This is a genomic window from Lysinibacillus sp. IITD104 (assembly GCF_036698265.2).
GTDB classification, from domain to species: Bacteria; Bacillota; Bacilli; order Bacillales_A; family Planococcaceae; genus Lysinibacillus; species Lysinibacillus boronitolerans.
Genome location: NZ_JBAHYH020000001.1, coordinates 683892 through 741562 on the forward strand (window position 1 = coordinate 683892; position 57671 = coordinate 741562).

General features: G+C 36.7%; 57 protein-coding genes, 1 pseudogene and 1 riboswitch (2 of these 59 cut by a window edge). Of the genes and pseudogenes, 48 read left to right on the forward strand and 10 right to left on the reverse strand.

Annotated features, from left to right (window positions below; all coding sequences use genetic code 11):
• The 11 genes from ligA to rlmD all read left to right on the forward strand — a co-directional run.
• On the forward strand, positions 1 to 1779 hold the 3' portion of the coding sequence (gene ligA / locus V1L66_RS03505; protein ID WP_036076877.1) for an NAD-dependent DNA ligase LigA. It extends 225 nt beyond the left edge of the window; 1779 of the gene's 2004 nt are visible here — the last part of the coding sequence; the start codon falls outside the window, past its left edge; its stop codon occupies positions 1777 to 1779.
• A 119-nt stretch (positions 1780 to 1898) separates the two neighbouring features.
• Entirely contained in the window at positions 1899 to 3038 is a 1140-nt protein-coding gene (locus V1L66_RS03510; protein WP_016995193.1) for a CamS family sex pheromone protein, read from the forward strand.
• A 233-nt stretch (positions 3039 to 3271) separates the two neighbouring features.
• Complete coding sequence (gene gatC / locus V1L66_RS03515) at positions 3272 to 3559, forward strand: Asp-tRNA(Asn)/Glu-tRNA(Gln) amidotransferase subunit GatC (RefSeq protein WP_274794581.1); 288 nt, start codon at positions 3272 to 3274, stop codon at positions 3557 to 3559.
• A gap of 24 nt (positions 3560 to 3583) precedes the next feature.
• The gene (gene gatA, locus V1L66_RS03520; protein ID WP_004225706.1) at positions 3584 to 5047 is read left to right on the forward strand and encodes an Asp-tRNA(Asn)/Glu-tRNA(Gln) amidotransferase subunit GatA; all 1464 of its coding nucleotides are present in this window, start codon (positions 3584 to 3586) and stop codon (positions 5045 to 5047) included.
• A gap of 1 nt (position 5048) precedes the next feature.
• A complete protein-coding gene (gene gatB, locus V1L66_RS03525) occupies positions 5049 to 6476 on the forward strand; it encodes an Asp-tRNA(Asn)/Glu-tRNA(Gln) amidotransferase subunit GatB (RefSeq protein ID WP_016995192.1) in 1428 nt (475 codons plus the stop codon).
• A gap of 158 nt (positions 6477 to 6634) precedes the next feature.
• Positions 6635 to 7198, forward strand: coding sequence for a thioredoxin family protein (locus tag V1L66_RS03530; protein ID WP_016995191.1), 564 nt, complete (start codon positions 6635 to 6637; stop codon positions 7196 to 7198).
• A 72-nt stretch (positions 7199 to 7270) separates the two neighbouring features.
• Entirely contained in the window at positions 7271 to 8185 is a 915-nt protein-coding gene (locus tag V1L66_RS03535) for a diacylglycerol kinase (protein WP_004225701.1), read from the forward strand.
• Positions 8186 to 8626: 441 nt separating this feature from the next.
• Positions 8627 to 9973, forward strand: coding sequence for a cytochrome ubiquinol oxidase subunit I (locus V1L66_RS03540; RefSeq protein WP_036076878.1), 1347 nt, complete (start codon positions 8627 to 8629; stop codon positions 9971 to 9973).
• Positions 9970 to 10995 carry a cytochrome d ubiquinol oxidase subunit II gene (locus tag V1L66_RS03545; protein ID WP_016995189.1) on the forward strand — a complete coding sequence of 342 codons (1026 nt, stop codon included), beginning with the start codon at positions 9970 to 9972 and terminating at the stop codon, positions 10993 to 10995. The genes V1L66_RS03540 and V1L66_RS03545 overlap by 4 nt, the downstream gene beginning before the upstream one ends.
• A gap of 13 nt (positions 10996 to 11008) precedes the next feature.
• A complete protein-coding gene (gene cydS / locus V1L66_RS03550; protein WP_004225690.1) occupies positions 11009 to 11131 on the forward strand; it encodes a cytochrome bd oxidase small subunit CydS in 123 nt (40 codons plus the stop codon).
• A 109-nt stretch (positions 11132 to 11240) separates the two neighbouring features.
• Positions 11241 to 12608, forward strand: coding sequence for a 23S rRNA (uracil(1939)-C(5))-methyltransferase RlmD (rlmD, locus tag V1L66_RS03555; RefSeq protein ID WP_258860137.1), 1368 nt, complete (start codon positions 11241 to 11243; stop codon positions 12606 to 12608).
• 173 nt (positions 12609 to 12781) lie between these two features.
• On the opposite strand, the gene V1L66_RS03560 is transcribed toward rlmD, so the two are convergent.
• Complete coding sequence (locus V1L66_RS03560; protein WP_333004995.1) at positions 12782 to 13507, reverse strand: FadR/GntR family transcriptional regulator; 726 nt, start codon at positions 13505 to 13507, stop codon at positions 12782 to 12784.
• 224 nt (positions 13508 to 13731) lie between these two features.
• On the opposite strand from V1L66_RS03560, the gene V1L66_RS03565 reads away from it, so the two are divergent.
• The 14 genes and pseudogenes from V1L66_RS03565 (at position 13732) to V1L66_RS03630 (ending at position 26105) form a co-directional block, all read left to right on the forward strand.
• Positions 13732 to 15117: an FAD-linked oxidase C-terminal domain-containing protein gene (locus V1L66_RS03565; protein ID WP_333004994.1), complete on the forward strand. Its 1386-nt coding sequence runs from the start codon at positions 13732 to 13734 to the stop codon at positions 15115 to 15117.
• A gap of 11 nt (positions 15118 to 15128) precedes the next feature.
• Positions 15129 to 16112 carry a bile acid:sodium symporter family protein gene (locus V1L66_RS03570; protein ID WP_036076880.1) on the forward strand — a complete coding sequence of 328 codons (984 nt, stop codon included), beginning with the start codon at positions 15129 to 15131 and terminating at the stop codon, positions 16110 to 16112.
• Between the two features lie 286 nt (positions 16113 to 16398).
• A complete protein-coding gene (locus V1L66_RS03575) occupies positions 16399 to 17367 on the forward strand; it encodes a tRNA-dihydrouridine synthase (RefSeq protein ID WP_036076881.1) in 969 nt (322 codons plus the stop codon).
• A gap of 367 nt (positions 17368 to 17734) precedes the next feature.
• Positions 17735 to 18277, forward strand: a complete 543-nt coding sequence (locus V1L66_RS03580; RefSeq protein ID WP_333004990.1) for a sigma-70 family RNA polymerase sigma factor — start codon at positions 17735 to 17737, stop codon at positions 18275 to 18277.
• The gene (locus tag V1L66_RS03585; protein ID WP_333004988.1) at positions 18255 to 19262 is read left to right on the forward strand and encodes a DUF4179 domain-containing protein; all 1008 of its coding nucleotides are present in this window, start codon (positions 18255 to 18257) and stop codon (positions 19260 to 19262) included. The genes V1L66_RS03580 and V1L66_RS03585 overlap by 23 nt, the downstream gene beginning before the upstream one ends.
• A 463-nt stretch (positions 19263 to 19725) precedes the next feature.
• Positions 19726 to 20067, forward strand: a complete 342-nt coding sequence (locus V1L66_RS03590; RefSeq protein WP_036076886.1) for a multidrug efflux SMR transporter — start codon at positions 19726 to 19728, stop codon at positions 20065 to 20067.
• A gap of 3 nt (positions 20068 to 20070) precedes the next feature.
• The gene (locus tag V1L66_RS03595) at positions 20071 to 20385 is read left to right on the forward strand and encodes a multidrug efflux SMR transporter (protein WP_036076887.1); all 315 of its coding nucleotides are present in this window, start codon (positions 20071 to 20073) and stop codon (positions 20383 to 20385) included.
• A 30-nt stretch (positions 20386 to 20415) separates the two neighbouring features.
• Positions 20416 to 21000, forward strand: coding sequence for a TetR/AcrR family transcriptional regulator (locus V1L66_RS03600; protein ID WP_333004985.1), 585 nt, complete (start codon positions 20416 to 20418; stop codon positions 20998 to 21000).
• Positions 21001 to 21661: 661 nt separating this feature from the next.
• Positions 21662 to 22330, forward strand: coding sequence for a GntR family transcriptional regulator (locus tag V1L66_RS03605; protein WP_036076890.1), 669 nt, complete (start codon positions 21662 to 21664; stop codon positions 22328 to 22330).
• The gene (locus V1L66_RS03610; RefSeq protein ID WP_244905054.1) at positions 22323 to 22985 is read left to right on the forward strand and encodes a DUF2848 family protein; all 663 of its coding nucleotides are present in this window, start codon (positions 22323 to 22325) and stop codon (positions 22983 to 22985) included. Before V1L66_RS03605 ends, V1L66_RS03610 begins: the two co-directional genes overlap by 8 nt.
• A gap of 14 nt (positions 22986 to 22999) precedes the next feature.
• Complete coding sequence (locus V1L66_RS03615; RefSeq protein WP_258860052.1) at positions 23000 to 24268, forward strand: MFS transporter; 1269 nt, start codon at positions 23000 to 23002, stop codon at positions 24266 to 24268.
• A gap of 5 nt (positions 24269 to 24273) precedes the next feature.
• Entirely contained in the window at positions 24274 to 25062 is a 789-nt protein-coding gene (locus V1L66_RS03620; protein ID WP_036076896.1) for a carbon-nitrogen family hydrolase, read from the forward strand.
• Between the two features lie 314 nt (positions 25063 to 25376).
• A pseudogene (locus V1L66_RS03625) lies at positions 25377 to 25685 on the forward strand (PAS domain-containing protein); the annotation flags it as partial.
• 60 nt (positions 25686 to 25745) lie between these two features.
• Entirely contained in the window at positions 25746 to 26105 is a 360-nt protein-coding gene (locus V1L66_RS03630) for a methyl-accepting chemotaxis protein (protein WP_258860056.1), read from the forward strand.
• A gap of 119 nt (positions 26106 to 26224) precedes the next feature.
• Here V1L66_RS03630 and V1L66_RS03635 read toward each other — a convergent pair whose 3' ends face one another.
• Positions 26225 to 26728 (reverse strand): hypothetical protein, encoded by a 504-nt coding sequence (locus V1L66_RS03635; RefSeq protein WP_333004981.1) that lies wholly within the window; start codon positions 26726 to 26728, stop codon positions 26225 to 26227.
• Between the two features lie 168 nt (positions 26729 to 26896).
• Between V1L66_RS03635 and V1L66_RS03640 the strand changes: the two genes are divergently transcribed.
• Positions 26897 to 27043, forward strand: a complete 147-nt coding sequence (locus V1L66_RS03640; protein WP_333004979.1) for a hypothetical protein — start codon at positions 26897 to 26899, stop codon at positions 27041 to 27043.
• A gap of 303 nt (positions 27044 to 27346) precedes the next feature.
• Complete coding sequence (locus V1L66_RS03645; protein WP_016992239.1) at positions 27347 to 28543, forward strand: MFS transporter; 1197 nt, start codon at positions 27347 to 27349, stop codon at positions 28541 to 28543.
• A 71-nt stretch (positions 28544 to 28614) separates the two neighbouring features.
• Here the strand turns inward: V1L66_RS03645 and V1L66_RS03650 are convergent, their stop codons facing one another.
• Entirely contained in the window at positions 28615 to 28818 is a 204-nt protein-coding gene (locus tag V1L66_RS03650; protein WP_004225662.1) for an alpha/beta-type small acid-soluble spore protein, read from the reverse strand.
• 185 nt (positions 28819 to 29003) lie between these two features.
• On the opposite strand from V1L66_RS03650, the gene V1L66_RS03655 reads away from it, so the two are divergent.
• From V1L66_RS03655 to V1L66_RS03680, 6 genes are all read left to right on the forward strand, one after another.
• Complete coding sequence (locus V1L66_RS03655) at positions 29004 to 29498, forward strand: DUF1456 family protein (RefSeq protein WP_036076905.1); 495 nt, start codon at positions 29004 to 29006, stop codon at positions 29496 to 29498.
• Positions 29499 to 29639: 141 nt separating this feature from the next.
• Positions 29640 to 29834, forward strand: a complete 195-nt coding sequence (locus tag V1L66_RS03660) for a hypothetical protein (RefSeq protein ID WP_004225659.1) — start codon at positions 29640 to 29642, stop codon at positions 29832 to 29834.
• A gap of 219 nt (positions 29835 to 30053) precedes the next feature.
• Positions 30054 to 30139: riboswitch (cyclic di-GMP riboswitch) on the forward strand.
• A gap of 107 nt (positions 30140 to 30246) precedes the next feature.
• Entirely contained in the window at positions 30247 to 31998 is a 1752-nt protein-coding gene (locus tag V1L66_RS03665) for a methyl-accepting chemotaxis protein (protein WP_258860047.1), read from the forward strand.
• Positions 31988 to 32740 carry an SDR family NAD(P)-dependent oxidoreductase gene (locus V1L66_RS03670; protein WP_103118848.1) on the forward strand — a complete coding sequence of 251 codons (753 nt, stop codon included), beginning with the start codon at positions 31988 to 31990 and terminating at the stop codon, positions 32738 to 32740. Before V1L66_RS03665 ends, V1L66_RS03670 begins: the two co-directional genes overlap by 11 nt.
• Positions 32741 to 32761: 21 nt before the next feature.
• Positions 32762 to 34252 (forward strand): sodium:solute symporter, encoded by a 1491-nt coding sequence (locus V1L66_RS03675; RefSeq protein WP_048394850.1) that lies wholly within the window; start codon positions 32762 to 32764, stop codon positions 34250 to 34252.
• Positions 34253 to 34389: 137 nt separating this feature from the next.
• Positions 34390 to 35064, forward strand: a complete 675-nt coding sequence (locus V1L66_RS03680; RefSeq protein WP_312124447.1) for a hypothetical protein — start codon at positions 34390 to 34392, stop codon at positions 35062 to 35064.
• Positions 35065 to 35120: 56 nt separating this feature from the next.
• On the opposite strand, the gene V1L66_RS03685 is transcribed toward V1L66_RS03680, so the two are convergent.
• A complete protein-coding gene (locus V1L66_RS03685; protein WP_312124446.1) occupies positions 35121 to 36815 on the reverse strand; it encodes a methyl-accepting chemotaxis protein in 1695 nt (564 codons plus the stop codon).
• A 263-nt stretch (positions 36816 to 37078) separates the two neighbouring features.
• The gene (locus tag V1L66_RS03690) at positions 37079 to 38074 is read right to left on the reverse strand and encodes a M23 family metallopeptidase (protein ID WP_312124445.1); all 996 of its coding nucleotides are present in this window, start codon (positions 38072 to 38074) and stop codon (positions 37079 to 37081) included.
• Between the two features lie 212 nt (positions 38075 to 38286).
• On the opposite strand from V1L66_RS03690, the gene V1L66_RS03695 reads away from it, so the two are divergent.
• The 3 genes from V1L66_RS03695 (at position 38287) to V1L66_RS03705 (ending at position 43105) form a co-directional block, all read left to right on the forward strand.
• Positions 38287 to 40182, forward strand: a complete 1896-nt coding sequence (locus V1L66_RS03695) for a PrkA family serine protein kinase (RefSeq protein WP_036077019.1) — start codon at positions 38287 to 38289, stop codon at positions 40180 to 40182.
• A gap of 317 nt (positions 40183 to 40499) precedes the next feature.
• Entirely contained in the window at positions 40500 to 41657 is a 1158-nt protein-coding gene (yhbH, locus tag V1L66_RS03700) for a sporulation protein YhbH (protein WP_036076919.1), read from the forward strand.
• A gap of 44 nt (positions 41658 to 41701) precedes the next feature.
• The gene (locus V1L66_RS03705) at positions 41702 to 43105 is read left to right on the forward strand and encodes a SpoVR family protein (RefSeq protein ID WP_016993462.1); all 1404 of its coding nucleotides are present in this window, start codon (positions 41702 to 41704) and stop codon (positions 43103 to 43105) included.
• A gap of 234 nt (positions 43106 to 43339) precedes the next feature.
• On the opposite strand, the gene V1L66_RS03710 is transcribed toward V1L66_RS03705, so the two are convergent.
• A complete protein-coding gene (locus V1L66_RS03710) occupies positions 43340 to 43753 on the reverse strand; it encodes a hypothetical protein (RefSeq protein ID WP_016993463.1) in 414 nt (137 codons plus the stop codon).
• Positions 43754 to 43948: 195 nt separating this feature from the next.
• Here V1L66_RS03710 and V1L66_RS03715 point away from each other — a divergent pair, with 195 nt between their 5' ends.
• Positions 43949 to 44824 (forward strand): radical SAM/SPASM domain-containing protein, encoded by an 876-nt coding sequence (locus V1L66_RS03715; protein ID WP_258860043.1) that lies wholly within the window; start codon positions 43949 to 43951, stop codon positions 44822 to 44824.
• Between the two features lie 40 nt (positions 44825 to 44864).
• Here the strand turns inward: V1L66_RS03715 and V1L66_RS03720 are convergent, their stop codons facing one another.
• Positions 44865 to 45254, reverse strand: coding sequence for a helix-turn-helix domain-containing protein (locus V1L66_RS03720; protein WP_004225641.1), 390 nt, complete (start codon positions 45252 to 45254; stop codon positions 44865 to 44867).
• A gap of 213 nt (positions 45255 to 45467) precedes the next feature.
• Here V1L66_RS03720 and V1L66_RS03725 point away from each other — a divergent pair, with 213 nt between their 5' ends.
• Positions 45468 to 46121, forward strand: a complete 654-nt coding sequence (locus V1L66_RS03725) for a hypothetical protein (RefSeq protein ID WP_333004961.1) — start codon at positions 45468 to 45470, stop codon at positions 46119 to 46121.
• Between the two features lie 44 nt (positions 46122 to 46165).
• Here V1L66_RS03725 and V1L66_RS03730 read toward each other — a convergent pair whose 3' ends face one another.
• Positions 46166 to 47839, reverse strand: a complete 1674-nt coding sequence (locus V1L66_RS03730) for a ribonuclease J (protein ID WP_016993466.1) — start codon at positions 47837 to 47839, stop codon at positions 46166 to 46168.
• A 182-nt stretch (positions 47840 to 48021) separates the two neighbouring features.
• Between V1L66_RS03730 and V1L66_RS03735 the strand changes: the two genes are divergently transcribed.
• Positions 48022 to 48789, forward strand: a complete 768-nt coding sequence (locus V1L66_RS03735) for a DUF2935 domain-containing protein (RefSeq protein WP_016993467.1) — start codon at positions 48022 to 48024, stop codon at positions 48787 to 48789.
• Positions 48790 to 48828: 39 nt separating this feature from the next.
• On the opposite strand, the gene V1L66_RS03740 is transcribed toward V1L66_RS03735, so the two are convergent.
• Complete coding sequence (locus tag V1L66_RS03740) at positions 48829 to 49323, reverse strand: L,D-transpeptidase family protein (protein ID WP_333004954.1); 495 nt, start codon at positions 49321 to 49323, stop codon at positions 48829 to 48831.
• A 133-nt stretch (positions 49324 to 49456) separates the two neighbouring features.
• Here V1L66_RS03740 and V1L66_RS03745 point away from each other — a divergent pair, with 133 nt between their 5' ends.
• The 6 genes from V1L66_RS03745 to V1L66_RS03770 all read left to right on the forward strand — a co-directional run bounded on the left by V1L66_RS03745 (position 49457) and on the right by V1L66_RS03770 (position 53143).
• Positions 49457 to 49690 carry a hypothetical protein gene (locus V1L66_RS03745; RefSeq protein WP_016993469.1) on the forward strand — a complete coding sequence of 78 codons (234 nt, stop codon included), beginning with the start codon at positions 49457 to 49459 and terminating at the stop codon, positions 49688 to 49690.
• Between the two features lie 44 nt (positions 49691 to 49734).
• The gene (locus V1L66_RS03750) at positions 49735 to 49944 is read left to right on the forward strand and encodes a hypothetical protein (protein ID WP_004225632.1); all 210 of its coding nucleotides are present in this window, start codon (positions 49735 to 49737) and stop codon (positions 49942 to 49944) included.
• Between the two features lie 12 nt (positions 49945 to 49956).
• Positions 49957 to 50154 (forward strand): gamma-type small acid-soluble spore protein, encoded by a 198-nt coding sequence (locus V1L66_RS03755; protein ID WP_312124443.1) that lies wholly within the window; start codon positions 49957 to 49959, stop codon positions 50152 to 50154.
• A 79-nt stretch (positions 50155 to 50233) separates the two neighbouring features.
• Entirely contained in the window at positions 50234 to 50422 is a 189-nt protein-coding gene (locus V1L66_RS03760) for a cysteine-rich CWC family protein (RefSeq protein ID WP_081977478.1), read from the forward strand.
• Positions 50423 to 50524: 102 nt separating this feature from the next.
• Positions 50525 to 51109 carry a DUF305 domain-containing protein gene (locus tag V1L66_RS03765; protein WP_333004949.1) on the forward strand — a complete coding sequence of 195 codons (585 nt, stop codon included), beginning with the start codon at positions 50525 to 50527 and terminating at the stop codon, positions 51107 to 51109.
• 282 nt (positions 51110 to 51391) lie between these two features.
• On the forward strand, positions 51392 to 53143 hold the full coding sequence (locus V1L66_RS03770) for a methyl-accepting chemotaxis protein (protein WP_036076931.1): 1752 nt from the start codon (positions 51392 to 51394) through the stop codon (positions 53141 to 53143).
• 37 nt (positions 53144 to 53180) lie between these two features.
• On the opposite strand, the gene V1L66_RS03775 is transcribed toward V1L66_RS03770, so the two are convergent.
• On the reverse strand, positions 53181 to 53774 hold the full coding sequence (locus tag V1L66_RS03775) for a metallophosphoesterase (RefSeq protein WP_036076934.1): 594 nt from the start codon (positions 53772 to 53774) through the stop codon (positions 53181 to 53183).
• Positions 53775 to 54008: 234 nt separating this feature from the next.
• On the opposite strand from V1L66_RS03775, the gene V1L66_RS03780 reads away from it, so the two are divergent.
• The 3 genes from V1L66_RS03780 to V1L66_RS03790 all read left to right on the forward strand — a co-directional run.
• A complete protein-coding gene (locus V1L66_RS03780) occupies positions 54009 to 55505 on the forward strand; it encodes a long-chain fatty acid--CoA ligase (protein ID WP_333004946.1) in 1497 nt (498 codons plus the stop codon).
• A gap of 232 nt (positions 55506 to 55737) precedes the next feature.
• Entirely contained in the window at positions 55738 to 56727 is a 990-nt protein-coding gene (locus V1L66_RS03785) for a C39 family peptidase (RefSeq protein ID WP_016993478.1), read from the forward strand.
• Positions 56728 to 56782: 55 nt separating this feature from the next.
• Positions 56783 to 57671, forward strand: the 5' portion of a protein-coding gene (locus V1L66_RS03790; RefSeq protein ID WP_036076939.1) for a hypothetical protein. Its footprint extends 344 nt past the window's final position; the window shows 889 of its 1233 coding nt (coding positions 1-889); the start codon lies at positions 56783 to 56785; its stop codon lies off the right edge, out of view.

Sequence of the window (57671 nt, forward strand, 5' to 3'; positions counted from 1 at the left end):
GATTACCCAATGCTTAGTCTTTCAAATGCTTTTAATGAAGCGGACTTACGAGAATTTGATCGTAAAGTGCGTCAGGCAATCGGAGACCAATTTTCTTATGTATGCGAGCTAAAAATAGATGGTTTGGCTATTTCATTAAAATATGAAAATGGCATGTTTGTACAAGGGGCTACAAGAGGAGATGGTGTGATAGGAGAAGACATTACCGCCAATTTAAAGACCATTCGAGCGATCCCATTACGTTTAAAAGAGCCTATTACAATCGAAGTACGCGGTGAGGCGTACATGCCAAAAAAATCATTTGAAAAATTAAATGCGCAACGTGCCAGCAATGGGGAAGAATTATTTGCTAATCCACGGAATGCCGCTGCTGGCTCATTACGTCAATTAGATCCTAAAATTGCAGCAAGTCGCCAACTATCAACTTTTATCTATGCCATTGGTGGAGATGGTGAGGTTTATGGAATGGATGGACATGCAGAAATGCTTGATTATTTAGAGGGGCTTGGGTTCCCTTCTAACAAAGAGCGTCAACGTTGCACAACCATTGAAGAAGTAATGGCCTTTATAGAACATTGGACAGAAAATCGTCCAACTTTAGCGTACGAAATTGATGGTATCGTGATTAAGGTGGATCGTTATGCACAGCAAGACGAGCTAGGCTATACAGCAAAAAGTCCACGTTGGGCGATTGCTTATAAGTTCCCAGCAGAAGAAGTTGTTACAACGTTACTTGATATTGATTTAACAGTAGGACGTACAGGTGTTGTTACTCCAACAGCGATTTTAACTCCAGTCCAAGTAGCGGGAACAACGGTTCAACGCGCTTCTTTACACAATGAGGATTTAATCCGTGATAAGGATATTCGTCTTGGAGATACAGTTATTATTCGAAAGGCTGGAGACATTATCCCTCAAGTTGTAGGTGTGCTAATAGAGCAACGTCCTGAGGATTCAGTACCTTTTGTTATGCCAAAAAATTGCCCTGTTTGTGATAGTGAATTGATTCGTATTGAAGGCGAAGTGGCCCTGCGCTGTGTAAATCCAGCCTGCTTTGCCCAAATTGCAGAGAGCATAAAATATTTTGTTTCTCGAAACGCCATGAATATTGATGGTCTTGGGGATAAAGTAGTGGAGCAATTATTGCGTGCAGATTTAATACATGATGTTTCAGATCTCTATCATTTAACGGTGGAGCAACTGGTGGAATTGGAACGTATGGGCGAAAAATCAGCCACTAATTTAGTAAATGCTATTCAAGCTTCGAAGGAAAATTCGATGGAGCGTTTATTAATTGGACTAGGAATTCGTCATGTTGGTGAAAAAGCAGCCAAAATTGTATCAGAAGAATTTGGTTCAATGGAAGCGGTGATGGCTGCAACAGAGGAACAGCTTGTGGCAATTTATGAAATTGGCGATAAAATGGCTTCATCGTTAGTGGAGTATTTCTCGAATGAAGATGCACGAGCAGTCATTGGGCGTCTTGCTGAGGCAGGCGTGAATATGACATATAAAGGTAAAAAAGTAGAAGTGGCGATAGGTGATAGTCCTTTTGCAGGTAAAACAATTGTCTTAACTGGTAAACTTGAGCAATTGACACGCAACGAAGCAAAAGCGAAAATAGAAGAGTTAGGTGGTACAGTCACGGGTAGTGTCAGCAAAAAAACGGATCTGGTGATCGCAGGTGCGGATGCAGGCTCTAAACTAACAAAGGCTGAGCAACTAGGTATTGAAGTTTGGACTGAAGATAACTTAATTGAACAACTTAACCTCATCTAATAAGCGCACAACATTCTCCCTTCTAAGAAGGAAGCGATGTGGAGTGCACAACCGTTACATCAAGGCGTCGAAAAGATTCGTCGACCTAAAATTGACTATTAGTAAAGGAGCACTAAATAATGAAGTCTTTTCGACTCATTCCAGCAATCGTAGCTGCTGCAATGCTAGTCGGCTGTGTGCCTTCTGATAAGAAGGAGACAGAGCTTACACAGGAAACGCAACAGAAAGAAAAAGCTGAAACAACAATTATCCCAAGCATACAAATTGATGAATCTTATTATAAGACGCTTATCCCTTATAAAGAGAGTGCAAGTAGAGGTCTAGTGGTATCTAACGTTTATACGAAATATGATATGAAGGAAGTTGAATCAGGTTTAATGCGTTTATCTCAAAATGAGTTCGACACAGAAAACTACTACTTCCAAGAAGGTCAATATTTAGCTGAAAGTACAGTAAGCTCTTGGCTTGCTCGTAGTTCACAAACAGAGGATGGATTAAATCCACCGACAACAGATACAATGACACCAGAGGAGCGAGCAACAAAGGCTCCAGTTTATTTATCCCATATTGTAGAGCAAAACTACTTAACAAAAACGAAGGATAATAAAGTAAAACTAGGTGGGATTTCAATCGGTCTTGCCTTAAATTCTATCTATTATTATCAAAAAGAACAGTATGGCGAATATTACGAGGAACCAATTTCAGAGTCTACTCTTATTGAGCAAGGCAAAAAAATGGCTGCTGAAATCGTTTCTCGTTTACGTTCACGTGATGAGTTAAAGGATGTACCGATTGTGGTTGGTTTGTTTAAGCAACAAGCCCGCAATCAAATTATTCCAGGGACCTATTTTAGTTATGGTGTAGCAAAATCTGGACAGAATAACATCGATGAGTGGAAAGGTATAGATGAAAATTACGTCTTATTCCCAACAGATGATTCACAAGATGTATACCGAGACGTCAACAATAACTTCAAGAATTTTAAACAAGATGTTGATAAATACTTCTCTAACTACACAAGTGTGATTGGTACTGGTTTTTATCGTAATAAACAAATACAAAATCTTTCGATTGAAATTCCGATCCAATTTTTCGGTAAAGCAGAAATAATAGGATTTACACAATATTTGACGGGTATATTAATCAATCAATTTGATAATATTCATGTGGAAGTGAGTGTTACTTCAGTGAATGGTCCTGAGGCATTAATCATTAAAAAGCCCAACGACAAAGACCCTTATGTGCATGTTTATGATTAATATAGTCAGCCTTTGTGCTGGCTATATTTTTTATATAGATGGATAGAAATTGAGGAACACTACAGGGTGATAGAGACAACACTTTGTTATAGTAGTGAAAGTTTCTATATTTTTAGTGAAAGTTGTGATTTTTAATATGAAAAATGTTATGATTATTGGCATGGTTAACTTTATTCAACCCTATTGTTATCAATAAAAACAATGAATTGAACAAGTATTCGGAGGTGTGAAAAATGGCTAAATTAACAAAAGAAGAAGTAAAGCACGTGGCAAATTTAGCGCGTCTTGCAATTACAGAAGAAGAAGCAGAGAAATTTGCTGAACAGCTTGGAAAAATTACTGAATTTGCGGAGCAGTTAAATGAACTGGATACAACAAATGTTGAACCAACAACGCACGTTTTACCATTAGTGAATGTAATGCGTGAAGATGTAGCAGTAAAAGGTTTAGACCGCGAAGTAATGATGTTAAACGTAAAAGAACAAGAAGATGGTCAAGTAAAAGTACCAGCTATCATGTAATACTAAAACATAGGAGGATTCCTCATGACGTTATTTGAACGTTCAGCTAAGGAGTTACAAGCGGAAATTAAAGCGGGTAACTTATCAATCGCTGACTTAACGAAAGAAGCATACGAGCGTATTGCAAAGCTTGATGGCGATGTACAAGCATTCCTTGCTTCAAACGAAGAAAAAGCAACTGCCCAAGCTGCTGAAATGGATAAAGTACCATTTGAAAAGCGTGGACCATTATTCGGTCTACCAATCGGTGTGAAAGACAACATCGTAACAGAAGGCTTAGAAACAACATGTGCCTCTAAAATTCTGGAAGGCTTTATGCCAATCTATGATGCAACTGTTGTCAACAAGCTACGTGAAGCTGGCATGATTACAGTCGGTAAATTAAACATGGACGAATTTGCAATGGGTTCTTCAAACGAAAACTCATACTATAAAACAACAAAAAATCCATGGAACTTAAACCACGTACCAGGAGGATCTTCAGGTGCATCTGCAGCAGCAGTAGCAGCAGGTGAAGTACCATTCTCTCTTGGTTCAGATACAGGTGGTTCAATTCGTCAACCTGCAGCTTACTGCGGTGTTGTAGGGATGAAACCTACATATGGTCGTGTATCTCGTTTTGGTCTAGTTGCATTCGCATCTTCTCTAGATCAAATTGGGCCAATTACACGCAATGTTGAAGATAATGCGCTATTACTAGAAGCCATTGCTGGATTAGATCCAAATGATTCGACTTCTGCGAATGTTGAGGTGCCAAATTACGCTGCAGCTCTTACTGGTGATGTAAAGGGCTTACGTATCGCAGTACCAAAGGAATTCCTTGGTGAGGGTGTTGGTGAAGCAGCTCGTCAATCAGTGCTTGCAGCATTAGAGGTATTAAAAGGCTTAGGCGCTACTGTAGAAGAAGTATCACTTCCTCACTCGAAATATGCACTAGCTGCGTACTATATCCTTTCTTCATCTGAAGCGTCTTCTAACTTATCTCGTTTCGATGGTATCCGTTATGGTTTCCGTGCAGAAAATGTGACAAATTTAATGGATCTTTATAAAGAAACACGTGCACAAGGCTTTGGTGATGAAGTAAAACGTCGTATCATGCTAGGGACTTACTCACTAAGTGCAGGTACGTATGATGCGTACTACAAAAAAGCACAACAAGCACGTACACTGATCAAAGCAGACTATGATAAAGTATTTGAAGACTTTGATGTTATCATTGGACCAACAGCTCCAACACCAGCATTCAAAATTGGTGAAAACGTTGATGACCCAATGACAATGTATGCTAACGATATTTTAACAATCCCGATGAACTTAGCAGGTGTACCAGCGATTTCAATTCCTTGTGGCTTTGAAAATGGTCTACCATTAGGTTTACAAATAATTGGTAAATACTTCGATGAAGCGACTATTTACCGTGTAGCTCATGCTTTTGAACAAGCAACTGAGTTCCATAAAGAAGTTCCTCAAATGTGGGAGGGAAAATAACATGAACTTTGAAACAGTCATTGGTTTAGAAGTACACGTTGAGTTGAAAACAAACTCAAAAATCTTCTCTCCAGCACCAGCTCACTTTGGTGCTGAACCAAATACAAATACAACAGTAATTGATTTAGGCTATCCTGGGGTCCTACCAGTCCTAAACAAAAATGTAGTAGATTTCGCTATGCGTGCAGCGCTTGCACTCAATATGGAAATCGAACAAGAGACAAAATTTGACCGTAAAAACTACTTCTATCCAGATAATCCGAAAGCTTATCAAATTTCACAATTCGATAAACCAATTGGTAAAAATGGTTGGATTGATATTGAAGTAGACGGCTATACAAAACGTATCGGTATCACACGTCTTCATATGGAAGAAGATGCTGGTAAGCTTTCACATGCTGGTGACCACTCACTAGTTGACTTTAACCGTCAAGGTACACCACTGGTTGAAATCGTTTCTGAACCAGATATTCGTACACCAAACGAAGCATATGCATACCTAGAAAAATTAAAATCGATTATTCAATATACTGACGTATCTGATTGTAAGATGGAAGAAGGCTCACTACGTTGTGATGCCAATATTTCTATTCGCCCGTATGGTCAAGAAGAATTTGGTACAAAAACAGAGCTTAAAAACCTGAACTCCTTCAACTATGTTCGTCGTGGTTTAGAGCATGAAGAATTACGTCAAGCAGATGTATTGTTATCAGGTGGCGTGATTGAGCAAGAAACACGTCGTTTCGATGAAAAAACAGGTAAAACAATTTTAATGCGTGTTAAAGAGGGAACAGATGATTACCGTTACTTCCCAGAGCCTGACTTAGTTCGTCTATCAATAGATGATGAATGGTTAGAGCGTGTGAAATCTGAAATTCCTGAGCTTCCAGATGCCCGTAAAAAGCGTTATGTTGAAGAATTAGGCTTAACACCATATGATGCTGGAGTTCTTGTTATCTCTAAAGAGATCTCAGACTTCTTCGAGGCAATGGTAGCAAATGGCGCAGATGCTAAGCTTTCTGCTAACTGGTTAATGGGTGATGTTTCTGCTTATTTAAACGCAGAGCAAAAAGATCTTAAAGATACAGCATTAACACCAGAAAACCTTGCTGAAATGGTGAAATTAATCACGGACGGTACAATTTCTTCTAAGATCGGTAAAAAAGTATTTGCTGAATTAGTAGAAAATGGCGGCTCTGCACAGGATATTGTGAAAGCAAAAGGCTTAGTTCAAATCTCCGATGAAGGTGCATTACTAGCTATCGTAACAGAAGTTTTAGATAACAATGCCCAATCTATCGAGGACTTCAAAAATGGTAAAGACCGTGCGATTGGCTTCTTAGTTGGTCAAATTATGAAGGCAACAAAAGGTCAAGCTAACCCACCAATGGTTAATAAATTATTACAACAAGAAATTGCCAAACGATAATACTCGTTGTAACATAATAGCCGAGAGAGCTTCCTTGCTCCCTCGGCTATTAATTTGCAAAAAATGTAACAAATTTGCATTTTACGAAACTTAATAGTTGTTTAAAAAGAGTATTCATAGCAAAATATAGAATAGATAATAATAAGGGGGACGAGCCAATGAAAACAGAACAACAGTATTTTAATGAAGCTATATCAATACAACAATATATGGAGAACATGACGACGTTGAAAGAAGAAAGCTTTCGTATTTATGATGGCTTTCAAGTACCAACAAACGATGGTTTTATCGAGTTATTAAAGGAAAAGCAACCTAACATTTTAACCATTACAGAAGATTGGTGCGGAGACGCAATGTTAAATAATCCGATTATTCGCCGTGTTGCTGAAGCAGCAGGATTAGAAATGCGTACTGTTTTCCGTGATGCTGATACAGAGCTAATTGATCGGTATTTAACAAACGGTGGTCGTGCAATTCCGATTTATCTCTTACTAGATGATGCTGGTGAAGTGATTGGAAAATGGGGACCACGTGCACCTGAATTACAAGAGTTCGTCGTAACGAAACGAGCAAGCTTACCAGATAAAGAAGATCCAACATTTGAAGAGGCTCAAAAGGCTCTGTATGCAGAAATTCGTGAGGAAAATATCTCAAATCAAACATATTGGACATATGTTTATGAGGACTTTAAGAAGCAAGTAACAGAAGCATTACAAAAATAACAAGAGCATTGCAACATTTCAACGTATAAATCGTTGAATGAAGTAGAATCTTATGAAGCAGGAAGGTATGTTATGAAACGAGCAAGAATCATTTATAATCCTACATCTGGACGCGAAGTGTTTAAGAAACATCTACCAGAGGTGTTGGAAAAACTAGAGGTAGCAGGCTATGAGACATCCTGTCATGCAACAACATGTGAAGGCGATGCAACGCTTGCAGCAAAAAATGCGGTAGAACGCGGTTTTGATATCATCATCGCAGTGGGTGGAGATGGCACATTAAATGAAGTTGTTTCAGGTGTAAGTCCATTTGAAAACCGTCCGAAAGTTGGTCTAATTCCGATGGGCACTACAAATGATTTTGCCCGTGCCGTGCATATCCCTCGAAATATTGAAGAGGCAGTAGACATTATTATTCAAGGGGATACATTACCAGTCGATGTTGGACTCTTAAATGGCGAACGCTATTTCATCAACATTGCTGCTGGCGGACGTATTACAGAACTAACTTATGAAGTACCAAGCAAAATGAAAACAATGCTTGGTCAGTTAGCCTATTATGTAAAGGCAGTTGAGATGATTCCATCCATCAAAGCCTCACATATGCGCATTGAATATGATGGGGAAGTATTTGATGGCGACGCTATGATGTTCCTATGTGGGTTAACGAATTCAGTAGGCGGCTTTGAAAAACTAGCTCCTGATGCAAGTATTAATGACGGCTACTTTACTTTAATAGTGCTAAAAAAAGTTAGTCTTCCTGAATTTATTCAACTAGCTGCCATGGCATTAAGAGGCGAGCATTTAAATGATGATCGTGTCATCTACAAAAAAGCTAGCGTTGTTAAAGTTACTACAGAAAATGAGGTCCACCTTAACCTCGATGGCGAATATGGCGGAGATGCCCCTGCTACATTTGAAAACCTAAAGCGTCACATCGAAATCTTTGTCCCACTAGCAGATATTCGAGAAGAAGACCGTATTTAATGAACCCGAAAAGCTCATCCAATTTTATTGAGGATGAGCTTTATTTTGTATTTTTGGTTGATTGCTTGAAGTGCTCTCAAAGGTAAAGTTACCTCTCCAAATCCTCTTAACAAAAATTCCATCACTAGAATAAAACTGACTAAATCCCATAAACTAAGCACTAGAAGCAAGATTGTGAATGAAATTAGAAAAATGTTTGGCAAATGTGCGTATATTACTTGAACAAAATTTGAAACCTTAATAATAGACTGAAATTTCGGTCCGTTATTAAGGTTTTTTTCGTTGGAATAGTGGAAAATGGGGGTATGGATAAGGGAAAGGAAGTGTTGCCTTTGTATAAGTCACAAGAAAAGAAGCTTATATGGCTAAGCTTTGGTGTTGCAATCATTATGCTACTTTCTATTCTTGGAAGAATATTTGGAAGTTAAGGGGGCAAATGAGATGATTAATGAATCAGCGGTCTATTGGAGCCGAGCATTAACGGAGTTAACATTATCGTTCCATATTATTTATGCAACTATTGGTGTGGGCGTTCCGTTAATGATTATGATTGCTCAATGGACTGGGTATAAAAAGAATGATGAGCATTATATTTTAATGGCAAGACGTTGGGCCCGTGGTTTCGTCATTACTGTAGCAGTCGGCGTGGTAACTGGAACCGCAATTGGCTTACAACTTTCATTATTGTGGCCTAACTTTATGCAACTTGCTGGTCAAACAATTGCGTTACCACTTTTTATGGAAACGTTTGCATTTTTCTTTGAAGCCATATTCTTGGGCATCTATTTATATACTTGGGACCGCTTTGATAGTCAGAAAAAGCATATGCTATTGTTAATCCCTGTAGCTGTCGGAGCGTCGATGTCGGCAGTCTTTATTACCATCGTTAATGCTTTTATGAACGCACCAAGAGGATTTGATATTGTAGACGGAGAACTTGTTAATATTCAACCTTTTCTTGCAATGTTTAACCCAGCCATGCCAACAAAGGTTGCACATGTACTTGTGACAGCGTACATGACATCGGCATTTGTCCTAGCAGCTATTGCAGGATTTAGAATGTTAAAGGGCTCGAAACATGTATACCATAAAAAGTCACTACTTTTATTAATGAAAATTGGCTTGATTTTCTCCATTGCAGCCGCTGTAATAGGAGATTTTTCAGGAAAATACTTAGCTGAATATCAACCCGAAAAACTAGCCGCTGCAGAATGGCATTTTGAAACAGAAGGTAAGGCTTCCCTTGTATTATTTGGTGTCTTAGATGGAGAAGAAGTTAAATATGCTATTAAAATTCCGTATGCTTTAAGCATTCTTGCACATTTTAATCCTAATGCAGAGGTAACCGGCTTAGATCAATTTGAGGAAGAGGATTTACCGCCACTCTATATTCACTATCTCTTTGATATCATGGTTTCCATTGGTATGTTTATGGTGCTAGTTTCATTACTTTATGTTGTAGGGAAAGCACGGGGCTGGCAGTTTATTCATTCACGTTGGTATAGATGGATTATCGTAGCGGGAGGACCACTTTCAATAATTGCGATTGAAGCAGGTTGGTGGCTTGCCGAGGTTGGACGTCAACCATGGATACTTTATGGACTAATGCGTACGCCTGAGGGAGCTACGACGAGCGACCATGTGGATTTAATGCTGCTTTTATTCGCAGGAGTCTATGCAGTATTAGCAGTGGGAAGTATTGTCGTATTGGTAAGAATGTTTAAAAAGAACCCAATCGAACGCGAGATTGAAGATCGCCACTCTGAAAAAGGCGGTGACATCCTATGACATTAGAGATTTTAGGTATTTCAGTATTATGGATATTCCTATTTGGCTATGTCATCGTCGCATCAATCGATTTTGGTGCTGGCTTCTTTAATGCATACAGCCTACTTATTGGAAAAAATCATATTTTAACAAATATTATTAAACGTTATTTATCGCCTGTTTGGGAAGTTACTAATGTCTTTTTAGTATTCTTCTTTGTAGGAATCGTAGGATTTTTCCCACAAACTGCTTTTTATTACGGAACGATTTTACTTGTGCCAGTCAGTATTTCACTTGTACTGTTGGCAATTCGTGGCTCCTACTATGCCTTTGAATCGTATGGTACACGGGGACATATCGGATATACGCTGACATATGGTGTGGCAGGTTTATTAATTCCCGCTTCCTTGTCTGTGGTCTTTGCTATTGCTGGTGGAGGCTATGTTGATTTAATTGATGGGCAACCTGTGCTGAACTACTGGACTTTATACACAAGTCCATTTGCTTGGAGCATTGTGGTGCTAAGTATCGCTGCTGTATTGTATATTTCAGCCGTATTTTTAACATGGTACGCGCATAAAGCAAATGATAGCGAAGCAACGAAACTGATGAGAAAATATGCACTTGTGTGGGCAGCACCGCTTATGATTAGTGCTCTGGGCATTATGTATGAAATGAAATCCATCAACCCAGAGAGCTACAGTCATATGGTGAATTTATGGTGGATGTTTGCGATTTCAGCTGTCTTATTTATTGTCACAGTCGTACTCATTGCCATGCGGAAAAAGTACGGACTTGCAGTTGGGCTCCTAATTGCTCAATTTGCCGTAGCCTTCTTTGCTTATGGAATTGCTCAATATCCATACCTACTGTATCCGTACTTAACCATTTACGATAGCTTTACAAGCACACAAATGGCGATCGCATTAGTTATCGCATTTATTTTAGGACTGTGTCTTCTTCTACCTTCACTTTATTTATTGATGAAACTATTCTTATTCAATAAAAAATATGTGACAGGAAAAGAAGACAATCACGCATAGGAGGAAAGCACGTATGCAAAGTTTTTTAATTTTTTATGCACCTTTTATTGTCGTCATTCTTGGGATCTTGTGTGCATTTTGGTGGGCACCAAGAGATTATCATATTACAAAAGAGCAGGAAAAGAGTCGCGAATAGCGACTCTTTTTTCAAGTTAATTAGCAGAGACACGTAACAGCCAAGTCTTGTTCTTTTTTCATTTGCCAACACATGCTACAATAAGGAGATTGAAATGGAGGATGTACGAATGTCAGCACCCGTGAAAAAAAATGAACGACTTTCAGTTTATATAGAAGATCTAACACATGATGGTAATGGTGTCGCAAAGGTTGATGGTTATCCACTATTCATACAAGGTGCACTGCCAAACGAAACGGCCGAAATCCATGTGTTAAAAACATTAAAAAACTATGGCTTTGCAAAGGTAATAGATATTATCAAGCCATCTCCAGACCGTGTTGAAGCTCCATGTAATTACTTCAAGCAGTGTGGCGGCTGTCAATTACAGCATTTATCCTATGAGGGGCAGCTAAAATGGAAAGAAAATATGGTACGCAATGTGATGCAACGCATTGGTAAAATTCATGCACCTGTTCACCCAGTAAAAGGTATGAAAGAACCTTGGCACTACCGTAATAAAGCGCAAATTCCTTTCTCTGAAAATGAAACAGGACAAGCAATTGCAGGCTTTTATAAAACAAAAACGCATAGCATTGTGGATATGGATCGCTGTTTAATTCAAACGGGAGAAGCAGATGCAATTCTTGCAGGCTTGAAAAAGGAATTAGCAACGTTAGGTATTCGCTCTTACAATGAGCATACACATGAGGGCATGTTGCGTCATGTCGTTATCCGTAAAGCACGAGCAACAGGCGAAGTCATGGTTGTCCTTGTAACGAAAAAGAAAAAGTTTCCACAAAAAGAGGCAGCTATTACAGTAATCCAAAAGCTAGTGCCAAACGTTACATCGATTATGCAAAATGTGAATAGTGAGAAAACCAATGTTATTTTTGGTGATGACACAATCAACCTTTGGGGTAAAGACATTATTATTGATACTATTGGTGACGTACGTTTTGAAATCTCGGCTCGCTCCTTCTATCAAGTCAACCCAGAGCAAACAGAGGTCCTCTACAAGCAAGCACTAGATTATGCTGACTTACAGGGAGATGAACGTGTCATTGATGCGTATTGTGGAATTGGTACGATTTCTTTATTCCTTGCTCAAAAAGCAAAGGCTGTCATGGGCGTGGAAATTGTCCCACAAGCGATTGAAGATGCCAAGCGTAACGCATTGCTTAATGGTTTTACAAATACTTATTTTGAGGCAGGACCAGCAGAGGAAGTCATCCCAAGATGGTATAAAGAGGGCAAGGAAGCAGACGTACTAGTAGTTGATCCACCACGCAAAGGCTGCGATGAAGCACTGCTAACTACTATTCTAGAGCAACGACCAAAACGAGTGGTCTACGTATCCTGTAATCCAGCTACACTAGCACGCGATCTTCGCATTTTAGAGGATGGCGGCTATCACACACAGGAAATCCAGCCAGTGGATATGTTCCCACATTCGACGCATTGTGAAGCAGTAGCATGGTTGAAATTAAACGAGTAACACATTACTCGACTCACCTACACAATATATAAAAATTACGTTTTAGGACGTATTTCAGTAAAAATATTTTTTCTTATTTGTTTAACAATAAAAACTCGGATTCGATCAAATACGAATCCGAGTTTTTTCCGTTATTTTCAATATGCTACATATCATCCATGCGTATCTCTAGTTTAATTGTTTTTTTCTCCAATATGACTTAAAAGAGACTCTGTCAATTCTCGTCTTATTTGCGTGATATGGTTTTCCATGAGTTGCTTGGCTTGGTTCGCATCTCCAGAAGCGATGGCTAAGTAAATTTTTTTATGTTCATCGATGGTTTCTTGCGCTCGTTCTGGATCTTCCAATCGTTGTCTGCGGGTAGCACGGATTGTGTCCTGCATATGCTCGCTAAGGGTTTGAAATAATTGTAAAAATATTGAGTTATGTGAGGCGAGTACAATATTATGATGGAAACTTAGGTCTGCTTGAATTCCTAATTCTACATCATTTTTACCTTGATCCATCATGTCTAATGCTTTGCTTATTCGTTCTAAGTCTACAGAAGTAGCTCGTCTGGAAGCTAAAAAGGCACATTCTACTTCAAGTGCTTGGCGAAGCTCCAACATTTCATAAATTAATTTTTTTTCAGTATTTATAATTGTAGAGGAAAGCTCTTCACCTAAAGTATGGGATTCTGCTGTTTTAATAAAGCTACCACTGCCTTGTTTAATTTCAATAAATCCCTTTATTTCAAGCTTTCGAAGTGCCTCTCTTACGGATGTCCGACTTACATTAAAACGACTCGCTAATTCTCTTTCTGTCGGGAGTTTATCCCCAGGCTGTAATTCACCATTTAAAAAATATTCCTTTATTTGATCAACGATTACCTGATACGCTTTTTTCTTTGGTTGAGGCATTATCTATCTCACCACCTTAAATACATAGTACTATAAACGCTTTAATCATACAGAAATACAGCATGTTTATCAATTTACGAAAAAAATTAATAGTTGATATTTTCTGAATATTTAGTACAATGTAAAAAGGTTGGACCAATTTTAAGAATACGGAAAATTGGTATGACATATAAATTTATCAATTAAACATCCAAATACTATGAGAGCAAAAGGGGAAGGAAAAAATGATTACTACAAATGAAGAATTGGTGATGGCCCTACGTAGAGTTCTTCCAGAAATTGAGGTGACAATCAATCAAACGATTTTAGAACAGCATAGCAGTGATGAATCCTATCATAGTGCCAGTCTACCCGATATTGTGGTGTTTCCGACAAAGACGGAAGAAGTGTGTAGGATAATGAACATAGCAAATCAATACAAAGTACCAATAGTGCCATTTGGAAGAGGCACAAGCTTAGAAGGACATGTGATTCCTTATAATCATGGGATAACAATTGATTTTTCACTCATGAACAGAATAGTAGAAGTTAGAGAGAAGGACTTTCTTGTGAAAGTTCAACCTGGGGTGACACGTTCTCAGTTGAATAAAGAGTTGAAGAAATATGGATTATTTTTCTCTGTAGACCCAGGAGCAGATGCGACAATTGGAGGAATGGCCGCAACAAATGCTAGTGGGACAACATCTGTTAAATATGGAACTATGCGCGATCAAGTGCGAGATTTAGAGGTTGTTCTGTCAGATGGAACAGTGATTCATACAGGGAATTTAGCAGAGAAATCTTCATCAGGCTATCATTTAAACGGTCTATTTGTTGGGTCAGAGGGAACACTTGGTTGTTTTACTGAGTTGACGTTAAGAGTTTATGGTATTCCTGAATGTGTAATGGCTGCTAGGGCGTCCTTCAAAACAGTGAATGATGCTGTGGAAGGAGTTGTGAGTATTCTACAAGCGGCAATTCCCATTGCAAGAGTTGAACTTGTAGATGAACCTTCAATGAAACAAGTGAACTTGTATAGTCAAACAGCTTATGAGGAACAACCAACCTTATTTTTGGAATTTGAGGGAAATGAGGCTGGCTTAAGGCAGGATGTAGAATTTATGAAAGAGATTGTAGCGGCTCATAATTGCAAAAATATTGAATTTGAGATGGATAATGCAGCCCGAAATCAGCTATGGGAAGCTCGCCATAATTTAGCTTACGCCTATGTCCATGGACATCCAGGAAAAAAACTAATGGTAACCGATGTTTGCTTACCGATATCCGAGCTAGCAGGTGCTATTGAACATGCAAGAGAAGCACTTGATATGTTAGCGCTTACAGGTGGGGTTGTTGGACATGTTGGTGATGGAAATTTCCATGTACTATTAATGATTGATATGAATGATCCAAAGGAAATAAAGAAAGCTGATGAATTAAATGAGTTGATTGTGATGTATGCACTAGAACGAGGAGGAACTTGCACAGGAGAACATGGTGTGGGCATTGGTAAGCAGAAATATCAAGAGAAAGAACACGGTAAAGCACTTCTTGTGATGGAAAAGATTAAACAAGCACTTGATCCTGACACACTTTTCAATCCGAATAAAATATTGAAAATAAAAATATAGGGAGTGGAAATATGAAAATTTTAGAAGCGATTAGTACGATAGCTGGAAAATATTTTGCCATCTGGGTTATTTGTATTGCTGTTATTGCCTTTATAGCTCCGGAGCCCTTTTTAATATTTGGAGGGTATATCACGATTTTGTTAGGCATTGTTATGTTTGGCATGGGTCTGACGTTAAAAGCAGTAGATTTTAAATTGGTTATAACGAATCCTGTACCAGTCATTATTGGTGTATGTGCTCAATATGTTATCATGCCACTTTCCGCTTTTTTAATTGCTTATATAATGAACTTGCCAGCAGAATTAGCTGCAGGGCTAGTCCTTCTTGGATCTGTGCCAGGTGGAACTGCTTCAAACGTCATGGTGTATTTAGCTAAAGGAAATGTACCTTTGTCCATCACAATGACCTCCTTTTCGACATTATTAGCTCCAATTGCCACACCACTCATCCTATTATTACTTGCGGGTAAATGGATGCCAGTTGATCCAATAGCAATGTTTACTTCAATTATACAAGTAATCATTATCCCTATTATCCTAGGGATAGTTATAAGAAGAGTTGCTCCTCAAATCGTAGAAAAAAGTATTAATGTGATTCCTCTTATTTCAGTAGTTGCTATTATGATTATTGTTTCTGCTGTTGTTGCTGGTAATGTCAATACCATCGCTTCGGCAGGCTCCATTATTTTTGCAGCTGTAGTGCTTCATAATGCATTCGGATTGTTATTTGGTTATCTAACAGCTCGTGTATTAGGTCTTGATGAAAGCAATCGAAGAGCTATTTCTATTGAAGTTGGAATGCAAAACTCTGGTCTAGGTGTAGCGTTAGCCACTGCCCACTTCGGTCCTTTAGCCGCCTTACCTAGTGTACTTGGAGCTGTTTGGCATAATATTTCTGGTCCGATTCTCGCTACTTATTGGTCGAAAAAACCAGAGAGACCAGAGGTACACCATAAAAAACAGATACAAGAAGAGAACAGCAGAACTCAAATGTAGGATGATAATTATCCAATGTTTACAATGGTTTTATTTGAAAAAATATAGAAATGAAAATTAGGTATAATAAAAGTAGATGAGATAGAAACAATCTATACCATCTGCTTTTTGTTTTTTAAAATATCATTTAGGACGGATTTTCGTTAAAATATACCTTGTTGATAATTACATTGCTCTTCATAAATAATACTTCTATTTGTATTAGGTAATGAGGTAAATGTAATATTTTATATTTTTTGACTGAGAGTTTGGCGATATGTCCATAGTGAGAGGATTTGGAATTAACATGATAGATAATTTTTGGCGCGATTTACCACGGCCTTTTTTTGTGCTTGCACCGATGGAAGATGTGACGGATGTTGTTTTTCGTCACGTCGTAAGTGAAGCAGGTCGACCAGATGTATTTTTTACTGAGTTTACAAATTCGGATAGCTATTGTCATCCTGAGGGAAAGAAAAGTGTGCGTGGCCGTTTGCTCTTTACAGAAGATGAGCAGCCAATGGTGGCACATATTTGGGGAGATAATCCCGAATATTTCCGTGAAATGAGTATTGGCATGGCAGAGCTAGGTTTTAAAGGCATTGATATTAACATGGGCTGCCCTGTACCGAATGTAGCTTCAAGAGGGAAGGGGAGTGGCCTAATTCTTCGACCAGATGTGGCGGCAGAATTAATTCAAGCAGCAAAAGCGGGCGGACTGCCTGTTAGCGTGAAAACGCGACTTGGCTACAAGGATGTAAATGAGTGGGAAGAGTGGCTAACGCATATTTTAAAGCAGGATATAGCGAACCTTTCGATTCATCTACGAACAAGAAAGGAAATGAGCCTAGTAGATGCGCATTGGGAGCTTATCCCGGAAATCAAAAAGTTACGTGACCGTATTGCACCAAATACACTACTAACAATCAATGGAGATATTCCTGACCGTCAAAAGGGTATGCAGCTAGCTGAACAATATGGTATTGATGGCGTGATGATTGGGAGAGGTATTTTTAAAAATCCATTTGCTTTTGAAAAAGAGCCAAAAGAGCATAGCAGTAAAGAGTATCTTAATCTTTTAAGACTGCAGCTCGATCTTCAAGATCAATATGCGGAAGAACTACCACGTTCCATTACAGGGCTTCATCGCTTCTTCAAAATTTATGTCAAAGGATTCCGAGGAGCTGGCGAATTAAGAAGTCAATTGATGAACACAAAATCAACGGATGAAGTGCGTGCATTGCTGGACAACTTTGAATCAAACAATATTGAATGACAATGAAATGATGGAACTACCAATAAAGTCAAGTAAATAACAGTAGAAGTAGGAGCAAAGAGTAGGGGATGAGATTTCCTTTTCTTTGCTCCTTTCAATGTAGATTTGAAATAAAGTCACGATATTTATAAAAAACATCGACGTTTATAAAAAGATTTGATTAAAAATCCTGTGTTGCTATGCAGGATTTTTTACTTGTTCCACAAACGAGCCAGATTGTTGAATAGCAACTTTTATGAAAGATTACCAAACGACGCTTTTGGGACGTTTTTAATAAGGACTTATTCATTGAATACGTCTTTTTTATTTTAGAAAAGTGCATCTTTTTTTGAGGGTAGGCTATCTAATAGATAGGGTGGTGAAAAGGATGGCGGTTTACGAAAAGAAAATAAAACAATCAATCAGAGGGGATCGAGAAGCACTGCTGTTTTTGCTGAATCAAGAGAAAGAGAAGCTTTATAGGACTGCTTATAGCTATGTTCGAAATGAGGCGGATGCTTTGGATGTTTTCCAGCAAACGGTGTTGCTAGCAATTGAGTCGGTTCATCAGCTACGAGAGCCAAAGTATTTCACGACATGGCTGATGAAAATTTGTATCAATGCATCACTAAGTGTACTCCAAAAACAAAAGAACGTAATTTTAATTGATGAATTTAAATTTAACACTCTCTCGACTGGGATCGCAACATCTGATGAAAAGCTGGATTTATTGGATGCCATTTATAAATTAGATGAAAAATATAAAACAGTCCTACTCTTAAAATATTATGAGGATTTAACTTTCGAACAAATAGCAGAGGTACTTGGCGAACCGATTGGTACAGTCAAATCGAACGGCAAGAGAGCGTTAGCGAAAATCAAAAAGACATTGAAGGGAGCGTACATAGATGAACGAACAAGACCGATTTAAGGAGGCATTGAATGAAATTTCTGTTCCTTCTAAAGAATTAGATGCTATTTTGGCTGACGCTTTTAAGCAGGAGAAGAAGCAACGGAAATTCCCCTTTATAAGAATAGTTAAATATACGGCTGTTGTGGGAATTTTATCGATGGGTCTCATTTCATCTGCTTACGTATCACCTGCATTTGCTAACTTTGTAACGAAAATCCCGATTATTGGTCAGGCATTCGACTATTTTATCCAACTGGAAGACTACTATCAAGCATATGAAGAGGTGAGTACAGATATTGGTATAGTCCAGGAAAGCAACGGAATTGAAATAATTATTGAAAAAGCATTTTACGACGGCAATACAGTAACCCTTTCATATATTATACGAGCTGAAGAAGATTTAGGCTCATCCCCGACTTTTGAGAATCTGCCAAAGAATATAGTGAATGGAAGCTATGATGGAGGGTATGTGAATGGTGTCGGCTATGTAGGCATGATGACGTTGTCTATGCGTGATAAAAAACAAGATAAAGTGAATATAGAATGGAGTCCTCATGCAATTTATTCGGGGGGAAAAGTAATGAAAGGCGACTGGTATTTTGAATTTTCTTTAAGCAAGCTAGAAGGAAAACAGATCGTAATTAATGAGCAAGTAAACAAAGAGGGTGTAACGGTGGAGCTAATCGATGCAATCAAAACAGATGTTAATTTAACGATTAACTACTTACAAGATATCGATCCTGCTGTTCATGAAAGATGGAATTATGTTGAGGCTGAATTGAGTGCGATTGATAATTTAGGCAATAAATATGAAGTTCCATATAACGGTGGATCTGGTACGAAGGATGGGGATTCGAGTGAAGATATCACATGGAATGCAACAATTCATGGACTAGATCCTGAGGCAACATCGATTACATTTTATCCATTCGCTCATGTAAGTAATAGTCAAAGTGATAATAAACGAATTGATTTCGAACCTATTACGATTGAATTAAATTAACTATTTATCCTTATTCGCTAACAAGCGCTTTAGTGTAACAAGAACTAATATTGTATACAAAATTATATAAAAAACGTTCTCGAATGAAAGTTTGGAAACGCACAAAGAAGGCACGAATTTTGTTAAATCAACGTTCATACCTGTTATCGTTCTTATACTTCAATTAAAGATAATCTTCCACAATTGAGCGCATTTCTTTAATTAAGGAATGCGTCTTTCTTCATCTAAAGGGCAAAATAGTTGAGTAAAGTTTCACTATATAAAAAAATTCGCATTAAGGCGAACTTAGTTTTTAACCAGTATCCTAAGATATAGGGGTTGTATTTTTAGGTTACTTATTATAAAATCTAACTAACGTTAGGTAGTTTATATAAATATCATCGAAATACTGTTATTTTTTTACTTAAAAATCTAACGAACGTTAGTTAATTTACAGTTATTAAAAAAGAAGGAGAGATTTTTTATGGCTTGGTTTTATCTTATTCTTGGAGGTATCTTTGAAGTCGGCTGGGCTCTTGGATTAAAGTATTCTGATGGCTTTACGAATATAAGTGTTCTAATTCCTACATTGTTGTTATTGGTTTTAAGCTTTTGGTGTTTTTCGAAAACATTAGTGACTCTTCCTGTGTCAACGGCCTATGCGGTGTTTACAGGACTAGGGGCATTTGGAACAGCTGTAGTAGGTATGACTTTGTTAGGTGATCCAGTGAGCTTTACGAAAGTTGTTTTAGTATTCATATTAATCAGCTGTATTATCGGTTTAAAAATAGTATCCAATGAAACAGAAACGGAAAGTGGTGAATAAAATATGGGATGGCTTTTTATAGTAATGGCAGGCTTATTTGAAGTTGGAGGTATTATTAGCCTTAAATTAACTGAAGGATTTACAAAACTTAAACCGACAATATTGTTGATCGTGTGCATGGGATTGAGCTTTTTCTTTCTTTCACTATCATTAAAGGAAATTCCTATTAGTATTGGCTATGGTCTGTGGACAGGTATTGGGGCAGCCGGAAGTGTGTTACTTGGTATGTTCATCTTTAATGAGCCTAAAAGTATAAAAAAATTACTGTTAGTTGGTGGTATTATAATTAGTATCGTAGGTCTTAAGCTTGTGTCCTAAATTGTTTTACTTTTAAATTGAGGTGAGGAAATGAAAAAGGGAGAAGAAACGAAACAAAACATTCTAGAACATGGATTAAGATTATTTTCCTCAAAAGGGTATGAGGAAACTTCTCTTAAAGATATCGCAACTAAAGTCAACATTAAGACACCTTCCATTTATGCTTATTTTTCAAGTAAAGATGAACTCTTTGAAAAAATAGTAGAATTTGTGATTGATGACTATGTTAAATTTATTGATGATCAAGCATCTACTTTAGGTCCACTTTCCACTAAAGATCAGTTATATAAGTTGTTAGGAGAATTAAATGAATACTACTATATGAATGACAGAGGGGTTTTTCTTAAACGGTATGGCGTTTTCCCACCTGAAAGATTTAAAGAACTTATCACTCAAAAAAACAGTATGGTTGAAAATGAAATTAGAAAATTACTTTATAGAATTTTAGATGTTGAATCAGACGATCATCAGTTTATCGATAAAGAGAACATTGCAACAGCTTTTATATGTCTCCTAGATGGCATGTTGTTCTATCTCATGAATTATTCATTTGAAGAATATGAAAGAAGGCTAACATCTACTTGGAAGGTGTTCTGGAAAGGGATATTGAAATAGATGACCTCTGAGTCTGGGTGACAGGGTATAATAAGATTAAATTCTTATTTATTGTATAAACTTTGATAGCATACTAGAGAAAATGCTTCTTAGATTAGGGAGAAGGATTTACCTTCCCCTATCTTTACCTAAAGCTCAACTTTAAGGCTTATATCACCATTGTTAGCGACGTTATAATAAAGACAAACCATAGACAACGATTGTTGTCATTATTATTTTGCTCTCATCACCCTCAAACTTACAAATCCAAAGACTACTGAAGTTAATACAAAACTTTCTATTAATCCTTAAAACACTATATCAGTCATCTTCTACTCCTTTGTAAAATGCCCTCATTTTTTATCATTTACTAGTTACGATTAGGTACTTGTGGCTTTTTGAGAAAAAAACTGTACACTTAATTTCGCAAAATAATATTTTTTGAATTGACCGAATTTTACAACCGCAGTATACTTGGTATACCACATACCAAAGGAGGTTATGAGAAAAGAGACAGATTAGGGTACTCTCTATTTTTATCTTTCTGGTATACCACATACCAATAGGGCATCTTCAAAGACATCTGGTATACCACATACCAATTCTTTAACCCTATTTTAAATTGATTGAACTTTACAATTACAGTATACTTGGCATACCACATGCCAGGAGGGTTTCAACAATGGAAAAAATAGAGACAGGTAAGGCTTTAAGAGATATAGCTTTTGAAGCAATTAAGAAAGCAATTTTGAATTATGAACTATTGCCGGGTCAAGCAATATATGAAAGAGATCTAAGTGAAAAGTTAGGAATAAGTAGAACTCCTATAAGAGAATCTCTGTCGTTGTTAGAAAGAGAAAAATGGATAATATCTAAGCCACGAGTTGGTACGTTTATTAATGAAATGACAGAAGAAAATGTAAAGGAAGTAATGGAAATTCGGATGATTTTTGACCGTTTTTCACTTGAAAAAGTATGTGGAAATATAACATTAGAACAAATAAAAATTTTAGAAGATTACATTAAGGAACAGGAAAAAAATAAAACAAACCTGCAAAAATTTATTCAATTAGATCAGGAGTTCCATTCTCAAATCGTTTTATTTGCAAAAAATGAGCGAATAGAAAAATGGTTTGAGGAAATTAGTGATCAGATAAGATGGTTTGGACTAAAAGCGATAACTAAAAAATCACGCATTGAAGAAACAATTTCTGAACATAAGGAAATTATAAAAGCTTTAAAATCACAAGATATAAATAAAGTTCTGATAGCTTCAAATATCCATGTCAGAAATACAAAAAATGTTATTATTAACCAATTAAAGGGGAATTCATTTGAAGAAAGTGATTAATTTACATCTTTCCAATGGAGAGGTTAAAAAACACGAAATTAATATTAAGAAAGTAATTGTTGTTGGGTATGGAGGGAGAAATATAGAAAAAATTCAGGAGCACATTGATGAATTAAGCGAATTAGGAATTGCACCCCCACCTAGTGTACCTATGATATACCCACAAAAACTAGAACAACTAAATTTTTCTAATGAATGCCAAGGAAGCAGATATTCTTCTGGGGAAGCAGAATATATTTTATTTCACGATGGAAAAGAGTGGTTAGTTACCCTTGGTAGCGATCATACGGATCGGGAAGTAGAAAAAGAAGATATTTTAAAGTCTAAACTAATATGTGATAAACCGATTGCATCGGACTTTTGGAGATTAGCGGATTTAAAGGAAGACTGGGATAACATTATTTTACGTTCCTATGTAACTTCAAATGGAGAAAAATATTTATATCAAGAAGATACTTTAGAAGCACTTTTAGAAGTTGATGTTTTATTTGGTAAACTAGACAGCTTAGGGGAAAAGGATCTAGAAAACACTGTTATTTATTCAGGTACTGTTCCAACAAAAAGTGGATTCATTTTCGGTGAAAAATTTGAATACGAAATTGAACACCCGAAGTTAAACAGAAAAATTAAACATCATTATTCAATTGTTAACTAAAGGGGAGACTTCTTGTGAAAAAGAAACCAACAAAAGTTAGATGGGGACTAGCATTCTTTTTCTTTATTATTGGTGTAATCGCTTACATGGATAGATCGAATATTTCGATAATTGCTAAACCAATGATGGATGATTTAGGCTTAGATAAAGTTCAATTTGGGATGCTTGCATCATTATTCTCATTAGGTTATGCGTTAATGCAAATTCCAGCAGGTCTTTTAGCAGAAAAATTTGGCCCAAGAAAAATGGTCACCTTTGCGCTAATATGGTGGTCTGTATTTACGGGATTAACTGGTTTAGTTAAATCTCATGGGTTGTTATATGCGGTGAGATTCTTATTTGGCGTAGGAGAAGGGCCAATGTTCCCAGCTAACGCCGTATTTAATACAAACTGGTTTAGAAGAGATGAAAAGGCTAGAGCATCTAGTGCTTTATTGGCAGGTTCCTATTTTGGACCAGTTATAGCTCCTATTGTTACAGTTTATATTTATCAATATTTTGGATGGCAAGCAGTATTTTATATTTTTGGGTTAATAGGAATAGTCATTGCAGGAGTATGGTGGGTAATTGGTAGGGACTATCCAGAAATTCATAAATTAGTAAATGAACAAGAAAAAGAATATATATTAGAAGGCAGAGAAATTGTTAATACCGATAAGGCAAGAGCACCATGGAAAACATTTTTGAAAAGCTATAGGTTTTGGGCATTAGGACTGCAATATTTTGTTGTTTTATATATCATTACGTTCTTTTTAGTTTGGTTACCTACATACTTACTTGAGGATAGAGGATTTTCATTAAGTAAAATGGGATTTGCTGCAAGCCTACCGTGGTTAGCAATTTTAATAACTGTAATGACAGGTGGCATGCTATCTGACCGTTTAGTACGTAAAGGTTTTTCAAAACAAATTTCTAGATCTTCTTTAGCTATCTTGGGTTTAATCGTATTTATTATTTCAATGTACCTGGCTGTTAAGACTGTGTCACCATATCAAAATGTTTTATGGTTATCGATATGCTTAGGTTCACTAGGTTTCACAGTAGTATGTTCTTGGGCTTCTGCTACAGACTTAGGCAGAAACTTTTCCGGTTCCGTTTCGGGTTGGATGAACTTGTGGGGAAATCTAGGGGCATTTGTTTCACCGTTGTTATGCGGTTGGTTGGCAGAGAAATTTGGATGGAATATCACGTTAGGACTAACTATAATCCCTGTATTTATTGCAGCTATATTATGGTTGTTTGTAAAACCTGATAAATCATTATTAAGTACAATTGAGGAGTGACAAGTGTGAATTATTTAGTATTTCAAATGGAATTGGAAGTTGGAAAACCAGAAGAAAACAGGAGAATCATAGAAAGCTGGTTAGAAGCAAATTACAGTGATGATTTAGATGTTATAGTTCTTCCTGAAATGTGGTCAACCGGCTATGCTTTGGAAGAACTGAGAGAAATCTGTAAAGTGGATGGTAATCAGTCCATTGAATTTTTACAATCACTGGCTAAGAAGTTTAATGTAAATTTGATAGGTGGCTCGATTGCTGTATTAGAAGGTAAAGACATCTATAATCGCGCTGTTGTTGTCAATCGAATGGGCGAAATTGTTCATGTATACGATAAGATGCATCTTGTTCCAATGTTAAATGAACCAAAATTTCTAACAGGAGGTCATAATCAAGTTGAAGTATTTGAACTTGAAGGTGTAAAGATGGGGGTTATTATTTGTTATGATTTACGATTCCCTGAAATTATCCGTGACTTAGCATTGCAAGGTATTCAAGTTCTACATATTGTAGCAGAATGGCCACTTGCAAGGGAAACTCACTGGAATACGTTAATTCGTGCTCGCGCAATTGAGAACCAAATGTATGTTGTTTCATCCAATGTTACCGGAATAAAATTAGGAGTAGTATTCGCAGGTTGTTCGCAAATTGTAGATCCCTGGGGAGACATCGTTCAGAAATTAGACCAAGAAGTTGGTGAAATAAGAGCAACTTTAGATTTTGAAAAAGTACTGCAAATAAGAAGAGAAGTTCCCATATTCGAGACGAGGGTACCAGAGAAATATAGAAAATTATAATGTATTTAGTGATCAAACTATCACCTTCGAATGTTTAGTTATTTTTGTAAGACGATAACAAGCCTTTATGTTTTACGGTAACTTCTTAAAACGAATGTATTTTTTGTTAATATCGACATCATGAAACTATTCTCCTTTCATATTCAATTTTCGACCAAAGGAAAATATCCCGATCGAGCATAAAGAATGCTAAAAGCTGACTGCTGGTCCATAAGTAATGGAGGTTAAATCAATTGAGCACAGATAATTTTATAACTACTACACAAGTTTTGAATGAAAAAGCAGTTTTATCTGCTCTTGAATTAAATTTAGCCATGATCGAGTTTAATTTACAAGGCGAAATAATTTGGGTTAATAAAAACTTCTCAAACACTTTGGGATATGAAGTAAAAGAAATGAAGAATATGAGACATAAACAATTATGTACTGAGGAATTTAAAAACAGTAAAGAATACGTTTTATTATGGGATAACCTCATCAAAGGAATAAAGTTCCAACAAAAAATGCAGAGAGTTGATAAATGGGGAAATTTATTATGGCTTGAAGCTACCTATATACCAATTCGAAATGACAATGGAAATGTAAGTCATGTTTTGAAGATTGCCACAGATATTACAGAACGTGAAAATAAAACAAGGGATGTTATAGCTCAATTAAATGATATGTCTACAGAGTTAGGGAATATGGTTGTTTCAAAATCTAATGAAAACATTCAAGCTCTTAATTCTCTAAAAGAAGACACTAAGTTAATAAGTGAGGTATCTAAATCTATAAGATATATAGCTTCTCAAACAAACCTATTAGCATTAAATGCAGCCATTGAAGCAGCTCGTGCGGGGGAACATGGGAAAGGATTCGCAGTGGTTGCAGATGAGGTCCGTAAATTAGCCAATAATTCTGATGAAGCTATAAAGGATGTCAACTCTTACTTAAATCACATTACCGATGAAGTAACAAAGGTTAGTGATATCACGGAAAACTTACAAAAGTTAGTTGAAATCACTCAACTAAAGATTGATAAAATAATGAATGAGTTTGGATGATGATTTCATAAAGGACCCAGGCACTTTAATTTTGTGCCTGGGTTTTATAATAAATGAAAATTTTTTTAAAATAATTGTATCTGTTTAATTCCAAACAAACTGAATTAAACTTGTATTTATTAAACATCACCAATATATATATATTGGAAATTTCCTTTGTGATCGTATACAAAACTTATCAAAAGCTTTTCTTCTTTTTCCAAGTTTTCTAAATAATAACCAACTTCTGTACTATCGGATTGAACATTTAAATAAGCAATGAACATTGGGAGTTTTGCTTTCTCAATTGGGAATGCCGCGCTTTTTGTATTGTCTGGGGTCTTGAAGTTTATCTCACCATGTAACACATTAAAATCAGCGTGATAATCAGTTTTTATTTGTTCATATTGTTCTTCGTTGATCAATCTCATAATCGTTCTGGATGTACTATCAAATTGCTGGAGATATACACTATAATCACTTTTCAAATTCTGCAATTCATCTTTTAATTTCTGATTTTCTTCTTTAAGTTCGTTAATTTGAGTTGTATGATCTTGAGTAATAGAAGTTTTTTCTTCTTTATCGGAACAACCTATTAAAATTACAAGGATACAAAAAAATATACCTAACTTAATTTTTTTCATGCTATTCCCCCTTAATATAAATATACACTGCAGCTAAACGAATTTTAATGTAAAAATTCGAAAGCATTAGAGAATTTGTTAAGAAATGTTCTCAAGGTGGTTTATAATCTTCTACAATCGGGCGCTTTGTTTGAAAACCATTGAGCTGCTTAAACAGCTCTTAATAGGATGAAGAGGACTAATTTATGGGGATATGCATGGGCGATGGTTGGTCTGATTACGGCAGGCTTCGATAATGGCCAAAACCTTAATTTGGCTGTACCTGCCAATCTAATTTATCAGATTGCTCAAAACTTTATAGAATTAGTGACTTGAATTTCCACTATTCAACCATTGCTTTTTCTTTCGTAATCTTATAGAATGTAGAACGGTATAAATGAACGATATAAAAATCCTTTAATACGGTCCAGAGAGGCTGAAAAGGGCTATGTGATATTTTTAAGCTAATATCTTTGCTTTGTCATGCCCTTTTGTCCTCTGTGACGGAAGGGCTTTTATTATTGATCCATACCCCTCTTTTAAAGGAAGTCCCGTGAGGCTTCAAAAGAGAATGGACAAGACAGCTATAATCCATTCACTAAAAGAGATCGACAACTAGAAAATTGGAGGCTAGAAAGAATGGATTATCGTAAAAAAACCGTGGTCGCTTCAGTGGCAGGGCTGACGCTAGAGGGAATGGACATTATGTTTATTTCTTTTGCTATGACAATGATTATTGCAGAATTTAATATTGATCTTGCAACGGGTGGATTGATTTCATCCATCACGAATATGGGGATGCTACTAGGTGGTATTGTTTTCGGTGTGTTAGCAGATAAATATGGACGAGTAAAAGTGTTTACCTATACGATTATTTTGTTTGCCATCGGAACGGCTTTAACAGGAGTAGCAACAAGTATTGAACAAGTTTATGTTTATAGATTTATCGCTGGTTTAGGTGCTGGCGGAGAATATGGTATTGGGATGGCGCTTGTAGCGGAGGCTTGGCCAAAGAATAAACAAGGCAGAGCATCCTCCTATGTCAGTGTGGGCGCACAATATGGAGTAATTTTAGCAGCTTTGTTAAGTGCTATTATTTTACCAACTTTAGGGTGGCGTGCATTATTCTTTGTAGGATTACTACCAGTTATTTTCGCCTTTATTGTACGTAAAAATATTGATGAATCACCAGAATGGTTAGCAGCGCAGAAACAACAAAACAATAAGCAAGAGAACGGGAAATTGACACAGTTATTTGCTTCACCACGTATCACCATGACAACACTCTCGCTGATTTTAATGGCTACTGTTCAAATTGCAGGCTATAATGGTCTGATGATTTGGCTACCTTCGATGTTACAGAAATCGCAAGGTTTATCGGTTTCAAGCTCAGCATTATGGACAATTAGTACTGCTGTAGGAATGATTATTGGTATGCTGACGTTTGGTAGATTTATGGATCGTTTTGGTGCTAAGCGGACATTCGGTATCTTTTTAGTAGCCTCTGCATGTGCTGTATTCCTTTACTCGTTTGCAACGGGCGCAGTTGCGATATTAATAGGCGGTGCGGTTGTAGGATTCTTCTCTAATGGGATGTTTGCAGGATATGGAGCATTAATTAGTAGCTTCTATCCAGTACAAATTCGCAGTACAGCAACAAACACCATTTTTAACTTTGGACGAGCTATAGGTGGGTTTTCACCAATCTTTGTTGGCTATATTTTACAAAGCTACGATATGACTGTTGTTATGATTTACTTAGCAGCACTGTATTGTATTTCCTTTATCGTTATGCTAACGCTTAAGAGCTCAGGTAAGGAATTGCAAACAGCATAATTTTATAGAGCACGAAAGAACGAATTCCACTTCTGCAAATGGGATTCGTTCTTTTCTTTATTAGTATTTAATTATAATAAACCCTTTGAACGTTTTTCAGCGATTTCAACAAGGCGTTTTGTAATCTCTCCTCCAACTGAACCATTTGCGCGAGAAGATGCTTCTGGCCCAAGCTGAACGCCAAACTCTTGTGCAATTTCATATTTCATTTGATTAACAGCCTCATGTACACCAGGTACTAGAAGTTTATTTGAACTGCGGTTATTATTAGCCATTGTTCTCACCTCCTTGACCTTAGAATGGTTGCGATTAAACTTTTCATACATTTAAAAAGTAGGAAATGCACACGCTATTTGCTAACAACAACAACTTGTGGAAAGCTAGCAATAATCAGCAAACACTCTGTTATAATTAAGCCTGGCTCTTTACTATATAAGGTTAATTAAAGGAGGAATATATAATGACGAATAATGATATCTTAATTCGTTTACGCTATGCGTTCGATATAAAAAATGTAGATATGGTAGAAATTTTCAAACTTGGTGGCATGGATTATACAAAGGAAGAAGTATTAAATATGCTGATTAAGATTAATGATGAGGAAGAAGCGCCAGAAGAATACATCAAATGTAATAATAAAATGTTAGAGGCATTTTTAAATGGATTAATTACTTTTAAACGTGGGCCTCAGAAACCCAAGGAAGGACAGGCTGTTGGACCGTTACCTGTGTCAGGTAAAGAAAGCCCAAATAATATGCTACTAAAGAAAGTAAAAATTGCTTTAGCTTTAACAACTGAGGAGATGCTTGAAATTTTATATGAAGGCGGCATTAAAGTTACAAAAGGTGAATTAGGTGCTATTTTAAGAAATCCAAGTCATCGTAATTATAAAGAGTGTGGCGATTCATTCGTACGAAATTTTTTAAGGGGCTTAACATATAAATATAGAGCCTAATGCCCAATAGATATCAATCATCAAGTGCCAATTTTTTCTTTGAAACTCGTTGACAATTTGTGACGAAATTGTGTACAATAAATTTATCACAAAATGTTCATAAAAAAGATGAAAAATGTTCACAGACAAAGGGGTGCTTGTATGATTTATTTTGACATCTTATTAGTAGCTATTGCATGTATTACAATGCCTTTTATTGTTGCGGTTATGTTAGATATTTTTTATGCGGAACGAAAAAAAGTACGCTTTTCATTACGTCGTACTTCAGTATGGTATATCGCTATGTTTGCATTATCCTTTATACCATCCGTATTACTTGTTACACAAAACGTATAATTTATTCAAACACTTAGGGGTAAGTGAAATGAAAATAAACAGCTACAACGCTAATTGAGGTTGTAGCTGTTTTATTTTGTTCAATAGATGAATAAAAACTTTAAAATAATGTATTTTTAAGCACATAAATAATTATTAATGAAGGTTAAGATAGTATAAAGTATGTATGTTTTAAGAAGAGAACATTGACTACTTTTACCTACTGTGTTAATTTTGGTAGGGAAATATAGGCAAATTTACTGAAAAGTAAAGACGCAAAGCTACAGGTCTAAGGCAATAAATGCTATGACGGCTGGGTTGCAAAAGAGTGCTAGTTGTATCATTCTCATTCTAGTTTTTGTTCTTTTATGCCTATTTCTTTTGAAATAGGCATTTTTTTTTGCAAGTAAAGTTCAAAGGAGGAAAAGGGGAAATGAAGTTGTTAAAAAACACATCACTAAAAAATAAGCTTTTACTAACAGTCTCTATTGTTGTATTACTGCTTATCGCTATTATTACGACGCAAAGTATTAGTGAATTGAATAATCGGATGAATGTGGATTTGGAGCAAGAATTAAAAAGTGTTGGTTTATTAACAGCTATGAACTTAGACAGTGATGAAGTAAAAGAGCTGCTGTCCGAAAAAGGGGAAACAAACGCAAAGTTTACAAAGATCCAAAAGCAACTTGATATGATTCAAGAACAGCAAGGTATTATGAGCTGGAGTTATATTTGGGATGTAAAGGATGAGGGTGGCGTCAATCCAATTGGCTATACCTCTAATTTAAATGAAGTATATGAAGCTGGTGAAATTTTTAATGATTTAGCGGATGAACATGTAGAAACAGCAAAATTAGCTATTGAAAATAATAGTACAGAGGTAACTGATATTTTCGAGGATCCTTTTGGTTCTTGGAGAACGGTTTTTAGTCCTATTAAAGATGATAATGGCCAACTAATCGCCCTATTAGGGATTGATTACTCCGCTGATTATATCAATACGATTATTAAAACAAGTGTAATTAAGCAAATTGTCATTGCCATTATTGGTATTTTAATTTTATTAATTTTAGTTTACATAATTATAGATCGACTTTTAAAGCCACTGAAAAAAGTAGTGAATGTAGCCAATCAAGTGGCAAATGGTGAATTAATCGATGTTGATTTAGAGACATCAAAGGATGAAATTGGAAAATTATCTGAATCCATCCGAACAATGGTGGCCAATTTGCAACATATTATTTTAAACATACGCAATACATCCAATCATGTTTCTTCAGCCGCCAATCAATTAACGGTACATGCTGGTGAAACCTATAACAGCTCCACAAATATTGCTCTAGATATGAATCAAATTACACAAAATGCCGAGGCTTCGATGACTATGACAGAAGAAACTGCTGCTGCTATGGAAGAAACTGCAACAGGTATTCAGCAAATTGCTGATTCTGCAAACACAGCTGCGGAATCATCTATTTCAGCATCACAGGCTTCGGAAAGAGGAAATGAAGTTGTACAACAAGTTATTGCGCAAATGGAGTTAATTAATGATTCTGTTGAACAAATAGGGACAACCATTAATGGACTACATGTTAATACAAAAAAAATAAGTGAAATTGTTAGCTTAATTACTGCTATTGCGGATCAAACAAATCTATTAGCATTAAATGCTGCCATCGAAGCGGCACGAGCAGGTGAACATGGTAAAGGCTTTGCCGTTGTTGCGGATGAGGTGAGACGCTTAGCTGAACAATCCTCTCAATCCGCAACAGAAATTTACAATTTAATTAATTCTATTCAGTCTGATTCAAACGCTTCTATCACGGTTATGGAGAAAGGCAAAGAGGATGTTAAGGTAGGGATGGCATTTACCAATGAGGTTGGTGAAATCTTTAAAGAAATTCTTACTTCCTCAGAAGAGGTGGCTAGCCAAATACGTGAAATTTCAGCAGCCTCACAACAAATTTCTGCCTCCTCAGAAGAAGTGGCGGCATCTGTTAATAATATTAAACAATCTGCAGAGCAATCAGCAGAATTCTCTTCTAATGTATCGAAATCTACACAAGAGCAATTATCTACCATGCAGGAAGTAAAGGATGCCTCTTCATCATTGGGCAAAACAGCAGAAGAGCTGCAAGGTCTTGTGGCAAAATTCAAATTGGAGAATGATCATAATGGACATTAATTTTACAGGGAAAAATGTTTTAATAACAGGCTCTAGTAAAGGAATCGGTAAAGCAATTGCATTAGGCTTTGCGCAACATGGAGCCAATATTTTAATTAATTATATTGGGGATGAGCAAGAGGCAGAAGCTGTACGTGCAGAAGCAGAAAAGTTGGGTGTGAAAGCTTTAATATTCCACGCAGATGTTTCTAACTCTCAAGAAGTACAAGCGATGCATCAATTCATGGACGAGCATCTCGGGGATCTTGATGTTCTTGTAAATAACGCTGGATTTGCACAGGGTTCCAGCATTACAGATTTAACGGATGAGCAGTGGGATCGTATGATTAAAGTTCATTTATATGGCTGTTTCTATAATTGCCGTGAAGCAGCTAAAAGAATGAAGGAACGTAATACAGGAAAAATCATTAATATTTCATCTGATATTGGTAGCTTGGGTTGTGAAGAATTCACGCATTATTCAGCTGCGAAGGGTGCTATTAATGCTTTTACAAAGGCTTTAGCAAGAGAATTAGCACCTTCTATACTTGTCAATGCAGTTGCTCCTAGTGGAACATTTACGGACATTCTACAAGAGTTTGGCGATAACTATGTGGAGGAAGAATCCGCAAAATATCCATTAAAACGTTTAGCGCAACCAGAAGAGATTGCGAAAAGTGTATTATTTTTAGCCTCTAATCATGCTGACTTCTATACAGGTCAAATTTTAACGCCAAATGGTGGGGTCGTAATGAACGGTTAATGGAAAACGAAGGAGTAAATAATGTTAAATATTATTATCTTTTGCTTATACTTATTATTTATCTATTATATTGGCTATAAAGGCTATAAGCGTGTCAACACAGCTGAGGATTTAATTGTTGCTGGCTGGAGCATGCCTTTATCCGTTGTAACGGGTAGTTTAGTCGCTGCATTATTAGCAGCTCCCTTCTTTTTTGCAGCGGTAGGCTCTGGCTATACAAGTGGTGGCTTTGAAGGTTCGGCAACAATGGGTGGTTTAGGGACTTGTATGATTCTTGGAGCACTCATTTGGACAAAGCCATTACGACGTTTAAAGGGCTGGACATTAGCAGATTACTACGGTTTACGCTATGGCAGTAAAAAGCTAGGAGCCTATACAGGGGTTGTTATGGCAATTGCTTTTGGAGTTTTTAATGCAGCGGCGTTAACAGTTGGTGGAACGTATATTATTCAGCAATTGTTGCAAATTGATTTTATACCTGCGGCGCTTCTATTTGTATCGCTAACGGCTATTTATTCAGTTATTGGTGGTTTATGGGCAGTTGCCTATACTGAAATCGTACAAGGTGCGCTTGCAGTGGCAGGTATTTTGGGTATTACCATTTTTATTTTGTTTTACTATCCAGATGTTACATTTAATCCCGAGTGGTGGAATATCAGTACATTATTTGAGAAGGCAGGAGCAGAATTCTGGACTTTGTATCTTGTACTAGCACTTGGAGATATCCCTGCAGTTGACCTTGGGCAGAGGGTAGCTGCTGCAAAAAGTCCACGGGTGGCACAACGAAGCATGATTATTGCTGGTATTATTGTCATTGCAATAAGCTGGATTCCAGGGATGCTAGGGGAAGCCTTTAAGTCTATTTATCCTGAAAGCACAAACCCAGAAACATTGATGCTTACCTTTGCACAAGGTTATTTTCCTCCTTTATTAGCAGCTATTTTCTTAACAGCCATGGCAGCCATGGGGATGTCTACAGTAGCTGCATGTTATGTAGCGACTTCAGGGATTGTCACAAAGAATATTTATTTAGATTTTATTAATCACAATCCTGATCCTAAGAAGCTATTAAGATTTTCGCGATCTATTATTCTAGCTAGTGCTTTATTAGGTTTAGTGCTAGCTGTAAGCTTCCAAAAAGTAATTGATTTAGCTTATTTAGCTTGGGATATTATATTCGTAACAATATTCTGGCCAATCGTTTTAGGACCATTTTGGAAACGTGTCAGTACACCAGCAGTTTGGGCAAGTATTTCCGTTGGCTTAGTTTATTACATTGTGACATCACTAACATTCGTACCTAGTCTGACAATCCAATCAGAAGGCTTCATAGGTCTATTAAATGAATTATGGCAGGCTCCTGTATTTTCAGGTGTTGTTATAACTGGTATCACAATTGTTGTGGTGAGCATACTCGTTCCGCCATCTGAGCATGTTCTTGAGATGCATAAAATAGAAAAAGATAAAACATTAGACGACGTAAGTAGTAAAGAAGAGCTAATTGGTCGTTAAAAGCAAAAGCACGGATTCATTGTAATGTTCAATGAATTCGTGTTTTTTATTAGAATGAAACGATAGAATCAAGAATACTATTGCTAGTACATCATCTGAATTTTTCTAGTGATTATCTTGATAAAGGCGGGAATTGGATGAAAAATATTTTCTTCATTTTATTAGGGATTGTCTATCTTTATCTAGCAAATGCCATTGAATTAGTCATTATTAAGCAACTATTTTTTTTAATCGGGCTGGCTTTAGTCGGTCTAGGGAGTATCCGTTATTTAAAAGAGCGTTATATTGCCATACAAACTTTGACAGCCATGACGGAAGCTAGTGAGGAGGAGATAATGGCTATTCCTCATACACAATGTACAGTTTCCAATGATGCTTTAAATGCTTTACTGTTAAATGAACAGACAAACATGCTTATTTTCGCCCGAAGAGAAGCTTTAGACGAAGAACTAAAAATTATAGAGGTTCCATTTAACAGAATATATGAGGTTGCCATCATGGAAGATGAAGTATTTACGGTTAGAACAAAGAATCATCTAATGAGTGGTTCCTTACTTGCTGAAGCAGATGAAATAGAAGAAGAGGAGGTAGAAGAAGATACAATTTCACAGCTATCGCTAAAGTTAGTAGTAGATCATTTATCAGAGCCTATTCAAGAATATATGTTCATGGATAATAGTGAAGATCCTATATCAAAAGAGGATGATGACTATAAAGAAGCCATGGAGCTTTGTGAGAAATGGTTTCAAAAGATAAGTGTTATTATTAAACGTCATGAATTAGAACGAGTGCCGATAAGTCATTGGCAATAAGAGAGAAGGCTATCTCAAAATAGAAAAATTTGAGATAGCCTTTGTTGTTTAGATGATTAAATTTTAAATTGTTGTAGCTGCGTATTTAACGTCTCGGCCATTCCAGCAAGCTGATTTGCACTTCTAGCGATTTCATCCATTGTAGCAGCGGTTTCCTCAACAGTTGCTGTTGTTTGCTCAACGCCAGCAGCGGATTCCTGTGAAATGGAGGCCATATCATCAATAGAAGCATTAATGGTTTCTGAATTTCGAGCAAGCTGATTTAAATTCGTTGAAATGGTTGAAATATTATCAATCATATCCCCAACAGCATCAGAAATTTTTTCAAATGTTTCATTTGTTTCATCGAGCTGTGTTGTTCCTCTTTTTACTTCCTCATAGCCAGTCTGAAGGGCAGATGTTACATTGCCAGTCTCACCTTGAATACGATGGACAATTGTTGCAATATCCGTAACAGAGAACTGTACTTGCTCAGCAAGCTTTCGGACTTCATCTGCCACAACAGCAAAGCCCTTGCCATGCTCACCTGCTCGTGCTGCTTCGATTGCTGCATTTAATGCAAGTAAATTTGTTTGGTTTGAGATATCATCGATAACTGACACAAGCTTGGAAATTTCAGCAGACTGTTCATTTAAATTCTCGACATTTTTCACAGAGTCTAATACAATTTCATTTATTGTAGCCATTTGTTTGGTAGATTGAACCATTAAACTTTTCCCTGAAACCGTTAATTTTTGAACATGACTAGAATGCTCACTTAATTCAATGCCCTCTTGTGTCGTTTCCTGAATGCTACGCTTGAATGCTGTCATTGTTTCTGCCAAATCCCCTGTTGTGGATGCTTGTGTTTCTGTACCTGATGCTAGCTCTTGCATTGTTATTGTAATTTGCTCAGTACCTGCTTGTACTTCATTCGATGATTGAGCAAGTTCTTCACTACTAGCTGCTACTGTTTCAGAAACCGTGTAAATAGAGCGGATCGTTTGTTTTAGTTTTTCGTTCATATCATTTGCTGCCACCATTAACGTTCCAATTTCATCTCGTGTTTTGACAGGTAGAGACTCTAGCTGCAAATTTCCATCTGCTAATTCTTTCATTCGATTGGCTACGACTGTAACAGGTTTAGAGATGGTATTAGCTGTGATAATGGCAATTAGAATACCAGCTATAGTTAGGATCAAACTAAAGGCGATACCAATTGTTCGATTCTCAGAGCTTGTTGATACAACATCATTACCAACATCTGTAATGGCTTGAGCATGTTCATCTGCCAGTTTTTCGTAACCATATCGTACTTTCGTAACGAGTCCATGAGTATCCATTAAATTTTCTAAAGCTAATTCTTTATTGCCCTTTTGATAGATATCAAATACCTCTGTGTTGACAAGGGTACTCCAATCACGGGCGATAGCTACTAGTTGTTCGCGTTCATCTGATTTTTCATATTTGTCTAGAATAGCGTTATTTTCCTCAGCCATTTTGCGATATTCATCAAATGATTCTTTGTATTTCTCGTCACCTGTCAACACATAATTTAACGCTGCAGATAGGCGAACACTCATAGAGAGTGCTAAATTTTTACTTGCATTTAAAACAACTAAATCTTCTTTTACTAAATTTTTTGCCTGTTTTTCCATATTTGTATTGGAATTGTAAGTGTAGGTTGTAAAGCTAACTACTAAAACTAACAAAAGAATAAATGCACTTAAAATTCGAGTTTTAAGTGTTTTAAACTTGATTATGCCTTTCATTTTCCCATCCCTTTACTATCTCATTGAGAAATTTTTTCAATCACAAATACTATTTTATAACTATTTATGCATATTAATAAGCCTTTCGATAGAAATATTTAAAAATAGTTTTTTAGTACAATGACATAATTGTTTTCCTTTTATTAATAGTTAAATATATATAGATGTCTAACAACTGATTTATATATTTATGTAGAATTTCCTATGTGGAAAGAAAACGCACCTGAAGCAATTTGCTTCAAGTGCCATAAGTAAAAGTTTCTTTATTGTTTTTGATTTTTTGCTTGCCGCTCCCACTGTAGAAGTGAAGGATACGGGTCAAAAGCCCATTCGTTTCTGCCATTAAATTTATATATCCCATAATGAAGATGTGGAGGGAATTTACCAGATGTACCTTCTTTCCCATACCCAGAGCTTCCAACATAACCAAGAACAGTACCAGGTTTTACAATTGAACCGACTTCAATATCCTTATGATAGCTACCAAGGTGGGCATAATAGTGATAGGAATTATGATTGTCGCGAATACCGATGCGCCAGCCACCAAATTGATTCCATCCTTTTACCTCAACAATTCCATAAGAGGTAGATAATACTGGCGTTCCATAGCTGGCAAAAATATCAGTTCCTTCATGAATTCGGCGTCCACCCCAACCACGATTGGCGCCCCAAGTGCCCCTGTAACTGTAATCAGAGCGAACATTTAACGGGAAGGTATGTGCATCAAGCTCAATTGTTTTAAAATGTCTGTACAATGTGGAGATGGTGAATATTTGATTGACTGCTTCTTCGCTTCCGTAATATTCCCATAAAGCTAATTTAAAATCCTCATCAGTGGTTCCAAATTTCCCTAAATAACTAGCCATCGAGAAAATGACATCCTCATCATCCTTAGGACTGGCGATCCCATCGTGATTGCCATCAAGGCCCATTCCTCCGAAATAGCTGATTGTCTCAGGAGAAGTGTCTTCTTTTATAGGATTTAATGCACCTGACCAGTATTCATCAGAAAATTGGATAGCCAAATAACCTTCTCGTTTAGGGATATCTTTACGAACTGACTGTAGGTTTCTTTCATATTGATCGATAGCAGCTAAAAAATGCCAAGGAATGAGTAATTCGTCAAATTGTACATAATAGGACATACGCTGCTGTAAAATTTCTTCTTCTGTTAGCTCTTCCTTTGCAAAAGAGACAGAGGGGTACAGCATAATTCCTAAAAATAAAAATGTGAAAAGTAATGTAAAATGGCGATGCAATGATGGACCTCCTTTCTAACGTTAGAATAACCGAAATTTTTATCTTCATTCAGTAAGGTTCTATGTATGAAAACAGTTGATATATCTGCCATTTTTTTGCCCCGAAAAATAGAAATAATAAGAAGAAACTTCATCAAAGAAAAAGTAATGGTATCATCATGCTGTTAACTTCATACTATGTTATAAATCAAGCCCTGAATGGAGGGAAGGCTATTAACATTTTAGATAAAGTGAAAAACTATCGCGAAGAAGAAAACAGGCTGAAGTGGGAAGGGACATTTGCAGATTATTTAAACATCATTAGGGAAAGACCTGAAGTTGCTCAAACAGCCCATTCACGCGTCTACAATATGATAAAAAGTGCTGGTGTAGAGGAACGCGATGGGCAAAAAATGTACAAATTTTTCGGACAAGAAATTTTTGGGCTTGAAACAGCAATTGAAAGACTGGTGGAGGAATATTTCCATCCAGCAGCACGCAGGTTAGATGTTAGAAAACGTATTTTATTATTAATGGGACCAGTTAGTGGTGGTAAATCAACAATCGTTACTTTACTGAAACGCGGATTAGAACAATATTCGCGAACAGATGAGGGTGCGGTTTACGCAATTAAGGGATGTCCAATGCATGAAGATCCACTCCATTTGATTCCACATCATTTGCGTAATGAGTTCTTTGAGGAATATGGTATTAGAATTGAAGGAAGTTTATCGCCTTTAAATACAATGCGGCTTGAAAAGGAATACGATGGACGCATTGAGAATGTGATGATTGAACGTATTACTTTTTCAGAAGACAAACGTGTGGGTATTGGGACATTTACACCATCAGACCCTAAATCGCAAGATATTGCTGATTTAACAGGAAGTATTGATTTTTCTACAATTGGCGAATTTGGTTCAGAGTCGGATCCTCGTGCTTACCGCTTTGATGGGGAGCTGAATAAGGCTAATAGAGGAATGATGGAATTCCAGGAGATGCTAAAACTAGATGAAAAATTCTTATGGAATTTATTATCATTAACGCAGGAAGGAAATTTCAAAGCAGGAAGATTTGCTTTAATTAGTGCAGATGAGTTAATCGTTGCTCATACAAATGAAACAGAGTATCGTTCATTTATTTCGAACAAAAAGAATGAGGCATTACATTCTCGAATTATCGTTATGCCAATTCCCTACAACCTCAAAGTTAGTCAGGAAGAGCATATTTATGAAAAGATGATAAAAGAGAGCGATATGTCCCATGTCCATATTGCACCGCATGCTTTAAAGGCCGCAGCAATCTTTTCGGTTCTCACTCGTTTGGAAGTTCCGAAAAAACAAGGTGTGGATCTAATTAAAAAAATGCGCTTGTACGACGGAGAAAATGTGGAGGGATTTAATTCCGTTGACTTAGAGGAGCTGAAGAAAGAGTTCCCGAATGAAGGCATGAACGGTATTGATCCACGCTATATTATTAACCGTATTTCTTCTGCTATTATCCGCAAAGAGATACCATCGATAAATGCATTAGACGTTTTACGAGCATTGAAGGATGGGTTAGATCAGCATGCATCGATTTCTCAAGAGGATCGTGAAAAATACATGAATTACATTGCGGTTGCTCGTAGAGAATATGATGAAATTGCTAAAAATGAAGTACAAAAGGCTTTTGTGTACTCCTATGAGGAATCTGCAAAAACGTTGATGAATAACTACCTTGATAATGTAGAGGCATTCTGTAATAAAAATAAAATTTATGATCCACTTACTGGGGAAGAAATGAATCCAGATGAAAAATTAATGCGCTCGATTGAGGAGCAAATTGGCATTTCAGAAAATGCTAAAAAGGCATTCCGTGAAGAGATTCTCATTCGAATTTCTGCCTATGCACGAAAAGGTAAACGTTTTGATTATAATTCTCATGAAAGATTGCGAGAAGCCATTCAGAAGAAATTATTTGCAGATTTGAAAGATGTCGTTAAAATTACTACTTCTTCTAAAATGCCAGATGAATCTCAACTGAAGAAGATTAATGAGGTTGTGGCAAGGCTTGTTGATGAACATGGCTATAATACAACATCAGCAAATGAGTTGCTACAGTATGTAGGAAGTTTGCTCAATCGATAACTATGTTGATTGTTCCAATTCAGATAGGAGTGTCCCATTTTTAGGGCACTCCTTTTATTATCAGGATGAGAGATTTATTTTGATTCAGCAGAAAACGCTCACCTTTATAGGTGGTGAGATGGATGCACAAATTGTTCTCTTTGGTTCAATGAAAAAATCTAGATAAAGTCTTAGCGGATGTTACAGATTTTGAAGAGTAGCTTTTCGAGGAAGCTCAAAAAAATCTGGAAGCAATTGATTTTATGAAAAAAGTTCAAAAATTTAGCTCACAAGCATAGTATAGAAAAAGCGAATTTGATAGATGGGTGAGGATAAAAATGACTGAACACGAAAATAAACGCTTTGTCATTTCTCAGGAAAATTGGTCCCTCCATCGTAAAGGGCACCAGGACCAGCAACGCCATATGGAAAAAGTGAAAGATGCGATTAAAAATAATTTACCTGATTTAGTTAGCGAAGAAAGTATTGTGATGTCCAATGGTCGCGAGGTTATTAAAATACCAATTCGGTCACTTGATGAATATAAGATTCGATATAACTATGATAATTCTAAGCATGTAGGGCAAGGACAAGGGGATAGTAGTGTTGGAGACGTAGTAGCACGCGATGGAAGTAAGGCCAATCAGGCTCCAGGTAAAGGAAAAGAAGCGGGTGACAAGCCTGGCCAAGATTATTATGAAGCGGAAGTCAGTATTGAGGAAATTCAAAATGTTTTATTCCATGAACTAGAGTTACCTAATTTACAGCAAAAAGAAAAGGCAGATATTAAAACAGAAAAAATAGAGTTTAATGATATTCGAAAAAAGGGACTCATGGGTAATGTCGATAAAAAGCGTACCATTTTAAATGCATTAAAGCGCAATGCGATGCATGGGAAAGCAGAAATAACGCCAATCCACAATGACGATTTACGTTTTAAAACATGGGATGAAGTGGAGAAACCAGAATCCAAGGCAGTAGTGCTCGCCATGATGGATACAAGTGGCTCGATGGGAGCATTTGAAAAATATTGTGCCAGAAGCTTCTTCTTTTGGATGACGAAATTTTTACGTTCAAAATATGAAACAGTAGAAATTGAATTTATTGCTCATCATACAGAGGCAAAGGTTGTCACAGAAGAGGAATTCTTTACAAAGGGCGAAAGTGGAGGAACCATTTGTTCTTCAGCTTATAAAAAGGCATTGGAATTAATTCAGGATAAATATCATCCATCTCGCTACAATATTTATCCTGTCCATTTTTCAGACGGTGAAAATATATCGATGGATAATGAAAAGTGCTTAAAGCTAGTAGGAGAATTAATGGATGTATCCAGCATGTTTGGCTATGGTGAGGTGAATCAGCATAACCGTTTCTCAACGCTTATGTATACGTATAAAAAAATTGATGATCCTAAATTTAGATACCATATTCTGAGAAAAAAAGGCGATGTCTATGACGCCTTAAAGAGCTTTTTTAAGAAAAATGAAGAGTAACAAGGAAGTTTGCTCAGCACCACGTTCAAAGGAGGGGGCGTAACATGGACACAAAAGAGCTTCATCGAGCAATAGATGAAATTACCGAAATTGCCTCAAGCTTTGGCTTAGATTTCTATCCAATGCGTTATGAAATTTGTCCTGCAGATATTATTTATACATTTGGCGCCTACGGTATGCCTACGCGCTTTTCCCACTGGAGCTTTGGTAAACAATTTCATAAAATGAAGCTTCAATATGATTTAGGGCTTAGTCAGATTTATGAGCTTGTGATTAATTCAAATCCTTGCTATGCATTTTTACTCGATACCAATACATTAACGCAAAATAAATTGATTATTGCCCACGTTTTAGCACACTGCGATTTCTTCAAAAATAATATACGTTTTTCTAATACAAGAAGAGATATGGTAGAAAGTATGACCGCAACCGCGGAGCGAATAGCTGGCTATGAGAGAGAATATGGCAAGGATGAGGTGGAGCAGTTTTTAGATGCTGTTTTAGCTATTCAAGAGCATATTGATCCATCTATTTTACGACCGAAGCTATCCTGGAGTGAGGAGGATGAGCTTGAGGAGGAAAAACCACCAGCAAAATCACCGTACGATGATTTATGGAGTATAGAAGAAAAAGAAAAAGTTTATAAACCAATCCGACGCCGATTAAGGCAATTTCCTCCTCAGCCAGAAAAGGATCTGTTGTTATTCTTAGAGGAGCATAGCCGTGAATTGGAAGACTGGCAACGAGATATATTAACAATGATGCGAGAGGAAATGCTTTATTTTTGGCCTCAGTTAGAAACAAAAATAATGAACGAGGGTTGGGCCTCCTTCTGGCATCAACGAATCATGCGGGAGCTAAAGCTAACAACTGCTGAAACAATCGAATATGCCAAATTAAATGCGGGGGTTGTGCAGCCTTCCAAAACATCGATTAATCCATATTATCTTGGGATTAAAATTTTCGAGGATATTGAAAATCGTTATAATAACCCTACTGAGGAAATGAAACGGTTAGGTGTTTTGCCAAATACAGGACGTGAAAAGATTTTTGAGGTTAGAGAGGTAGAATCAGATATTTCCTTTATTCGAAACTATTTAACAAAGGATTTAGCGAAGCGTGAAGATTTGTACTTGTTCCAAAAGAAAGGGAATGAATACCGTATAACGGATAAGGATCACGAGATGGTTCGCGATCAGCTTGTATCCATGCGTGTAAATGGAGGCTTCCCATACATTGTCGTAAAAAATGGTGATTATTTGCGAAATGGCGAGCTATATTTAGTTCATGGCTATGAAGGGATGGAGTTAGATCCACACTATTTAGAAAATGTATTGCCTTATATTTACCAGCTATGGGGACGTCCTGTTCATTTAGAAACCTATGTGGATAAAAAGCCGATGCTTTATTCATATGATGGCACAAAAAACTATAAACGCAATGTGTAATAAAAAAACTTCTATCTGTTGAGGGTACCATCAAGCAGATAGAAGTTTTTTCATCGTGTTGAAAAACAAAACCATCAATAGTCTTTTTGTGAAAGGTCATGCAAACAGTTGCAGGCTACTTGCTTTCCAGTGGCAGAGCACAGAGCTCTTCGTGCTCCAAAAAAAGGACGTTGGTGGAAAGGAAACAATCACTCGTCTTGTTTTCTGCTACTGATATGACTTTTTTAAACAAATCTACTCACCTTCTTCAGTTAATACATCAGGCTCTTCATTACTTTCACTATGGTTAGAGGATGAATGAATATCACTATCAATGACAAGACTATCCCGTACTTTAATGCCTTGTTGCCCACCAGCCTCGTCATTATTATTACCAGCAATACCACTTCTTCCATTACCGTCAGCAAATTGCGAATTGACGTTGCGTGTATGACTACCATTACTAGCATTTTGACCACCTTGGTTGGCATTTGTACCTACATCATGATTGATTTGGCCTCCGCCTTCCGCTCGTTGCTCAAAGTGAAAATCAGTATTTCCTATATTGAATGTAAAATTGATTGTTATATGATTCTTCCCTTGCTTGTTAGAGGATTCCTGCTCAGGTTCATCAGGTCCATAAAATTTTTTAGAATTAAAATTAGACATCGTTTCTCCTCCCTTCCTTTCCTATTACTATTAAGATATTAGTGCTTCGTGAACCCACCTGTACGTGTAGCCATGTTACCTAGAGAAAAGGTAGGAGTTCTAGATGGAAACTCAACGATTTTTGCTATCTATCCAATAAATTTGTTAAAATGAATGAGATTTGATTATTTAGTGAATGGGAACGGAGAAGTAACATTGAAAACATTTAAAAAGGTTTATATAGAAATTACGAGTGTCTGTAATTTAGCATGTAGTTTTTGTCCACCAACAGCTCGTGCAAAAGGGCTTATTAAAGTCGAACAATTTAATAAAATATTAGATGAAATTCGTCCACATACAAAATATATTTACTTGCATGTGAAAGGAGAGCCATTACTACATCCAAGAATTGATCAGCTATTAGATGCTGCCCATGCAAAAGGATTTAAAGTGAATATTACAACGAATGGTACGCTAATTAAAAAGAACCGCGAGAAAATATTAGGAAAGCCAGCATTACGCCAAATTAATTTCTCGTTGCATAGCTTTGATGGGCATGAAGGCTCCGAAAATCGCGAAAAATATTTAGGGGATATTTTAGATTTTGTGCGAGATTCTAGGGAATACAATACGATTATTTCCTATCGTTTATGGAATCTACAACAGGATCATGTTTCGGATGTTGCAGCCCGTCGCAACCGTGAGACTTTAGAAATATTAGAAAATGAGTATAATCTTGATTACCGTATAGAAGAAAAAGTAGAGCCTGGAAAAGGGGTAAAAATTGCCCCTCATGTGTATTTAAATCAGGATCATGAGTTTAGATGGCCAAGTCTTCTAGAGCCTGAGGATGAAGGTAAGGGTTTTTGTCATGCACTGCGTAGTCAAGCAGCTATATTGGTGGATGGCACCGTTGTACCTTGCTGTTTGGATGGGGAAGGTGTCATAAATTTAGGAAATGTACACGAAAAATCCTTCTCCGAAATTGTAGAAGGGGAACGTGCCAATAAGATCGTAGCAGGCTTCTCACGAAGGGAAGCTGTAGAAGAATTATGTAGAAAATGTGGCTATCGTCAAAAGTTTGGTATGTAGCTACTAAAAGTTATGTTGAATAAAGAAGCAGCTCCACTGGTCATTGACCGTTGGAGCTGTTTTTCTTTGATTGAGAATCAATGGTATCTAAAAAATCCTTCGTAATACGAACTACATATTTGACCTCGTCTAAATTTCGTTCTCTTAATAATGAGCGATGAATGTCTAGCATGAGGTTTTTCTCCTCAATATCAGTAACGCCAGATAATTTTTGAAAATTAAATAGCTCCTCAGGGGTAATGTCTAATGCCTTCATGATTGTTTCCAAAGTACTTAAGGTAATATTAGATTGTCCATGCTCAATATTGGAAACCCTTCCTTTACTGAAACCTAACTTCCCTGTCCTTTCAGCCACTTCTTCTTGGCTAAGTCCTTTAGATAACCGAATAATCCGAAGTTGTTCACCTACTAGCTTTAAAAAATCTGACATATGATTCACCTCTAAGTTAAAAGCTAGTGAAAAACAATGGAAATGACTATACTATTATAGTGGTATAATAGAGAAAAAGTTACATTAAAATGGTACAATCTTTAGAGTAATACTTTATTCAGACAAATGACCTAAATAAATAACTAGGTATAATGCGTTAATGAGGATTGTATTCAGGGTATTAATTGGGACAGAGGATTGGAGGGTTCATATATGGTGAAGCAGTTTTTTTTAGAAGAAATAGCAAAAGTCCAAATTGGTCATTTAATTGTGAATGATCAATGTTTTACTACGGAAGGTACTCCTTATATCACCAAAGCAACACTATTGAAGTTATTGGTAGATGATGATGCTAGTCAAGTACCAAAGATTGATCACACGGTTGATTCATTTGATTTGTCGCTAGTACCTGCAAAAAGCATCCTTCTCAATAAATTGAATTTAAAGGAAACCCTTATTTATCAATGTAAAAAAGCTGTGTGTATCGGTCATGATATCATTGCCATTATTCCGAATGAATCCATTGTTGTTAGTGATTATTTATTTCACTTTTTTAAATGGTATCAAATAAATAAAGAGAGGCGTCATATCTTTCGTTTAATAATTGAATTACCTCCTCTTGATATACAGCATAGAGTAGCTCAACTATTAAACGCTATTCAACATTTATTAATAAATAAAGATTCTTTAGTCACAGCGGTAGAAAAGCTTCCACAGTATTTCGATAATGTGTCAAAACAAGTGAATCAGCATTCAAAAAACTTACATCATAGCTTTGAACAGCTCCAATATCTATATGCTGATATGTTACATAAGGTTTTTAATGGAGATTTTCTAAATGATTCCTTTCAAAGGTTGAGCAATTAACATAAGTCGGTGCAAATGGATTAGGCAATCCTTGCACCGACTTGCTAAATTTCAATAATAATTGGTAAAATCATGGGCTTTCGCTTTGTTTGGGTAAATAAATATTGTCCAACAGCTCTTTTAATTTCTCGGCGAAGGACATGTATTTGCTGTCTGCCTTCTTCTTGAAGCTCATTGACGATTTCTTTGGTAAGCACATTGACTTTAGTTAATAGTGCCTCGAAATCTTTTGCATAAACAAAACCACGTGAAATGGTATCGGGTTCTGAAATAAAAGCACCATCAGCTTTATTGAGTGTCAATACAATAACAAGCATTCCGTCTTCTGAAAGTTGCTTGCGATCACGGAGGACAATTCCTTCGACCTCACCAATGCCAATCCCATCTACATACGTATCCCCAGCAGGAATTTTCCGTGTTTGCCTTGCCTTCGCATGTTCAATATCAACAACATCCCCATTTTTCATAATAAATGTATGTCCCTTTTGAACGCCAACAGATTCTGCTAATAAACGATGTTGATGTAACATACGATATTCACCATGAATAGGAATGAAGAATTTAGGCTTCATAAAGGTCAGCATAAGTTTCAAGTCCTCTTGATGACCATGACCTGATACATGCATACCTGTATGACTGGAAGAACCATAAATAACCTTAGCACCAAGCTGGAACAAATTGTCCACAATTCGAGAAACGCCCTTTTCATTACCTGGGATTGGTGAAGCGGCAAGAATGACTGTATCATCTGGCAAAACTTTTATCTCACGGTGATTGCCATTTGCTATTCGTGCGAGGGCAGCTAGAGGCTCGCCTTGGCTACCAGTGCAGAGGACGACCACCTCTTCTGGTGGGAGGTATTTGACCTCTCGTGCATCAATTAACAGATCTTCTGGTACAAATAAATAACCTCGTTCAATCGCGACATCAACGACATTGACCATGCTACGCCCTACTAAAGCTAGCTTCCTATTGGTGGCAATTGCTGCATGTACGATTTGTTGGATGCGATTAACATTTGAAGCAAAGGTTGAGATGATTACTTTTCGTTCAGCATGTAAAAAGGCTTCCTCTATATGATGCCCTACAAGTTGCTCAGAAGGGGTCAAACCTGGTCTTTCTGCATTTGTACTTTCTGAAATAAGAACAAGCACACCCTTTGAACCGATTTCAGCCATTTTATGAATATCAGCAAACTGGTTGTTAACGGGCGTTAGATCAAATTTAAAGTCTCCTGTATGGACAACATTTCCTTCAGGGGTAGCTAAAACGATTCCTAAACAATCGGGTATACTATGATTGGTTCTAAAGAAACTAATATCGATTTGTCCTAAATGTAGGGCTGAATCAGCATGAATTTCAATTAAATCCGTTTCTCTTAAAAGTTTATGTTCCTTAAGCTTTAACTCAATAAGTCCGAGCGTGAATCGGGTAGCATACACAGGGACATTTAATTTTTTTAGTAAATAGGGAATTCCACCAATATGATCCTCATGTCCATGCGTGACAATTAATGCCTTAATTTTCTCCTTATTATCAAGTAAAAACGTAATATCAGGAATGATTAAATCAATTCCGAGCAGGGTTTCATCCGGAAATTTTGCTCCACAATCAATAATAATTATGTCATCTGCATATTGTACTACATACATATTTTTACCGATTTCATTTATGCCACCTAGGGCGAATATGGATAATAGCTGTTTACTTGTTGACAACGTATTCCCTCCTATAGTTTTAAATAAAGCCATCAATAATTGCCTTTGCCATAGGTAGTATAGCTTTTAGCATTTCATCCTATACGAAATTTGCAGTGCGACTAATTGGATAGCACGAAGAATAGAATGGGGAGATAACAAAAAGCAAAGACAGCTCAGTGGAGCTAAGAGGAGGCAGACCTTTGTCTAATTTTGTGCAACATGCCATTTTTGAGCATAGATTTTGGCTAGAAATCATGCAAAACCATGCTCAATTTATTCATGACGCCCTTTATCCCTCAGAAGAGGATGATATTCAAAGAGCCCATACGTATATTTATCAATTCTCGCAGCTACTTACCTATGTCCCTTCACTCGATGAAACAAATGCTGTATCTTTTTCAGTGTCTGTGGACGACAATGTTGAGCAATTTAAGCAGTTCAAGCTTCATCTACTTAGGCATCAATTATTGGGAGATATCGGGATTCATTTAACGCCTACGTTTGTCAACCATATGGTTAATGAATTAGAAGAATATCAAAATGTGCTGGGTTATTTGAAAAAAGGAGAAGCACCACCAATTTTTCATGAGCTTCATCATCATTTAGTTTGGCTTTTAGATGCCTCCGGACATGCAGGCATTATCAAGGATGATTTAGATGGTGTTGAGAAGCGCTTGAAGCAAAAGAGCCATGAGTTTGCCCAACACTTTGAGCAATTTTATTTAAAGGCTGTTGAATTAACAGGCTATTTACGTACGAATATGAATTCCTTTCCTGCTTTAAAACGCTTTAATAAAGATGTTGAGCTTGAAATGACATTATTTAAAACATTTTTAAGAGAACTAGAAGAAATGGAGCTAAGTGCAGAGGTGCTAGGTACATTTACAGCTCCGATGGCGGATCATATGTGGCGTGAAGAGCAATACTATTTAACGAAGCTTGCACAGGCTAGAGAACAAGATCAGTAAAACAAGAGGCTATCTAAACTCACTAGATAGCCTTTTAAGTTAGGGATGAATCACTACTTCTGTTCCTATTGGCACAATACTGGCTAGCTCTTCAACATCTCGATTTTGCATACGGATACACCCATGTGAAACAGCATGCCCAATCGAGCTAGGATCATTTGTGCCATGAATTCCATAGTGTTCTTTAGAAAGACTCATCCACATCGTGCCAAAAGGACCGCCAGGATTTGGTGCTTTATTGATGATAATAAAACTACCTACTGGTGTTTCGTGAAGCATGCGTCCAACTGCAATCGGGTATTGTTTTTGAAGGATATTGTCTCTATATAAACGTAGCCATCGATTGTTGGTAGATATCTCAATACGGTAAGGAATTGTTTCGGGTGCGGGCAAGCCGGGGAGGATGATTTGTTGACCCATGAAAAGATGATCAGGCTGAATTCCTGGATTAGCAGCGATAATGGATGCCAAAGGTGTACGGTAATCTTGAGAAATTTGAGCAAGGGTTTCACCAGCTTTGACAGTATGAATCAATTATTATTCCCTCCAATGCAATGGTTTATTGTTCTACTATATGCTTCAAATGTTTTATGTAATTTTAGGAATGCAAGGTTTTTCTGTTTCTGGACAGAATAAGCAGTGACATTGCAGGTTAAGGGGCATAAAGATGAAGGAATTTAAAATTACTTATTTTTTTGATGAGGTACATTATGTTCGAAGATTCATTTTTATTGAATCGCAACAAGAGGCAGAAAAATTAGTGAAAAATGAACGTGATCAATATATCTCCTTTACGGATAGTAGGGGGATATACCATGAACTGCACACAAAGCATGTACGAGTTATTCAAATAGCTGAGTATCATCGAATTGATAAAAGTGCGAAAGAGAAAGACACATAATCTGTTCAGCTTTACACACATTATAGGAAAAGGAGTGTGACAGAATGGACATCGAAAAAATACCACATGAAAAGAAAATGTTCATGAATTTAAATAGTAAGGACAAGCCTGACATGGTTGAATCAGATACGATCAGTCTTTTCGATCTGCATGAGGATATGCAAACTGTAGATGCCATTCCGATAGAGGAACTCAATAAGCGTGTAAAAAGAGAAGGCGACGAATTAATTGAAATGCAGCCAGATGAACTATAGGAGGTAAAAATAATGAATCATGAAAAAGACGTCCAGTTTACATCTGCAGGCACAAATATTAACGAAGTGAAGCAAAAAAATGCAGAGGCAGGATTATCGTATAATGAAGTGAAGGCCCTGTTAGCAAAAAGCGGTGGACATGGAACAGCCATTTATAGTGACACAGATATTGAAGAAGTGAAACAAGACATACACAAGCATCAACATTAAACATTTTGGGAGGAGCAAGGTATTGAGCGCTCTTCCCTTTTTATTTTACAATGGTGAAAAATAAAGGAGTTGTAAGAGCATGTCAACTGAAGAAAAGAGATGTCCATTATGTGGGGGAGAAAATCAATGTGGTGTGGCGAAAGGAGAAAAAGAGTGCTGGTGTATGACAGTTAGCATCCCCGAACACCTGTTAAAAACAGTGCAAAGAAAGCCAAATATATGCATTTGTTCAACATGCATAGATACATATAAGAAAGAGCAAGTATAGTTTTTTACGATGATTAAGCCTGATAAAAATTGAGCAATTGGTACAATTGTCTATCGCACAACAACCTAGCAGGCATACATTACTCTGAAAGGAGTGTGTCTAATGGCTAAACCAATTGAACTTAGTAATGTGACAAAGGCATATTTAGAGGAATATCAGCGAATCCTCAAAAAAATGATGCAGGGTATGACCTATGTTACCATTACTTGTAGCATCTCAGAAAATTTTATTAAGCAAATCATCCCTCATCAAGTTGCAGCAATCCAAATGTCTGAAAATGTTTTACGTTATACAACGAATATACCTGTGCAAAATCTCGCATTAGAAATCATTCGAACACATACAGAAATGCTTGAGAGTCTTGAAGCGATACAAAACCGATGTTGTGTCGTGCAAAATTCAGAGTATGAATTATACGAGTATATGTGTGCTTACAAAGAAATTACAGAAGCTATGTTCAATGCAATGTGTGCTCCACCAGTCTCTAATAGTATTAATATCAATTATCTTCGGGAAATGATTGTCCATCATCAGGGGGGCATAAGACTGGCACAAAATGTGCTTAGGTTCTGCATCTGTCAAGAATTAATTCCAATCCTACGATGCATGATTCAAACGCTATGTGAGCAACTAGAAGCCATGGAAAAGCTACTGGATAGCTTACAAAATTGCGATTCCGAGTGCTAACATTAACGATAATTTTATATGGGAAGAAGGCGCTAAGATCAATCGGGATTTTAGCGCTTTTTCTGCATAAAGACAGTGTTTAACTAAGAAAATAAGAAATTGTCAATAAAGTGGACGAAAAAATAATAATGTGTAAAGAATTAAATGAGCATCTATTTTTGTCTTTCTATTGTTGGTAAAATATATATGTTTTATTAGTTGAAGGTAATAAAGAAAAATCTATAATTGGCTTTAAAATATTGGTAATTTTATTTTACTTTAATACAACTAGGAGTGGGAGCTATGTTCAAAAGGAAGAAGATTAATCAAAGTTATGATTATTTCTCAGCTGCGAAAAATTCAGACATCGAAACAAATGAACGCTTTAAAGAAAAATTGGATTTCCTTGCTTTATCTAGAATTAGGCGAGAATCTGTTGGGTTTTTACGTAAAATTTATGAGAATAATCGACAGCATATACTCGATAATTTTTATGCTCGTCTACTGGAAATTCCAGAGTTTAATCATGTCATCAATACACATTCATCAGTAGAGCGCTTAAAAGGGCTGTTTGATACACACTTTATAAGCTTATTTGATGATGAATTGGATTTAGATTATGTCTTTAAGCGACGGAAAATTGCGTATGTTCATGCTCGAATTGGTGTACTACCAAACTGGATGATTTCCGCCTATACACTGATCAACCAACTAATCATTCCACTGATTGTCAAAGAACTATCTCGTGATGAAGAGAAAATGCTGGATGTTTTATTGTCTTACGATAGCTTAGTAACAATTGATCAGCAAATTATTTTAGAGACCTATATTGAAATTCAAGCAGGATCTGTTGTAAATGGATTAGGTGAAATTATTACTTATAATACACAGTTAGATACCATTAAGGAATTGATTGAATTTCAAGAGATTCAGCAACAGGAGATTGTTGCAGCAGATCAATTAATGCATGAGTTGGACGAGAGTATTGAAGAAATTGCCACATCTGTTGGTGATATTTCAGAGCAAACAAAGCATGCCTTTAAAAAATTAAATCAGGATTTAGAATCATTACAACAAGTATCATCTATTTTACAGACGACTGATGAAGGTCATAAAGCAATGCAGGAAGATATTAAGCGTTTGGTTGAACGTGTAAATAGTGTAGCGAAATTGATGGAATTAATTAAAAAAATAGCAGATCAAACAAATTTGTTGGCTTTAAACGCATCAATTGAGGCAGCCCGTGCTGGAGAAGCAGGAAAGGGCTTTGCGGTTGTTGCAGAGGAAGTAAGGAAACTTGCTGATGATACAAGTACATCTGTCAAATCTATACATACAGATATACAGGAACTACTTCATATTACCCATAATATTAGCTCATTGACGACTCAATTTTCCCAAGATTTACATCAAGGTGTTACAGATACTTTATATATATCACAGACGCTAGCAGAGCTAAATAAAAACTTGCAGCAGCAGGGCGCGCGCTTTGAGGAAATAGCTACAACGACAAAGGTACAGGCTCAATCTGCTACTACTATTTCTGAACGTAACCATACTATTACGGAGAGCATGCAAAAAAGTAAGGTAATCGTTTTTGATATGGGCTCTGCCATTTATAAGTTAAGTAAAATGATTGATGGATACCGATCCACGACGATTTCTAAAAACTTTATTATTAGCCAAGAGGATATTATTGAATTAGCCATTACTGACCATCTATTGTGGAGATGGAAAATCTACAATTTGCTACTAGGCTTTGAAACGATGACGGAGCAGGATGTAGGGTCTCCAAAAGAATCACGCCTCGGCGAATGGTATTACGGCACCGGAAAAAAACTGTTAGGTGATGAGCGTGTTTACGCAGAGTTAGAACAGCCTTTTATTCACGTGCATGATATAGCAAAAAAAGCAGTGCGTGAATACAATGTAGGCAATAAAACGGGCGCTGAAAAATACCTGAAAGAAATTACGGATGAATCGTATGTTGTAATTGAAAAATTAAAAGAGTTAAAGGAAATTTTATTGAGCGAGAAAAAGCAATACATTCATTAAAAATGGAGGGCAAGCTAATATAGACTAGCTTGCTCTTTTATAGATTAATAGGTGGGACACACATAAATGTCACTGTTCGCTTTTGGCTATCATAAAGACACCATTCACGGTGATTGATAACAGAGCCTACATTCACACCATACTGCTTGTCTTGTAACGCAATTGGCTGCCCGAAGCGAATACGAATCGGCAGCTTTTTTTGTTGATGATAAAGACCTGATTCGTGACTATGCCCAAAGAAAAATAATGATTTTTGAAAGGGTGGGAAAGTCGGCTGCCAGCTTACATTCCACTGAAATTGATGACCGTGCATAAGCGTGGCCCCATCAATCTCTATTGTCTCAGGTAATGCTTTAAAACGTTCGATACCAGTGACCTGAGTAATACGTTCTTCTTGATTGCCTCGAATAGAGGGGAAGGTTAGCAGTTTTTCAAATTCTCTTTCTATTATGGCCGCCTTTTGCAAAGGTAAGCCAGATATGGTTTGTGCCTTTTTCTTACTAACAGTGCATTCATATAAATCACCTAGCCCAATGATCTTTGCTTCCTCTGCTGTTTGTTGAATATGAGCTAGAACAGCCTTAGTGTCTTCTATATTAGAATGTAAATCTCCTAAAAGTGCATAAAGCATTTAAACCCGGCCTTTCCTAAAAATAATCGTACAAGTATCATACACCCAATAGAAATTGCTAGAAAAGTAAAATGTCTAAGAATATTTCGTTAGTTCGGCTACATATTTTGAATGTGTGGAAAAATTGCCAAGAAATACATTGCTTGATAAAATATAATCGTAATTTTCTGAATTTTAAGAAGTTTAATAGTTTCCCATTCGGTAATAAAAAAATGAATGTATGGAGGGCTTATAATGAATATGTTTATGACAGATATTCTTGAAGACTATGCAGGGCAGCAACCAAATGCAATTGCAACGTTGTATGATGGAAAAGCATTAAGCTATCATGATTTTTATCAACGTGTAGAAAGATTTGCGGCTTACTTGCAGGAACAAGATTTTGAAAAAGATGATGTGATTGCCTTATATACGCTCAATTCAGATTTATTTTTAATCGCTTATTTAGGTGTCCAATTAGCTGGCTTTATCGTGATGCCTATTAACACTAAATTAGCTGCTCCTGAGGTTGATTTTATTTTTAATCATTCACAAGCAAAGGGCTTAATTTTTGATGAAAGATTAACAGAAGCATTAGAGGACGTTTCCTATTCATTCCAACATACGATCGGATTTCAAGAAATGAAAAACATAATTGAGTATAATAATCGTGCTAGAAAAATTGTGCAATTAGAGGCTCACGATACGGCAGTGGTTATGTATACGTCAGGAACAACAGGTAAACCCAAAGGCGTCATGCTAACGCATCAGAATATCGTGGCTACAGCAGATATTTGGTCGTCTTCTATGAATATGTCTAGCAAGGACAAAATGTTTATTTGTACGCCTTTGTTTCATTGTGCAGGTCTTCATGTATTTGCTATGCCTATGTTTTATAGAGGGGGAACAGTGGTCATTGAAGAAGCATTTTCACCAACTAAAACGTTAGCTCAAATTGTAGCTACTGAGGCGACAATTTTCTTTGGTGTTCCATCTATGTATACCATTATATTAAATACTCCTGGATTCAAGGAACATAGCTTTAATCATTTACGTTTATTATGTTACGGTGCTGCCCCGATGCCTTATGAGCTTGTAAAGCAAGTGAAAGAAGCATTTCCAAATGTAAAGGTTCAAAATCTTTATGGTCAAACTGAAAATTCACCTGCAGCTACCTCTTTATTAGATACGGATGCATTGACGAAAATTGGCTCAGTTGGAAAACCATTAGCACAGACAGAGGTTTGCGTAGTTAATAGTGAAGGAAAGACCGTACCAGCTGGAGAGGTGGGCGAAATATGCGTAAGAGGACCACAAGTAATGAAGGGCTATTTACGCAACCCTGAGGAAACAGCAAGAGTGATTAGAGATGGCTGGCTGTACTCAGGGGATTTAGGACGCTTTGACGAGGAAGGGTATTTATATATTGTAGATCGAAAAAAAGATATGATCATTCGTGGTGGAGAGAATATTTACCCAATTGAAGTAGAAGAAGTTCTATATCAAATGCCAGAAATTTTAGAAGCAGCAGTGGTTGGGTTGCCTCATGAAGTATACGGAGAAGTACCAAAAGCATTTGTAGTGTTAAAGGATGGAAAATCTCTTGATGAAAATTCGATACTATCCTATTGTCAAACACGACTTGCTAAATATAAAGTACCATATGAAATTGAGTTTTTAATAGAATTGCCACGTAATGCCTCTGGTAAGGTACTAAAGCATACATTACGGCCGAAAGTGACAACGATGTAAGTCACTTCAATTATCTCTTAGTATAATTACTGTTCAGATTTTTTAAGCTTACTCGTAAAGAAGGAGATTTGTGTAATTTTGCCGCTCACTTTGGTACAAAAAATAGCTACTAAATCAAGATAAAATAGGAACGGCTATGAAAGTATCGTATAATAGAGTCTACTACGACAAATTGAATAATTAGAATGGCGAAGGGGGTGCTCTTCGCCTTAGAATAGGAGCGGAATTTGTCTTGTGGACGTGGTATAAACGCCTTTTACTTATTGGCATTTTGATTATTATGTTACTTTCAGGCTGTCAGCCATTTTCACGGCAAGATGCTGAACAAAAAAGTCAATTAACGGTTTTAACAGTAGAATTTAATAGCGGGGCACCTATTCCAAATCTTTTCCTTACGGTTACAGATGTACAAACAGGTGATGTAGTGGAAGAAGCAATTGGCTCAGAAGAGGGAGAGGCTGTATTTTCAAAGCTAAAGGCAGGGCGAGAATATGCAATTGCTGCAACCACACTTGAAAATAGTTCGACAAACGATGGGTATACAACAATCGAGAATTTCACTTACGATACAACAAAGCCCTATTATCGATTGGAAACACATTTTTTAAGAGACGATCAGGAGTTAGATGTTCCTGTTGTCATGCAAAATCCTGAGCTGCCACATGGTTGTGAAATTACATCACTCACAGCTGTATTAAATTATTTTGGAATGAACGTGTCAAAACTTGAAATGACTGACAAATATTTACCAAAGCAAGAAATACGAACAGTAGGCAATCAACGTTTTGGACCAAATCCAAATGAAGCTTTTGCAGGTAATCCTCGTGATAAAGCTCGTGGCATGTATGTTTTTGCTGCTCCAATTGTCAAAGCGGCTGAGGCAGTTATTACAGATAAACAAGCTGACTTACATGTCAAAAATATGAGTAACGCCTCACAGGATGATATTTTACAGCTTGTGCGTGAAGGTATTCCTGTCGTGACATGGGTAACGCTAGATTTATCAAAGCCTAAACGAAAAGCAGAAAGAGGCTGGATTTATACAGGGGAAACAACTCCGCATGATGCTTTTATGAACTTACATGCAGTTGTCTTGACGGGACATTTAGGTGATAAGGTAGTCGTAATGGATCCTTTAAAAGGGTATGTTACGTACAATGTCGAACAATTTTTCAAAAGTTATCAGGAATTAGGCAAACAGGCTGTAGCTGTTCATAAATAAGCTACAAATCGTTAGTATGTTACACTAATAAAAAAGCAAAAGTGAGTTGAGTAGAATGGCCATTGAGCACGTTTTTTTACCGGTTTTACTTGGAGATGAAATGAATGCTTATGGCATGGCCAGAGCATTTTACGAAGCCTATGGAGTGAAGCCGCTTGCACTAAACCATACGAACATGGAAAAAATTCAACAAAGTGATTTATGGACTTTTCGTGAGATACCACGACTTCATATCGAAGAAAGATTTGTGACCGCTTTAAAAGCTATTGCGGAGGAGTTCAAAGAAAAAAAATTACTGCTATTAGCCTGTGATGAGTTTTATGTCAAAAAAATCGTTGAACATAAAGAGGAGTTAGTAGAGAATTTTCTAGTTCCTTATGTAGACGCACCACTTGCTCATCAACTTTTAACTCGTGAAAGCATGTATGAACTATGCGCACAATTTGGTTTTCAATACCCTGCCTCACATGTATGCACGGTGAATGATTATGAAGACTACGACATGCCATTTGATTATCCAGTTGTCATTAAGCCGATGAATATGACAAAATATGCTACATGTATTTTTCCTGGTAAGAAAAAAGTATATATTGCATATGATAAGGACGAAAAGGATAGTATACTACGTGCTATCTATAAAGAATCAGCTTATCGTGATGATCTGATGATTCAACAATATATTCCTGGAGAAGACGCTAACATGCGTGTTGTTAATGCATATATAGGACAAGATGGAAAGGCAAAACTTCTTGCGGTAGGAAATCCTATTTTAGAAGAGCATTCTCCAGAAGGGATAGGGCGTTATGTAGCGATTATGACAACCTATCATCAGGAATTAATGGATAATGTTAAGTCATTTCTTGAAGCGATACAATTCCATGGCTTTGCCACATTTGATATGAAATATGATGATCGTGATGGTCAATATAAATTGTTGAGTATTG

Coding starts and splice junctions, on each gene's coding strand:
- V1L66_RS03510 (WP_016995193.1), top strand. CDS start 1,899: ATGAAGTCTTTTCGACTCATTCCAGCAATCGTAGCTGCTGCAATGCTA.
- gatC (WP_274794581.1), top strand. CDS start 3,272: ATGGCTAAATTAACAAAAGAAGAAGTAAAGCACGTGGCAAATTTAGCG.
- gatA (WP_004225706.1), top strand. CDS start 3,584: ATGACGTTATTTGAACGTTCAGCTAAGGAGTTACAAGCGGAAATTAAA.
- gatB (WP_016995192.1), top strand. CDS start 5,049: ATGAACTTTGAAACAGTCATTGGTTTAGAAGTACACGTTGAGTTGAAA.
- V1L66_RS03530 (WP_016995191.1), top strand. CDS start 6,635: ATGAAAACAGAACAACAGTATTTTAATGAAGCTATATCAATACAACAA.
- V1L66_RS03535 (WP_004225701.1), top strand. CDS start 7,271: ATGAAACGAGCAAGAATCATTTATAATCCTACATCTGGACGCGAAGTG.
- V1L66_RS03540 (WP_036076878.1), top strand. CDS start 8,627: ATGATTAATGAATCAGCGGTCTATTGGAGCCGAGCATTAACGGAGTTA.
- V1L66_RS03545 (WP_016995189.1), top strand. CDS start 9,970: ATGACATTAGAGATTTTAGGTATTTCAGTATTATGGATATTCCTATTT.
- cydS (WP_004225690.1), top strand. CDS start 11,009: ATGCAAAGTTTTTTAATTTTTTATGCACCTTTTATTGTCGTCATTCTT.
- rlmD (WP_258860137.1), top strand. CDS start 11,241: ATGTCAGCACCCGTGAAAAAAAATGAACGACTTTCAGTTTATATAGAA.
- V1L66_RS03560 (WP_333004995.1), bottom strand. CDS start 13,507: ATGCCTCAACCAAAGAAAAAAGCGTATCAGGTAATCGTTGATCAAATA.
- V1L66_RS03565 (WP_333004994.1), top strand. CDS start 13,732: ATGATTACTACAAATGAAGAATTGGTGATGGCCCTACGTAGAGTTCTT.
- V1L66_RS03570 (WP_036076880.1), top strand. CDS start 15,129: ATGAAAATTTTAGAAGCGATTAGTACGATAGCTGGAAAATATTTTGCC.
- V1L66_RS03575 (WP_036076881.1), top strand. CDS start 16,399: ATGATAGATAATTTTTGGCGCGATTTACCACGGCCTTTTTTTGTGCTT.
- V1L66_RS03580 (WP_333004990.1), top strand. CDS start 17,735: ATGGCGGTTTACGAAAAGAAAATAAAACAATCAATCAGAGGGGATCGA.
- V1L66_RS03585 (WP_333004988.1), top strand. CDS start 18,255: ATGAACGAACAAGACCGATTTAAGGAGGCATTGAATGAAATTTCTGTT.
- V1L66_RS03590 (WP_036076886.1), top strand. CDS start 19,726: ATGGCTTGGTTTTATCTTATTCTTGGAGGTATCTTTGAAGTCGGCTGG.
- V1L66_RS03595 (WP_036076887.1), top strand. CDS start 20,071: ATGGGATGGCTTTTTATAGTAATGGCAGGCTTATTTGAAGTTGGAGGT.
- V1L66_RS03600 (WP_333004985.1), top strand. CDS start 20,416: ATGAAAAAGGGAGAAGAAACGAAACAAAACATTCTAGAACATGGATTA.
- V1L66_RS03605 (WP_036076890.1), top strand. CDS start 21,662: ATGGAAAAAATAGAGACAGGTAAGGCTTTAAGAGATATAGCTTTTGAA.
- V1L66_RS03630 (WP_258860056.1), top strand. CDS start 25,746: ATGGTTGTTTCAAAATCTAATGAAAACATTCAAGCTCTTAATTCTCTA.
- V1L66_RS03635 (WP_333004981.1), bottom strand. CDS start 26,728: ATGAAAAAAATTAAGTTAGGTATATTTTTTTGTATCCTTGTAATTTTA.
- V1L66_RS03640 (WP_333004979.1), top strand. CDS start 26,897: ATGAAGAGGACTAATTTATGGGGATATGCATGGGCGATGGTTGGTCTG.
- V1L66_RS03645 (WP_016992239.1), top strand. CDS start 27,347: ATGGATTATCGTAAAAAAACCGTGGTCGCTTCAGTGGCAGGGCTGACG.
- V1L66_RS03650 (WP_004225662.1), bottom strand. CDS start 28,818: ATGGCTAATAATAACCGCAGTTCAAATAAACTTCTAGTACCTGGTGTA.
- V1L66_RS03655 (WP_036076905.1), top strand. CDS start 29,004: ATGACGAATAATGATATCTTAATTCGTTTACGCTATGCGTTCGATATA.
- V1L66_RS03660 (WP_004225659.1), top strand. CDS start 29,640: ATGATTTATTTTGACATCTTATTAGTAGCTATTGCATGTATTACAATG.
- V1L66_RS03665 (WP_258860047.1), top strand. CDS start 30,247: ATGAAGTTGTTAAAAAACACATCACTAAAAAATAAGCTTTTACTAACA.
- V1L66_RS03670 (WP_103118848.1), top strand. CDS start 31,988: ATGGACATTAATTTTACAGGGAAAAATGTTTTAATAACAGGCTCTAGT.
- V1L66_RS03675 (WP_048394850.1), top strand. CDS start 32,762: ATGTTAAATATTATTATCTTTTGCTTATACTTATTATTTATCTATTAT.
- V1L66_RS03680 (WP_312124447.1), top strand. CDS start 34,390: ATGAAAAATATTTTCTTCATTTTATTAGGGATTGTCTATCTTTATCTA.
- V1L66_RS03685 (WP_312124446.1), bottom strand. CDS start 36,815: ATGAAAGGCATAATCAAGTTTAAAACACTTAAAACTCGAATTTTAAGT.
- yhbH (WP_036076919.1), top strand. CDS start 40,500: ATGACTGAACACGAAAATAAACGCTTTGTCATTTCTCAGGAAAATTGG.
- V1L66_RS03705 (WP_016993462.1), top strand. CDS start 41,702: ATGGACACAAAAGAGCTTCATCGAGCAATAGATGAAATTACCGAAATT.
- V1L66_RS03710 (WP_016993463.1), bottom strand. CDS start 43,753: ATGTCTAATTTTAATTCTAAAAAATTTTATGGACCTGATGAACCTGAG.
- V1L66_RS03720 (WP_004225641.1), bottom strand. CDS start 45,254: ATGTCAGATTTTTTAAAGCTAGTAGGTGAACAACTTCGGATTATTCGG.
- V1L66_RS03725 (WP_333004961.1), top strand. CDS start 45,468: ATGGTGAAGCAGTTTTTTTTAGAAGAAATAGCAAAAGTCCAAATTGGT.
- V1L66_RS03745 (WP_016993469.1), top strand. CDS start 49,457: ATGAAGGAATTTAAAATTACTTATTTTTTTGATGAGGTACATTATGTT.
- V1L66_RS03750 (WP_004225632.1), top strand. CDS start 49,735: ATGGACATCGAAAAAATACCACATGAAAAGAAAATGTTCATGAATTTA.
- V1L66_RS03755 (WP_312124443.1), top strand. CDS start 49,957: ATGAATCATGAAAAAGACGTCCAGTTTACATCTGCAGGCACAAATATT.
- V1L66_RS03760 (WP_081977478.1), top strand. CDS start 50,234: ATGTCAACTGAAGAAAAGAGATGTCCATTATGTGGGGGAGAAAATCAA.
- V1L66_RS03765 (WP_333004949.1), top strand. CDS start 50,525: ATGGCTAAACCAATTGAACTTAGTAATGTGACAAAGGCATATTTAGAG.
- V1L66_RS03770 (WP_036076931.1), top strand. CDS start 51,392: ATGTTCAAAAGGAAGAAGATTAATCAAAGTTATGATTATTTCTCAGCT.
- V1L66_RS03775 (WP_036076934.1), bottom strand. CDS start 53,774: ATGCTTTATGCACTTTTAGGAGATTTACATTCTAATATAGAAGACACT.
- V1L66_RS03780 (WP_333004946.1), top strand. CDS start 54,009: ATGAATATGTTTATGACAGATATTCTTGAAGACTATGCAGGGCAGCAA.